Origin of the sequence: Streptomyces laculatispora, assembly GCF_017353455.1 — a bacterium.
GTDB classification, from domain to species: Bacteria; Actinomycetota; Actinomycetes; order Streptomycetales; family Streptomycetaceae; genus Streptomyces; species Streptomyces laculatispora.
On record NZ_JAFMPZ010000507.1, the window covers coordinates 1 to 43547 of the forward strand.

The 43547-nt window shown below is 71.2% G+C and carries 49 protein-coding genes and 2 pseudogenes; 18 read left to right on the plus strand and 33 right to left on the minus strand.

What is annotated here, in order from left to right:
* The 3 genes from J1C73_RS26305 to mshA form a co-directional block, all read right to left on the minus strand.
* Positions 1-956: glycosyl hydrolase family 28-related protein (locus tag J1C73_RS26305; RefSeq protein ID WP_242644728.1), on the minus strand; the 956-nt coding region annotated here is incomplete at its 3' end.
* 149 nt (positions 957-1105) lie between these two features.
* Positions 1106-1615, minus strand: coding sequence for a type III secretion system chaperone family protein (locus J1C73_RS26310; RefSeq protein ID WP_207318567.1), 510 nt, complete (start codon positions 1613-1615; stop codon positions 1106-1108).
* 56 nt (positions 1616-1671) lie between these two features.
* Positions 1672-3036, minus strand: a complete 1365-nt coding sequence (mshA, locus tag J1C73_RS26315; RefSeq protein ID WP_207318568.1) for a D-inositol-3-phosphate glycosyltransferase — start codon at positions 3034-3036, stop codon at positions 1672-1674.
* A 203-nt stretch (positions 3037-3239) separates the two neighbouring features.
* On the opposite strand from mshA, the gene J1C73_RS26320 reads away from it, so the two are divergent.
* The 3 genes from J1C73_RS26320 to J1C73_RS26330 all read left to right on the plus strand — a co-directional run bounded on the left by J1C73_RS26320 (position 3240) and on the right by J1C73_RS26330 (position 7195).
* Entirely contained in the window at positions 3240-4016 is a 777-nt protein-coding gene (locus tag J1C73_RS26320) for a class I SAM-dependent methyltransferase (protein WP_207318569.1), read from the plus strand.
* A 242-nt stretch (positions 4017-4258) separates the two neighbouring features.
* Positions 4259-5320, plus strand: a complete 1062-nt coding sequence (locus J1C73_RS26325) for a C40 family peptidase (protein ID WP_207318570.1) — start codon at positions 4259-4261, stop codon at positions 5318-5320.
* Positions 5321-5851: 531 nt separating this feature from the next.
* Positions 5852-7195, plus strand: coding sequence for a PP2C family protein-serine/threonine phosphatase (locus J1C73_RS26330; RefSeq protein WP_207318571.1), 1344 nt, complete (start codon positions 5852-5854; stop codon positions 7193-7195).
* Here J1C73_RS26330 and J1C73_RS26335 read toward each other — a convergent pair.
* The 4 genes from J1C73_RS26335 to J1C73_RS26350 form a co-directional block, all read right to left on the minus strand.
* Positions 7177-7512: a DUF2516 family protein gene (locus J1C73_RS26335; RefSeq protein WP_207318572.1), complete on the minus strand. Its 336-nt coding sequence runs from the start codon at positions 7510-7512 to the stop codon at positions 7177-7179. The two genes, J1C73_RS26330 and J1C73_RS26335, sit on opposite strands and share 19 nt — an antisense overlap.
* Positions 7513-7627: 115 nt before the next feature.
* Positions 7628-8269: a hypothetical protein gene (locus J1C73_RS26340; protein WP_207318573.1), complete on the minus strand. Its 642-nt coding sequence runs from the start codon at positions 8267-8269 to the stop codon at positions 7628-7630.
* A 27-nt stretch (positions 8270-8296) separates the two neighbouring features.
* Positions 8297-8752 (minus strand): helix-turn-helix domain-containing protein, encoded by a 456-nt coding sequence (locus J1C73_RS26345; protein WP_123460704.1) that lies wholly within the window; start codon positions 8750-8752, stop codon positions 8297-8299.
* A gap of 358 nt (positions 8753-9110) precedes the next feature.
* Positions 9111-9959 (minus strand): putative RNA methyltransferase, encoded by an 849-nt coding sequence (locus J1C73_RS26350; RefSeq protein WP_207318574.1) that lies wholly within the window; start codon positions 9957-9959, stop codon positions 9111-9113.
* 435 nt (positions 9960-10394) lie between these two features.
* Between J1C73_RS26350 and J1C73_RS26355 the strand changes: the two genes are divergently transcribed.
* The 3 genes from J1C73_RS26355 to J1C73_RS26365 all read left to right on the plus strand — a co-directional run bounded on the left by J1C73_RS26355 (position 10395) and on the right by J1C73_RS26365 (position 14266).
* Complete coding sequence (locus tag J1C73_RS26355; RefSeq protein ID WP_242644736.1) at positions 10395-11375, plus strand: TniQ family protein; 981 nt, start codon at positions 10395-10397, stop codon at positions 11373-11375.
* A 1106-nt stretch (positions 11376-12481) separates the two neighbouring features.
* The gene (locus tag J1C73_RS26360) at positions 12482-13279 is read left to right on the plus strand and encodes a hypothetical protein (RefSeq protein WP_207318576.1); all 798 of its coding nucleotides are present in this window, start codon (positions 12482-12484) and stop codon (positions 13277-13279) included.
* Between the two features lie 132 nt (positions 13280-13411).
* Positions 13412-14266 carry an alpha/beta fold hydrolase gene (locus tag J1C73_RS26365; protein ID WP_207318577.1) on the plus strand — a complete coding sequence of 285 codons (855 nt, stop codon included), beginning with the start codon at positions 13412-13414 and terminating at the stop codon, positions 14264-14266.
* 104 nt (positions 14267-14370) lie between these two features.
* On the opposite strand, the gene J1C73_RS26370 is transcribed toward J1C73_RS26365, so the two are convergent.
* The 3 genes from J1C73_RS26370 to J1C73_RS26380 form a co-directional block, all read right to left on the minus strand.
* Complete coding sequence (locus J1C73_RS26370; protein ID WP_207318578.1) at positions 14371-15288, minus strand: hypothetical protein; 918 nt, start codon at positions 15286-15288, stop codon at positions 14371-14373.
* Between the two features lie 251 nt (positions 15289-15539).
* On the minus strand, positions 15540-16031 hold the full coding sequence (locus tag J1C73_RS26375; RefSeq protein WP_207318600.1) for a nucleotidyltransferase domain-containing protein: 492 nt from the start codon (positions 16029-16031) through the stop codon (positions 15540-15542).
* Positions 16032-16239: 208 nt separating this feature from the next.
* Entirely contained in the window at positions 16240-17430 is a 1191-nt protein-coding gene (locus J1C73_RS26380; protein ID WP_242644729.1) for an MFS transporter, read from the minus strand.
* Positions 17431-17520: 90 nt separating this feature from the next.
* Between J1C73_RS26380 and J1C73_RS26385 the strand changes: the two genes are divergently transcribed.
* A complete protein-coding gene (locus J1C73_RS26385; protein WP_207318579.1) occupies positions 17521-17976 on the plus strand; it encodes a winged helix-turn-helix transcriptional regulator in 456 nt (151 codons plus the stop codon).
* A 368-nt stretch (positions 17977-18344) separates the two neighbouring features.
* Here J1C73_RS26385 and J1C73_RS26390 read toward each other — a convergent pair whose 3' ends face one another.
* The 3 genes and pseudogenes from J1C73_RS26390 to J1C73_RS26400 form a co-directional block, all read right to left on the minus strand.
* Positions 18345-19304, minus strand: a complete 960-nt coding sequence (locus J1C73_RS26390) for an NAD(P)H-dependent flavin oxidoreductase (protein WP_207318580.1) — start codon at positions 19302-19304, stop codon at positions 18345-18347.
* Positions 19305-19377: 73 nt separating this feature from the next.
* Positions 19378-19902 (minus strand): annotated as a pseudogene (locus tag J1C73_RS26395) (alpha/beta hydrolase); the annotation flags it as partial.
* A gap of 276 nt (positions 19903-20178) precedes the next feature.
* On the minus strand, positions 20179-20529 hold the full coding sequence (locus J1C73_RS26400; protein WP_123460698.1) for a winged helix-turn-helix transcriptional regulator: 351 nt from the start codon (positions 20527-20529) through the stop codon (positions 20179-20181).
* A 47-nt stretch (positions 20530-20576) separates the two neighbouring features.
* Between J1C73_RS26400 and J1C73_RS26405 the strand changes: the two genes are divergently transcribed.
* On the plus strand, positions 20577-21464 hold the full coding sequence (locus J1C73_RS26405) for an NAD(P)-dependent oxidoreductase (protein WP_123460697.1): 888 nt from the start codon (positions 20577-20579) through the stop codon (positions 21462-21464).
* A gap of 68 nt (positions 21465-21532) precedes the next feature.
* On the opposite strand, the gene J1C73_RS26410 is transcribed toward J1C73_RS26405, so the two are convergent.
* The gene (locus tag J1C73_RS26410; protein ID WP_207318602.1) at positions 21533-22360 is read right to left on the minus strand and encodes an alpha/beta fold hydrolase; all 828 of its coding nucleotides are present in this window, start codon (positions 22358-22360) and stop codon (positions 21533-21535) included.
* 74 nt (positions 22361-22434) lie between these two features.
* Between J1C73_RS26410 and J1C73_RS26415 the strand changes: the two genes are divergently transcribed.
* A complete protein-coding gene (locus J1C73_RS26415; protein ID WP_123460695.1) occupies positions 22435-23097 on the plus strand; it encodes a sigma-70 family RNA polymerase sigma factor in 663 nt (220 codons plus the stop codon).
* A gap of 15 nt (positions 23098-23112) precedes the next feature.
* Here the strand turns inward: J1C73_RS26415 and J1C73_RS26420 are convergent, their stop codons facing one another.
* A complete protein-coding gene (locus J1C73_RS26420) occupies positions 23113-24516 on the minus strand; it encodes an MFS transporter (protein WP_207318581.1) in 1404 nt (467 codons plus the stop codon).
* 174 nt (positions 24517-24690) lie between these two features.
* Positions 24691-25806, minus strand: a complete 1116-nt coding sequence (locus J1C73_RS26425; RefSeq protein ID WP_242644731.1) for a DUF4037 domain-containing protein — start codon at positions 25804-25806, stop codon at positions 24691-24693.
* A gap of 123 nt (positions 25807-25929) precedes the next feature.
* On the opposite strand from J1C73_RS26425, the gene J1C73_RS26430 reads away from it, so the two are divergent.
* Both J1C73_RS26430 and J1C73_RS26435 read left to right on the plus strand, forming a co-directional pair.
* Positions 25930-26418, plus strand: a complete 489-nt coding sequence (locus tag J1C73_RS26430; RefSeq protein ID WP_207318583.1) for a MarR family winged helix-turn-helix transcriptional regulator — start codon at positions 25930-25932, stop codon at positions 26416-26418.
* 185 nt (positions 26419-26603) lie between these two features.
* The gene (locus J1C73_RS26435; protein ID WP_207318584.1) at positions 26604-27095 is read left to right on the plus strand and encodes a pyridoxamine 5'-phosphate oxidase family protein; all 492 of its coding nucleotides are present in this window, start codon (positions 26604-26606) and stop codon (positions 27093-27095) included.
* Between the two features lie 48 nt (positions 27096-27143).
* Here the strand turns inward: J1C73_RS26435 and J1C73_RS26440 are convergent, their stop codons facing one another.
* Positions 27144-27758, minus strand: coding sequence for a winged helix-turn-helix domain-containing protein (locus J1C73_RS26440; RefSeq protein WP_207318585.1), 615 nt, complete (start codon positions 27756-27758; stop codon positions 27144-27146).
* 179 nt (positions 27759-27937) lie between these two features.
* On the opposite strand from J1C73_RS26440, the gene J1C73_RS26445 reads away from it, so the two are divergent.
* On the plus strand, positions 27938-28210 hold the full coding sequence (locus J1C73_RS26445) for a hypothetical protein (protein ID WP_207318586.1): 273 nt from the start codon (positions 27938-27940) through the stop codon (positions 28208-28210).
* Between the two features lie 113 nt (positions 28211-28323).
* Positions 28324-28842: a DUF2199 domain-containing protein gene (locus J1C73_RS26450; protein ID WP_207318587.1), complete on the plus strand. Its 519-nt coding sequence runs from the start codon at positions 28324-28326 to the stop codon at positions 28840-28842.
* Positions 28843-28906: 64 nt separating this feature from the next.
* Here the strand turns inward: J1C73_RS26450 and J1C73_RS26455 are convergent, their stop codons facing one another.
* Together J1C73_RS26455 and J1C73_RS26460 are read right to left on the minus strand one after the other, a co-directional pair.
* A complete protein-coding gene (locus J1C73_RS26455; RefSeq protein ID WP_207318588.1) occupies positions 28907-29578 on the minus strand; it encodes a TetR/AcrR family transcriptional regulator in 672 nt (223 codons plus the stop codon).
* A 25-nt stretch (positions 29579-29603) separates the two neighbouring features.
* Positions 29604-30422: a TetR/AcrR family transcriptional regulator gene (locus J1C73_RS26460; protein ID WP_207318589.1), complete on the minus strand. Its 819-nt coding sequence runs from the start codon at positions 30420-30422 to the stop codon at positions 29604-29606.
* Positions 30423-30510: 88 nt separating this feature from the next.
* Here J1C73_RS26460 and J1C73_RS26465 point away from each other — a divergent pair, with 88 nt between their 5' ends.
* The 4 genes and pseudogenes from J1C73_RS26465 to J1C73_RS26480 all read left to right on the plus strand — a co-directional run.
* Complete coding sequence (locus tag J1C73_RS26465) at positions 30511-31482, plus strand: ATP-binding cassette domain-containing protein (protein ID WP_207318590.1); 972 nt, start codon at positions 30511-30513, stop codon at positions 31480-31482.
* Positions 31475-31627, plus strand: coding sequence for a hypothetical protein (locus J1C73_RS26470; protein WP_242644732.1), 153 nt, complete (start codon positions 31475-31477; stop codon positions 31625-31627). The genes J1C73_RS26465 and J1C73_RS26470 overlap by 8 nt, the downstream gene beginning before the upstream one ends.
* A 181-nt stretch (positions 31628-31808) precedes the next feature.
* Positions 31809-32969, plus strand: a complete 1161-nt coding sequence (locus J1C73_RS26475; RefSeq protein WP_207318591.1) for a PP2C family protein-serine/threonine phosphatase — start codon at positions 31809-31811, stop codon at positions 32967-32969.
* Positions 32970-33063: 94 nt separating this feature from the next.
* A pseudogene (locus J1C73_RS26480) lies at positions 33064-33225 on the plus strand (ABC transporter permease); the annotation flags it as partial.
* A gap of 47 nt (positions 33226-33272) precedes the next feature.
* Here the strand turns inward: J1C73_RS26480 and J1C73_RS26485 are convergent.
* The 9 genes from J1C73_RS26485 to J1C73_RS26525 form a co-directional block, all read right to left on the minus strand.
* Positions 33273-33470, minus strand: coding sequence for a hypothetical protein (locus J1C73_RS26485; RefSeq protein WP_207318592.1), 198 nt, complete (start codon positions 33468-33470; stop codon positions 33273-33275).
* A 43-nt stretch (positions 33471-33513) separates the two neighbouring features.
* Complete coding sequence (locus J1C73_RS26490) at positions 33514-33777, minus strand: DUF7848 domain-containing protein (RefSeq protein WP_207318593.1); 264 nt, start codon at positions 33775-33777, stop codon at positions 33514-33516.
* Positions 33774-34163 (minus strand): hypothetical protein, encoded by a 390-nt coding sequence (locus tag J1C73_RS26495; RefSeq protein WP_207318604.1) that lies wholly within the window; start codon positions 34161-34163, stop codon positions 33774-33776. The genes J1C73_RS26490 and J1C73_RS26495 overlap by 4 nt, the downstream gene beginning before the upstream one ends.
* The gene (locus J1C73_RS35195; protein ID WP_242644733.1) at positions 34111-34455 is read right to left on the minus strand and encodes a helix-turn-helix domain-containing protein; all 345 of its coding nucleotides are present in this window, start codon (positions 34453-34455) and stop codon (positions 34111-34113) included. Before J1C73_RS35195 ends, J1C73_RS26495 begins: the two co-directional genes overlap by 53 nt.
* A 101-nt stretch (positions 34456-34556) precedes the next feature.
* On the minus strand, positions 34557-35198 hold the full coding sequence (locus J1C73_RS26505) for an HAD family hydrolase (protein WP_207318594.1): 642 nt from the start codon (positions 35196-35198) through the stop codon (positions 34557-34559).
* Complete coding sequence (locus J1C73_RS26510; protein WP_307797802.1) at positions 35195-35782, minus strand: GNAT family N-acetyltransferase; 588 nt, start codon at positions 35780-35782, stop codon at positions 35195-35197. The genes J1C73_RS26505 and J1C73_RS26510 overlap by 4 nt, the downstream gene beginning before the upstream one ends.
* 99 nt (positions 35783-35881) lie before the next feature.
* Entirely contained in the window at positions 35882-37135 is a 1254-nt protein-coding gene (locus tag J1C73_RS26515) for a GNAT family N-acetyltransferase (RefSeq protein WP_207318595.1), read from the minus strand.
* Between the two features lie 94 nt (positions 37136-37229).
* Complete coding sequence (locus J1C73_RS26520; RefSeq protein ID WP_207318596.1) at positions 37230-38216, minus strand: asparaginase; 987 nt, start codon at positions 38214-38216, stop codon at positions 37230-37232.
* Between the two features lie 46 nt (positions 38217-38262).
* Positions 38263-38886: an RsiG family protein gene (locus J1C73_RS26525; protein ID WP_207318597.1), complete on the minus strand. Its 624-nt coding sequence runs from the start codon at positions 38884-38886 to the stop codon at positions 38263-38265.
* A 116-nt stretch (positions 38887-39002) separates the two neighbouring features.
* Between J1C73_RS26525 and dtd the strand changes: the two genes are divergently transcribed.
* Positions 39003-39452 carry a D-aminoacyl-tRNA deacylase gene (gene dtd, locus J1C73_RS26530; RefSeq protein WP_123460680.1) on the plus strand — a complete coding sequence of 150 codons (450 nt, stop codon included), beginning with the start codon at positions 39003-39005 and terminating at the stop codon, positions 39450-39452.
* A gap of 34 nt (positions 39453-39486) precedes the next feature.
* On the opposite strand, the gene ygfZ is transcribed toward dtd, so the two are convergent.
* The 5 genes from ygfZ to J1C73_RS26555 all read right to left on the minus strand — a co-directional run bounded on the left by ygfZ (position 39487) and on the right by J1C73_RS26555 (position 43536).
* Positions 39487-40455, minus strand: coding sequence for a CAF17-like 4Fe-4S cluster assembly/insertion protein YgfZ (gene ygfZ / locus J1C73_RS26535; RefSeq protein WP_207318598.1), 969 nt, complete (start codon positions 40453-40455; stop codon positions 39487-39489).
* 24 nt (positions 40456-40479) lie between these two features.
* On the minus strand, positions 40480-40926 hold the full coding sequence (locus J1C73_RS26540) for a Fur family transcriptional regulator (RefSeq protein ID WP_123460678.1): 447 nt from the start codon (positions 40924-40926) through the stop codon (positions 40480-40482).
* Between the two features lie 74 nt (positions 40927-41000).
* Complete coding sequence (locus tag J1C73_RS26545; RefSeq protein ID WP_123460677.1) at positions 41001-41573, minus strand: heme-binding beta-barrel domain-containing protein; 573 nt, start codon at positions 41571-41573, stop codon at positions 41001-41003.
* Between the two features lie 263 nt (positions 41574-41836).
* On the minus strand, positions 41837-42730 hold the full coding sequence (locus J1C73_RS26550) for a hypothetical protein (RefSeq protein WP_207318599.1): 894 nt from the start codon (positions 42728-42730) through the stop codon (positions 41837-41839).
* Entirely contained in the window at positions 42727-43536 is an 810-nt protein-coding gene (locus tag J1C73_RS26555) for a hypothetical protein (protein ID WP_242644739.1), read from the minus strand. Before J1C73_RS26555 ends, J1C73_RS26550 begins: the two co-directional genes overlap by 4 nt.
* Between the last annotated feature and the right edge of the window lie 11 nt (positions 43537-43547).

A 43547-nucleotide genomic window follows, 5' to 3' on the forward strand; every position in this document is an offset into this window, starting at 1 on the left:
CACTCGGGGCGGATGTCGAGCGGGAGGGGGCGTTCCAGGGTGACCCTGCGGCCGTGCACGGCGGTGATGCGGACCGGCCATTCGTAGGGGACGTACGAGGTCAGCTTCGTCTTGTCGTCCCAGTAGTACGCCTCGGGGCCCGGACCGCCGCCCGCCATGTGCTCCAGGAGGGTGTGCGCGGAGTCGTCGGCGAGGCGGAGCAGGACGAGTGCGCCGCGCCTGATCCCGCGGGTGTCGTCGACGGTGATCGTACGGTCGCCGAGGCGGGCGGGGGCGACGGTGGTCAAGGTCCGCCACGCGTCGCGCTTGTTGCCGGTCCAGCCCTCGAAGGGCCAGTCCTTCGCCTTGATGGCGTCGGTGAGGGAGGTCCAGCGGTCCTCGGGGCAGAGCCAGATGAGGCCGCCGGCCCAGGACCAGCTGGACTTGTCGCCGCCGTACCGGCTGCCGTAGACGCCGATCAGTTCGGTGAGGTTCCGGGTCGCGTACAGCTTGGTGCGGCCGCTGCCCGCGCCGCGCACGACGACGTTGCTGTGTCCGATGCGGATGATGTCGTCGATGCGGTAGGTGCCCTCGGGGATGAGCACCGTGCCACCGCCTCGCTCTCCGGCGGCGGCGATGGCGCGGTTGATCGCGGGGGCGGCGTCGGCGGAGTTGTCCGGTTCGGCGCCGTAGTGCAGGACGTTGGCGGTGAAGCCGTGACCGGTACGGCGGGGCAGGTCCGCTCCGCCCCGGTAGCCGGCCAGGCCGATGAACGGGATCTGCGGGTGGGTGAGGGGGGCTGCGGCGAACTCCCGCCAGAGCAGGGTGACCTGCCCTCTGCCGTCCGCGCCGGCCGCGGTGTCGCCGCCCGCCGCGAACGCCGTTCCACCGCCGGCCCATCCGGTCGCCGCGGTTGCGGCGACGGCCACAGCGCTGCCGAGCAGTCCACGCCTGCTGAAGTTCTCGATGGTCGCCATGAGCCCGATCCGCCTTTCATGAATGTGAACGACGTTCATGTCTGCGTCGGCGGTGAGCATGCCACGGCACCCCAGCGCGGCGAAAGGGTCGTGCGCCGTGGAATCTCGGGGCCGGGAACCGCCAGGCGGCGTGGGTCAGTTGACCGGAATCAGCCGGAGGGGCACTGGGTCAGATGCGTGAACGCGTCCAGATTCCGCGTGGACTCGCCACGCGACACCCGCCACTCGTACTCCTTGCGGATCGCACTCGCGAAACCGAGTTCCAGGAGGGGGTTGAAGGCGCCGTCGGCGGCCTCCAGGACCGCGCCGAGCAGCCGGTCCAGCTCCTCGGGCGTGACGACGGAGAGCGGCAGCTTGCCGACGAGGTAGACGTCCCCGAGCGAGTCGATGGCGTAACTCACTCCGAAGAGGCGGAGGTTGCGCTCCAGCAGCCAGCGGTGCACCGCCGCGTCGTTCTCGTCGGGGTGCCGGATGACGAACGCGTTGACGGAGAGCGAGTGCTTGCCGACGAGCAGCGAGCAGGTGGTGGAGAGCTTGCGGGTGCCGGGCAGCTGGACGACGTAACTCCCGGGCTCGGGGCTCTCCCAGTCGAGCCCGGCGTCGCTGAGCGCCGCCTCGATGACCTGTGTCGTCGCCACTTCACTCGGTGCGTCAGCCATGGTTCGAGCGTACGTCGCCACAGGACTGACGCCACATCCGCCGCCCGGCCCGCGCCTCACACGTAGCGCGACCGCACCCGCCGCCGGTGTGCCTGCATCGCCTCCGTGTACACGTCAGCGGTCGCCGCGGCGGCCGTGTCCCAGCCGAACCGCTGGGCGTGCGCGGCGGCCGCGCCGCCCATCCGGGCGACCAGTTCCGGCGCCTGCGCGAAGCGCGCCAGCGCCTCCGCGTACGCCTCCGGGTCGTGGCCGGGGATCAGGAAGCCGCTGACCCCGTCCCGCACCGCCACCGGCAGCCCGCCCACGGCCGCCGCGACGACCGGGGTGCCGGCCGCCTGGGCCTCTATGGCGACCAGGCCGAAGGACTCGCTGTACGAGGGCATGACCAGCACGGACGCGGCCCGGAACCAGTCGGCGAGCTGGTCCTGCCCGACCGGCGGGTGGAACCGTACGACGTCCGCGATACCGAGCCGGGCGGCCAGCTTGTGCAGCCCCTCCGGCCTGGCGAGCCCGCTGCCGCTGGGGCCGCCGACGACCGGCACGACGATGCGCGACCGCAGCGAGGGATCGCGGTCCAGCAGGACGGCGACGGCGCGCAGCAGCACGTCCGGGGCCTTCAGCGGCTGGATGCGGCCCGCGAAGAGCGGGATCAGGGCGTCCTGCGGAAGCCCCAGCCGGTCCCGCGCCGCGGCCCGCCCGTCGGCCGGGCGGAAGCGGTCCAGGTTGACGCCGGGGTGGACGACGGCCACGGCCTGGGGATCGGCCTCGTAGAAACGGACGAGCTCGTCCGCCTCCTCCGCGGTGTTCGCGATCAGCCGGTCGGCCGCGCTGACGATCTGGGTCTCGCCGATCACCCGGGCGGCGGGTTCGGGGGTGTCGCCCTCGGCGAGCGACGCGTTCTTGACCTTCGCCATGGTGTGCATGGCGTGGACGAGCGGAACGCCCCAGCGCTGGGCGGCGAGCCAGCCGACATGGCCGGAGAGCCAGTAGTGGGAGTGCACCAGGTCGTAGTAGCCGGGGCGCTGGCCGGCCCACGCCTGCATCACGCCGTGCGTGAAGGCGCAGAGCTGGGCGGGCAGCTCCTCCTTGGCCAGACCCTCGTACGGCCCCGCGTCGACATGGCGGACCAGGACGCCGGGCGACAGCTCGACCGTCGGCGGCAGCGCGCCGGTGGTGGAGCGGGTGAAGATCTCGACCTCGATGTTGATCGCGGCGAGGCGTTTGGCCAGCTCCACGATGTAGACGTTCATGCCGCCCGCGTCGCCCGTACCCGGCTGGTGCAGCGGGGAGGTGTGCACGGAGAGCATCGCGATCCGGCGGGGCTTGCGGTGGCCGCCCGGGAAGGAGCCGGAGAAACCGGCGGGGAACCTGAGACGCGGTGCGACGCGGCTGCTGCCGAGCCGAGAGACGTACTGGCTCACGTCGTCCGGTCCTCCTCGTTCAGGCACTGGTACCGACTTCGTTCAGGCATGGCACCGAGGGGACACACGGTCCCTCCGAAGGGCTGGAACAGCGAAACCCCTCCTTTCATTTCCGCTTTGCCAAATCATTGCAGTGCGTCTCCGGCGCGTCGCGGCGACGCCTCCGCGGCGTCCGCTCCACGCCGCTCGTTACGCTCTGTGTCATGCGCCCCATCGGCACCGCGACCCGCGGGACCACCAACCCGAACCGGCTGCGCCGTATGGACCGCTGGATCGCCGCCACCCACGGCCCCGCCCTGCGCCGCGCCGACGCCCCCGTCGCGGTCGACCTCGGGTACGGCGCCGCGCCCTGGACCGCCGTCGAACTGCTGGAGCGGCTGCGCGGCGCCGAGCCGCGCACCGCGGTGGTCGGCATCGAGATCTCCCCGGAGCGGGTCGCCGCGGCGAAGCCGTACGAGCGCGAGGGCCTCACCTTCCGGCACGGCGGCTTCGAGATCCCGCTGCCCGAGCGGCCCGTACTGATCCGCGCGGCGAACGTGCTGCGCCAGTACGACGAGGGCGAGGTCACCGCGGTCTGGCAGCGGCTGTGCGAGCGGCTCGCGCCGGACGGGCTGCTGGTGGAGGGCACCTGCGACGAGGTCGGGCGCCGCCACGTCTGGGTGGCGCTGGGCCCGGAAGGGCCGCGCACGGTGACCTTCGCGACCCGGCTCGGCTCCCTCGACCGGCCCTCCGACCTCGCGGAGCGGCTGCCCAAGGCGCTCATCCACCGCAATGTGCCGGGTGAGCCCGTCCACGCGTTCCTGCGCGACTTCGACCGGGCGTGGGCCGCCGCGGCGCCGTACGCCTCGCTGGGCGCCCGGCAGCGCTGGATCACGGCGGTACGGGCGCTGTCCGGCGACTGGCCGCTGACGGACGGGGTACGGCGGTGGCGCCAGGGCGAAGTCACGGTGAACTGGGCGGCACTGAGACCCGGCCGTTAGCCCAACACGCCGGGAACGGGGAGGAACTCCCCCTCCACCGGGAACACCTGCCGGGCGCCGTTCGTCCCAGGGATGGGGAGCGGTACGGGGGGAGTACGTCTGCGGCACCGGCGACTGGCCGGAATGTGCCGGAGATGCATGAGCCTCTGTTGCTTTTCGGTACGGCATGGCACGATCTCGTCGGTGCCATAAGTTACTGACGGTAAATCAGATCCGTTCGGGTCTGTCCGGAGGGGGAGCTCGTGAACCGACGCAACAGTGCCGCCGCGGCGATCACGCTGGTCTGCGCGCTGGCTGTACTGGCCGCACCGGTCCAGGCTTTCGCCGCACCGGCACCTCCCGCGCCGGAGCAGCCGGCGAAGTCCGGGAAGAAGAGCCTCGAAGAGGTGCGCGAGGAGATCGACGCCCTCTACCGCAAGGCGGGGGCCGCGACGGACGCGTACAACCTCGCCGAGGAACGGTCCAAGAAGCAGTCGGGCGAGATCGTCAAGCTGGCACAGGCCATAGTCGAGGGCCAGGCGAAGATCGCCGACCTCAAGAGCAGAGCGGGCGCCCAGGCCCGCGAGCAGTACCGCAACGCCGGACTGCCGCCCGGCGCCCAGCTGATGCTCAGCGGCGACCCGCAGCTCTTCCTGGACGGAGTCAGCCGGGCCCACCAGGGCCAGCAGGCCGCCAAGGGGGTCCTGGGCGAGCTGAACAGGACCCAGGAGGACCTGGAGACGTACACGCAGGACGCGAGCACCAACTGGACCAAGCTCGAGGCCAGTCGCGTCAAGCAGGCCAAGGCCAAGAAGAAGATCAACGCACAGATCGCGGCGGCGAAGAAGCTGGAGTCCCGGCTCGAGAAGAAGGAGCGGGCCCGGCTCCTTGAGCTGGAACAGCAGGCGGAGTACAAGTCGCAGACGGCCTGGCTGAGTTCCGGCGCCCTGAAGGAGATCAACCGCGGGGCGAGCGCGAGCGGCAAGAAGGCGGTGGCCTTCGCGACCTCGCAGATCGGCAAGCCGTACAAATGGGGTGCCGTGGGCCCCTCGTCGTTCGACTGCTCGGGGCTGACGTCCAAGGCATGGGCGGCGGCCGGGCAGCCGATCCCGCGCACCTCGCAGGAGCAGTGGCGGCAGCTGCCGCACATCGCCGTCAAGGACATGCGCCCCGGCGACCTGATCATCTACTTCGGCGACGCCACGCACGTCGGGATGTACATCGGCGACGGCGCGATCGTGCACGCCCCGCGCCCCGGCCGCAACGTCACGCTCGCGGGGGCGGGATCGATGGAGATCCTCGGAGTCGTGCGCCCGGACAAGTGACGGTGCCGGTGACGGTGACGGTGTCAGTTCCGCTGCCGGTTCCGGAGGACAGCCCCGGGCCACCGGCACCCGTCGGCCCGGCCTGATCAAGCCACCCCATCCGGGCAGCCCGGCCTGATCAAGCCACCCCATCCCGGCAGCCCGGCCCGGACCGGCGCCGGCCAACCTTAAGAGAGCCTCAAGGGACCCTTAAGGCCGTCCGAGGGGCGGGCACAGAGCGGGCGGAGTCCCGAATCGGGCGGATTGTGCTGCCGCCGACGGGCGCGAATCCGCCCCCGCCCCGCAGCCGTGACCCGCGCCACCCGGCGCCCGCCGCAGCACGTGACCTTTGTCATGCGCCGGATAGGGCCACATCCCCCGCGCATCCCGCCGGATCTGCGTCCTTCCGCGGCTTAAGGCCCTCCCCGCAACGGCGGACACGCATCGAGCGCCATTCCGTTCCCGCATCCCGTACCGCTATCGTCCCCGTCTGGCGGGTCGTCGATCGTCGCTCCGCCGCGCCCTCGGGGGGAGGGAAGGAAACCCGATTCGATGCCCGTACCCGTACCGCAGCAGCGTTCCGTTCCCACTGCGGAGACCAGCTATGGCGCCGACCTCACCCTCCTGGTGATCGAGGACGACCCCGCGGGCACCTTCACCGTCCCGGAGCTCCCGGCCGCGGCCGGGGCCCGGGTCCGCATCCGTACCGCCCGCAATCTGACCGAGGCGGGCCGGCTCCTCACCGACGACGTGGACTGCATCCTGCTGGACCTGGCCCTGCCGTCCGGCGCCGAGGCACGCACCGCCCGGGGCGAGGACCCGGACGGGCTGGCCACCCTCAAGCACGTCCTGCGGATCGCGCCCGGGCACGCCGTGCTCGCCCTCACGGCTCAGGAGGACGCCGAGCTGGCCGCCGAAGCGGTACGGGTGGGGGCGCAGGACTACCTCTTCCGCGACGAGCTCGACGGCAGGCTGCTCAGCCGCGCCATCCGCTACGCCGTCGAACGCAAGCGCGCCGACGTCGCGCAGCACCAGCTCACCGAGTCCCGGCTGCGGGCCCAGGAGAACGCCCGCCTGGAACGCGGGCTGCTCCCCACCCCGCTGCTCGAGGGCTCCGATCTGCACTTCGCCGCCCGCTACCGCCCCGGCCGCAGCCGTGCGCTGCTCGGCGGGGACTTCTACGACACGGTCCGTACGCCCGACGGCACGGTCCACGTGATGATCGGCGACGTCTGCGGGCACGGCCCGGACGAGGCGGCGCTCGGCGTGGAGCTGCGCATAGCGTGGCGGGCGCTGACGCTGGCGGGGCTCTGCGGCGACGAGCTGCTCTCCACGCTCCAGCAGGTCCTGGAGCACGAAAGGGAGAGCGAGGAGATCTTCGCGACCCTCTGCACGGTCGACATCGCCCCCGACGGCCGCCGAGCGGGCCTCTGCCTGGCGGGCCACCCCGCACCGCTGATCGCCCGCCAGGGCCGGGCGGCGCATCTGCTCCCGTACCAGGACGGCGGCCCGGCACTCGGCCTGCTGCCGCGCGCCCGGTGGCCGCGCCGGCAGGTGGAACTGGGCGGTTCCTGGAGCCTGATGATGTACACGGACGGGCTGATCGAGGGCCGGATCGGAGACGGTACGCAGCGCCTCGGACAGGACGGAATGGTCGCGATGATCAACCGCCAGCTGGCCGAGGGGCTGACCGGCGAGGACCTGCTGGAGGCGGCGGTCACCCACGTCCGCGAGCTGAACGGCGGCGAACTGACCGACGATGTCGCGGTCCTGCTGCTCAACCGCGACCAGGACGTCGCGCGCCACCGGACGCACCACGGCGGCCGGGGCCGGAGCATTCCGCGCCCCCGCCCCGGACAGGTATCACCCGCAGGCGCTCAACGCCCGCCGTTGTAGGGCCCGTACGGCCCGTCGCTGCTCGATCCGCCGCGGCGGTTGCCGCCGCCCGTGACGGCCTTGAGCGCGGGCCGCACGTCCACGAAGAACACGATGGTCGCGACCAGCCCGGCGATCTGCACGAAGATGATGGGCACCCAGAGGTTCACCACCACCGTGATGCCGAGAATGATCAGCCAGAAGGGCTTGGTCTGCTTGTCGGCGGCCCGGTAGGCGTCCTCGCGGGCGACCGCGGCCATGATCAGGGCGATCACGGCGAGGACGAGCATTGCCGTGTAGATCAGCCCGAGGAATGAGTTGAAGCCTTCGAGCAACATGATGTGCACCGCCTAGTCCGTCGATGAGCGCCTCGCGGCCAAGGTACCGGGACAACGACCGGGGCACCCCGAAAGGTGCCCGTCCGTCCTCCCGGCACACCGGCCGGCCGTCGCGCTACTTGCCGGTGGGCGGCGTGGTCTTCTTGGCCGCGGGCTTGCGCGCGGGCGCCTTCCTGGCCGCCGCGGGCGACGGCTTGGCCTCCGCCTTGACGGTCCTGGCGGCGGGCGCGGGCTTGGCGACCGGCTTCGGCGCGGCCTTGGGCTCAGCCTTGGCCACCGGCTTGGAGTCCGGCTTGGACTCCTTGCGCGGCTCGACGACGACGGCGATCTCGACGATCTCCTCGGCGGTCTCGCCCCGCCACGTCCGCACGGTCTGCTCGCCGCGCTCGGCGACCTTCTCGTACGTCTCCCGGGCCCTGACCGCGTACTCGGCGGCCACACCCACACCGCGCAGCGCCAGGTCCTGGGCGCTCTCGCCCAGCTTCTTCAGATCGGTGTCGAACGCCCCGATCACCTCGGTGACCTTGGCCTGGAAGGTGGCCTGCGCCTCCTTGGCCTGCCCGGTCACCTTCTCCTGCACGACCTTGGGGTCGGTGTTGCGCACGGCCTCGATACGCTCCGGCGCCTCGGCCCGCAGCTGCTCGATCAGCGCCGGAACCTTGCGCGCCTGCTGCACGGCGAGATCGGCCGTACCCGCGGCGAAGTAGAGGGGGGTCGGGTCGGTGAGGGTCTTGCGCAGGTCATCGGTGATGGCCATGACTGTGGTCCTCCCGGATCATCAGACTCAGTGTGAGGGTTTTGAAGGCTTTGAAGCTGTATCGGCAGCACTGCCGTCGGCATTGAAGGGCGCGTCCGCACCGGACGCATCCCCCTCCTCACCCCCGGGCTCGTCCTCGAACCCGTTCTCCTTGCGGAAGGAGGCGTAGATCTGCAGCAGCACGCTCTTCTGCCGCTCGTTGATCGACGGATCGGCCAGAATCACCGCCCGCGTCTCCAGCTCGTCCCGCTCCCGCTCATCCAGGATCCCGGCCCGTACGTAAAGGGTCTCGGCGGAGATCCGCAGCGCCTTGGCGACCTGCTGCAGCACCTCGGCACTGGGCTTGCGCAGCCCGCGCTCGATCTGGCTGAGATAGGGATTGGATACCCCGGCGGCGTCGGCGAGCTGCCGCAGCGACAGCTGCGCGGTACGCCGCTGCTCGCGCAGGTACTCGCCGAGGTTGCCGACGTTGAGTGATGCCATGTCTCGATGGTGGACCCTCGGCGCTAACTTTTGCAAGCAGGCGCTTGCAAAAGTGTTCCGAACCACTCGTACGGGCCTGTGCGGCTTCCAGCGGCAGATGTCCGTTCCCGGTCTATCTGCGAATTCCCACCGGGTCTGCAATGTGAAGTGAACGGGTCCCGGACGACCTGCGCAGCGGCCAGCCCACCAGAGCCACCTGCCCGCGAGGGCAGTACCCACCGCTCCGGCTGTCGGATGGCCTGGGAGATCACGACGGCCAGCGGACGGACGCCCCACCTTGCCCGAATTGCCGGGAAGGTGGAGCGCCAGGTGCGCCCATTGGTTCGTCGGTTCAGCAGGCGTATCCGTCCGCCCGTAGTTACCGAGGCTGGTAGGAGGTGGCCAGCACGGAGACGGTCACCCGACTGGGCAGGGAGCCGTGGCCGCTCAGGTCCGCGGGGGTCAGGTGGCGTGCGCTCGGTGTCATTCCCACCAGGTCGATGGCTTCTTGCCTGGTCAGGGGCGTGGTGTATTCGACGTGCTGAGTACCGGCGGCCTGGAAGTAGGGGTCCAACGCCTGTTGCAGGCGCTGTTCCTTGTCCGGGTCGATCGTGACCATCGTGGGGATCTGGCCCCGTAGCTCGGCCAGGTGCCGCTCGATGGGCCGCACCACGATCAACCGGCCGGTCGGACGGAGCACTCGGTGGAACTCGGACGGGTTGCGCGGGGCGAACACGTCCAGCACGACGTCGACCCCCTGGTCAACCAAGGGGAAGGGGCGAAAGGCGTCCCAGCTCGCCGCAGCAGCTCGCGGATGGGCTCGGGCTGCTGAGCGCAGGGCGCGTGCTGACGTGTCCAGCCCCAGGCCGCGGGTGCCGGGCAGTTGATCGAGTACGCCGGCCAGGTAGTAGCCGGTGCCGCACCCGATGTCTACGACCGTGCCTTGACCAGGCAGGGCGTCGGCTGTCATACGAGTCAGAGTCTGGTGGACAGGGGCGTACCTGCCGGTGGACAGGAACCGGTTTCGGGCCTGAACCATGGCTGCGTCGTCACCGCTGGTGGCGCGGATGCCCGTCAGCAGGCTGACGTAGCCCTGACGGGCGATGTCGAAGGTGTGGCCCTCCGGGCAGCGCAGTGAGCCACGGTCGGGTCGGAGACAGGCGCGGCACACCGGGCAGCGCAGCAAGTCGAGAAATGGTTCGAGGGCAGGGGGAAGCAACGCAGGCACGAGGCACTCCAGGCGACGGTGAAGGGAAGGGACCGTGCCTGCACGCGCTCTCAAAAGCCGCCGTCTCAAGAAAGAGAGGCCCGGCATCTCGCCGCCTCGGTGTGGGCGGCACAAGGGAGATGGATCACGTAAACAGGCACGCCAAGGAGGGCGACGCCCTACGGCATCGCCCTCAACGCCTCGTGATTACAGAGCCTGGATGTGCTGGGTCCACATGCCTACACCTTACGAGCCTTACCAAAAGCCCGTCCCCTCGCCTCAGCAGTCAAGAGATGCGGCCCGGCGGTGGGGGATCGCGCCGGACTGCGTAATCACCCGGACGAGGGGTTTGGTCCCGTTTAAGCTGCACAGATCGAGTTCGACCACGCCGTCCAGAAGACCCGGCCCGAACGCCCCCGTGCCAAGTACGCCCGCAGGCCGAAGGCGGCCTGAGTGATGGAGCCCTGGAAAGCGCCGGTCCGGCTCCTGCCACTTCCTCTGCCGCCTGTCCACGGGGAGGTCTTCGGCTGGTATTTGCACCGCCTCGCCGCCGCCAACCACGTGACGTCGGGCCAACTGGCGAAGACCCTGACGCCGTTCAAGAACGCGCTGATCGGCAAGCGGACGGACACGTTATGGCGCTGGACTCCGATGGTTCTGCCGCGGCTGGCACTCCTGACGGGTCTCGCTCCTGAGACCCTTCGGATGCTGCTGCCAGCGATCTCCCGGATTGAGGCGCGTACCGGAGGCGAGGTGATCCGCTACCGGCGGCGTCTCTACGTCGCGTGCTCACACTGCATGCACCGCCGTGGAATCACCGGACCAGTCCTCGCGCATCGCCCCGCCGACCTCCAGCTCTGCCGTCGGCACGGCATCTGGCTCGACGGCAACCGCCAATACCGTGTCGGCCACCTGCCAGAACTTGTCACCGCTCAACACCGGCACCGGCGAATCGCCCGCCGCTTCCCCGACACCCTGGAAGCAGCCACAAAGGAAGCGCAGCACATGGTCCGGTCCTGGCTTCTGAACAAGAAGCAGCCCCATCTGCTCTCACGCTGGAACGACCGTCTCGCTCAGCTCCCTCCCAAGGAGGCCGCCTACGAGAACATCATCAGGCGACGCGTCGACGAGCGGGAGTACATCGCCACCTACCCGGAGTTCGTCACCATGCTCGGCATGGTGACCGACCCTGCTTGGCGAGCACGACGGGCGCCTCGCCCATGGGTGAACCTCAGCCAGCACCGGCGCACGATCGACGCTGTCTACGCAGAAGCCGAGCACCGGCTCAACGTCCCCTCTCTCCGCGAGAATCGCCACTCACGCACCTTCTTCAACGACGCCCTCTTCCGCTGGACCGACTCATTGGGAAGGTCGCTGATGCTGGTGATGTCCCCGGAGGACCACAGCGCCCTACGAGATGATTCCCAGTGGAACTGATAAGTCCCAGGCCAGGGCCTATCGACCGGACAGAGCTCCTGGGACGGACCCACCTCACGCCCGAACAGTTTCACCGCCGTTCAGATCCGCTGGGCCCTCCACGCTCCGAAGCGTCCCGACCATCATGAGAAGGCGCAGATCAGGGGCACCTCACCGACTCAGGTCTTCTGGGAACGGACAGCAGATGTCCGTTCCCGGTAGACATGGCGAGTCCCAGTGGTTCTGGCCAACGGCTTGGCGGAGTCCCGGCGAAGCCGGCCGGCCTGTGCGGTCCACGGCATGGTTGACGAGTTCGACGTGGCTCAAGCTCTGCGCGGCGGGACACCCGACAGGGCGCGGGCCTGGGGCTCCCGCTGCCGACCGCGTTGCGCGATGCCTACTCGCTTCTCGGCGCGCGTCACGACCTCACCGGCAACCAGGACCCGCTGCTCCAGCCTTCCGAATTGTTCGTGCACGACGAGTTCGGCGGCGTGCACGTTTTCCGCAGCGAGAACCAGGGGTGCGCCTTCTGGGGAGTGCGGCCGCGGGACCTCGACCGAGACGATCCGCCGGTGTTCGTCCAGTCGCGGGATGGCTGGGTTCCCTTCCTGGAGCGAGTCTCCCTGGCCTCTGCCCCCCTCCCCGGCCAGTGGGTACATGGATACTCGGAGCCGCTGGAAGCAGACGACCTGCCTTTCCAGGCACTCGGTGATCTGCTTGGACGGCCGGAAAGGCCTGTGCTCCGAGCGCAACAGGGGCGTGGGGATGGCTGATCCGTACGTCATTCTCGACGAGCTCGCTCAGGAGCTTCGGCCGATGCCACGGGGCATCGAACGCCGACGGGAGCGCTTCCGCTCCGACGGTTGCGGCCACGAATGGCATTGCCTGTCCATTGACACCCCCGTAGCCTCGGCCTGATCCCTCGCGCTTTCGCGCCTACCGGGCCAGTGGCCGGAGGGGAAACATCGCGCTCAGCTCGGCAGTGCGCGCATCGCCTCGACCAGCGGCCCAGCTCAGCACGGCGGTGTCATCCACCCCGAAGAGTCGCAGCACCGGCTGCGGCTGCCGTCGGCTTCGGGGTTCGTCGGCCGCGAGCCGTGTCAGACCTGAGTGCGACACTGCGCCCCATGTCTCTTGCTGATCTCGGTCTCGACCAGTGGCGGTCCTTCGAGCTGCCTACCGCACGTCGCGTCGCCCAAGAGGCGGCGCACCAGGTGGAGGGCCACGTGACCGTCGTGGAGACCATGGAGCATCTCGGTGCTCCGCTGCATCGGGTTCGGATCGAGCGGGACGGGCAGGAATTCGCCCTGATACCCGGCGGCGCGGTGACACTCGGATTCGATCTCGACGCCTGGCAGCCGACACCTGCGCAGGCCGCCGACTATGCAGAGAGCCTGGATCAGGGCTTTGGCTGTGGCTCCGACCTGCGGGCCCACCTCGCGCACGTGCTCAGCCCCCGCCGGAGCGTCACCCTAGCCACGGTGCTCATGGCTGTGGAGGACGAGGATCTGACCGAACCGCCTGCCGACATGCCGGCCGTCCTCGCGGCTCGCGGCCTGCGGATGCCGAGCTCCGACGAGTGGGAGCACGGCTGCGGAGCCGGCACGGACACCCTGTTCCGGTGGGGCAACGACTGCCCCCTGGACCGCATCCCCCACGGGGACCGCACCGGCCCGCATCAGCAGCTGAGCGGCTTCGGCCTGCGAATCGCCCATGACACCTACCGCACGGAACTGACGAGCGACGTCACCGCGGCCCACGGCGGTGACGGCGGCGAGTCGGTGTGCGGGGGGTACGGCTCCATGCTGGCGTGGCTGCCCCTGGCTACTGCCAACCGCAACCCCTCCATGGCTGAGTTCGCGTACGGGCCGGACGGTGAAGGCCTCTGCGAGGACTTCTCCACCCGTCCCGCGCTCACGCTCTGATCCTCTTGGGCTCGAACCGGTGCAGTAGGCCGGCGGTGCCGTGGGTGCGGCGGAAGAGATGCTCGGGCATCTCGCGAAGCCCTCTTGGATCCTTGATCTTTCTCCGAAGATCGTTCTGTTGGAGACTGAGGCATGCAGAAGCTGCCGACATTCGTCTTTGTTCATGGAGCCTTCGCGAATTCGTTCTCGTTCGGGCCGCTGCAGGCTGAGCTCGCCCTACTCGGGCACCGCTCGGTCGCGGTCGACCTCCCGGGGCACGGATTCGAGGCGACCTTCCCCGCGGCCTACCAGGCTCCCCAGATCCTCGACGCACTCGCCGAGGAACCGGGGAGCATCAAGGGAGTCACGCTCGCCCACAACGCCGCCCGCGTGATCGAAGTCCTCGAACGGGCCAGGCGGAACGGGCCCACCATCCTCGTCGCCCACAGCCGGGGTGGCATCACGACCACCGCCGTCGCCAACGCCCGGCCGGAGCTGATCGACCGGATCGTTTACGTCTCCGCCTGGTGCCCCGTCGATCTGGACGTGAGCGACTACTACACCCAGCCGGAGATGGCGGACCTCGACGCAGGAGCCCTCGCCGGCGCGCTCGTCGGAAACCCGGCCGAACTCGGTCTGCTCCGGACCAACTTCCGCACCGCCGATCCGACAGTGCTCGCCGCGTTCAAGCGAGCCCTCGCCGCCGACCTCACCGATGACGAGTTCCGAACCTTCCTGAACACCTTCCAGCCTGACGAGAACCTCGACGTCGGTACGTCCGCCGACCGGGCACAGGCCACGACCTGGGGCCGGATTCCCAAGACCTATGTGCGCCTGGCCGCCGATGCCAGCATTCCGCTCGCCGCGCAGGACCGCATGATTCGCGAGGCCAACGCGCTCACACCCGACAACCCCTTCGACGTCCGGACACTTGAGGGAAGTCACCTGCGCTGGCTCGCCCACCCGAAGCCCGCCGCCGAGTTGCTCGCAGACCTCGCAGCACGCTGACACTCCCCCATGCCCACCAGACGCCAGGGCGAGATCGGTGGACTCTCGCGAGGGCACACGCCCGGAGACGGCTGCCTACCTGACGGAGTCCACCGATGCGGCGTCTACGGCGCAACCGGCCAGTCGGCGCTGACTTGGTCGGCAACGGAGAAGTCGGTTTCGCAGTCCGGACACGTCGCGCGTCCGAATACATGGGTCAGCACGTGGGCGACCTCGTGTTGGCCGTCGGAGAGGGAGATGTCGTGGAGGCGTCGACCGATGCCGTCCAGGTTGGCCGGGTTCGCCGGCAGCAGGGGTCTCGTCTCGACATCGTGGTCCGAGAGCGCGTAGTCCTCGCTGGTGGAGAAGAATCCTCGCTCGCCGAGAACGATGAACAGACCGGTCCGGCAGCCGGGGCAGTCGACCTCGTACTCCTCGTTGACCAGCCCCCAGGCCAGATCTTCGCTCCAGCCCACGACGCCCTCGAAACCCAGCATGGCTTCCAGCAGGTGGATGTAGTCGGTGCGATCGGAGACCACCCGGAGCTGCCGGTTCACCGCCGTCAGGAGGCTCTCGACCTCCGCGGCGTGCCGCGCGCGGACGTCACCGGCCACGTGCGGCTGCTCGGCACCCGCCATGATCGCGCCTGCCAGAGCCAGGGCGTTCACCGCCTGCTCCCGGTCGTTACTGCCGGCCAGGTCGGCCAGCCAGGGCAGCGCCGCGAAGCTGGCCGAGTAGACGCTGCCCTGGTGGCACAGCGCTGACCACAGGTCGCTCCAGAGCTCGGGCTTCCGTTCCCATGCGATCCGGTCCAACAGGGTGGGTATGTCTTCCGCCGAGCCGTAGGCATGGCTGAGTTGCGACCAATCCGTCATGCAGGGATCCAAACAGGTTGATGGGCCGGTCCTGGTCTCGGCCTTGTCGTCATGAGGGATGTCGCCCCAGATGATCTGGCGGGTCCCCTGCGTTTCTGGGCAGTTCTGCTCATGGGGCCGCGGGCGGAGGAATTCGACGTCGGCCGACGTGATGCCGGAGGTGAGCACAGGCGGCTTCCGGCAGGGGCGGCGTCGGTGGAGCCGCTGTCGCAGCCACTATGGCTGCCGGCCCACATACTGGCTGCTGGAGACGCCGAGTTCGCTGGTCAGCGGGACGGGGCACCGGCGGTGGCGCCCTTCGCGCTGCTGGACGCCGTTCCGCCGCAGGCAAGGCCTTCCTGAACCCTCCAGGACACACAACTGTGCCTGCCGGGGCTGACCTTCCACTCCTGCGTTCATTCTCATCTGGGCGACGGGGATCAGAAGTACGTCGCGATCCCGAAGGCTCGACGGAGTTGAGCCATGTCGTGCCGATCGCGGTCCGTGGGCTCGTAGCCCTGGTGGAAGCAGACCTGCTGCTCGGCGGACAGACACGGGACGGGCGTTCCCTCGATAGCGCCGGTCACAAAACATCGTGGGGGATAGAGGAACGGACGTTCCGGTTCGGGTGACGCCTGCACCGCCGAGCCGTCGTCGGCGAAGACGAGGGGATGAAGATCGATTTCCCGGCCGTCCGGAGCCGTGACGACGAATCGGATGGGCCTCCAGCTCAGGCTCTCGACGAACCCCACCTCGGAGAGAGCTGCCATCACAGCGGCCTCCTGGTCCTTCCGATGCATCAGGTCCAAGTCGCGATGATCCCGGGTCCGTTCACCGATCAGAGCATCGATCCCCCATCCTCCGCCGATCCAGACATCCGCTTCAGCCCGTCGCAGCAGAGCCAGGACGGACAACACGGCTTCAGCTGTCATCACGCGACGCAGGCTAGAAGCGATCACCCCGGACAGCGAACGAATTCCTTCGGCCGGTCGCCGCAGGTCACAGGAGTGGGTCAGGGACTGATCGTTTGCGAGGAGACATCCCATGCGCCGAACTGCCCACACCTGCGCGGGACGGCCTCGGCCGGCACGTCCCGGACAGGACGAAGCACCGCGGGTCAGAGCCTCGCACGGCCCGCACTCAGCTGGGACAGGACACCGGCAGGGCACCTGTCGCCCGCCGCGAGAGCGCCCACACCGCCAGCGCGGCCACGGCATAGGCGGCGCCGAGCAGGCAGGACGCCCACCACCCCGAGGAGGCGTACGCCCACGCCGTGGTCACGGCACCGAGGGCGGAGCCGAGCGAGTAGAAGGCCATATAGGCGCCGATGACGCTGCTGGAACGTTCGGGGTGCGCGGCGGTGAGGAGGTGCTGACTGCTCACATGCACGGCCTGGACGGCGAAGTCGAGCAGCACGACGCCTGCGATGAGCGGCCACAGGGCCGGTGCCGTCTGCGCGGTGAGCGTCCAGGACGCGGCCAGTAGCGCCAGCGACCAGCCGGTGACGGCCTGGGCGCGCCCCGCGTCGGCCCAGACGCCCGCGCGCCCGGCCGCCACGGCACCGATGAGGCCGGCCAGACCGAACAGCCCGATGGTCGTCGTACCGAAGTGCCATGGCGCGGCGGCCAACGGCAGGGCCAGCCCGCTCCACAGGGTGCCGAAGGACGCGAACAGGAAGAACGCGATCAGCCCGCGGCCGAGGAAGAGCCGATCGGTGGCGACGAGACGTCCCGCGGTGGCGAGGACATCCCGGTAGCGGGCCCGCGCGGGCCGGGCGTCGGGGTCGAGGGTCCGGTGCGCGATCAGAGCGAGAGCGAGGCAGAGTGCGGCAAGAACGGCGTAGACGGCCCGCCACCCGACGTGGTCACCCAGCACACCCGCGAGCACGCGGACGCCGAGAATCCCGAGCACCACCCCGGAGGTGACCGTGCCGATGTTGCGGCCGCGCTCGCCGGGCGGCGAGGTGGCCGCGACATAGGCGACCGTGATCTGCACAACCACCGCGAACAGGCCCGCGACCGCCAGGCCGACCCCGGCGATCACGCCTCCGGGCGCGAGGGACGTGATCGTCGCACCCGCGCCGGTGAGGATCAGATGCCCGACGATCAGCGTGCGCCGGTCGAGGACGTCCCCGAGCGGCACCAGCAGGACGAGCCCGGCGAAGTACCCGAGCTGGCCGACCGCGACCAGCCACCCCAGCGCCGAACCGGCCAGCCCGAGGTCGCTGCCCGCGGCCTCCAGCACCGGCTGGATCGCGTAGATCGTGGACACCGCCACCGCGCACACCGACGCCAGGACGAAACGCTGCCCGCTCGTGATCGTCGACGACATCCCTGCCCACCTCTCGATTGGTTTCAATATGAAACCGTTTGAGATTAAGGCACAATGGTTTCGATCTGCAACTCATACGGGAGGAGTCCGATGACGGACGCGGTGCCGGCAGACCAGGAGTGGACCGATCCGACGTGCCCGGTTGCGCGCACGGTCGATCTCGTCGGCGACCGGTGGAGCCTGCTCATCGTCCGTGACGCAATGGACGGCGCGGCGTCGTTCACCGATTTCCGAAACCGTCTCGGCGTCGCCCGCAACGTCCTCAGCGACCGGCTCCGAAAGCTCACCGCGCACGGCATCCTGGCCACGAGCACTCCCCCCGGGGCCAAGCGCCACACCTACCGGCTCACCGATGCCGGCCAGGAGTTGTTCACCGCCGTCGTCGCGCTCAGGCAGTGGGGAGAACGCCATGCCTTCGCCCCCGGCGAGGACCGCTCCGTCCTGGTCGACCACGACGGACGGGACGTGCCCCGCCTCAGCGTTCTGGACCGGAGCGGCCGGCCCGTCACGGCATCGACCTCACACGTGCGCAAGGTCGGCCGGTAACGCGGCCAGGAGATCGCCCGGCCGACCACGACGTTTCCCGACGCGGCAGCCCGGTCGCTGAGTTCATGCTGCACATCCACGACGACGGCACCGCCGGCCGGGCGCCGGCACGACGAACCGTCCGACGCGGTGAACCGGCGACGCGCCGCCCTCGCGGACCCCGGCCGCGTGCTCAGCCGGCAGCGGCGCCGGACCACTTGGGCGGCACGCCGAGCAGCTCCCGCAGCGCGGTCGCACCCGGGCCGGTCCCCAGCAGGGTGATCTGGCACGGGTGCTGGCCGGCACGCGGGCGCCCACCGGGTGCCGTTCGGCGTGGCAGCTGTCCAGCAGCCGCCCGCCGGCGTGCCGAGGGCCGGCCTTCCCGGAGTTCAGCGCCTCCCCGCCCGCGCCAGGGCCTCGACGGCCTGAGTCGCCAGTGCGGCGACGAGATCGGCCGCGGGCGGCATGTCCGTGACGAGGTCGACGGCCTCGCCCGCCCATACCGGCAGAGGCGGCACAGCGCCTCTTGCCACATCGGCCCGATAGTCCTGCTGGGCCGCGGCGGACGCCGAGAGTTCCGTCTCCCGGCCCCGCCATCGGTCGAGGTAGGGGTGGCCGAGGGTGCGAGCCGTGTATTTCGCGGGCCACCGGGACCCTCGGGCGATGTCGAGAACGCTGTTGCGCTCCGTGTCCTGCCCGCGTCCCCGCACGATCGCCTCGGTGACCGAGGGGTCGGCGAGGGCCTCCGCCGTGGCCTGGAAACGGGTGCCGATGAGCGCCCCCGCAGCGCCCAGGGCCAGGGCGGCGGCCACGCCGCGGCCGTCGGCGATCCCGCCCGCCGCCAGCACCGGTACGGGCGCCGCCAGATCCACCACGACCGGCACGAACGGAAGCGTGGACCGCCCGCGCCGGGCGCCGTGCCCACCGCTCTCGGTGCCCTGCGCCACGATGATGTCGGCGCCCAGGTCCACGGCCTGCCGGGCCTCCTCCAGATCGGTGGCCTGAATGATCACCGCCGCGCCCGCCGCCCGGACGCGTTCGACGAACGGGCTCGGATCCCCGAAGGACAGCATCACCGCCCGGGGCCCGTACTCCAGCGCCTGCTCGACCGCACCGGCACCGGTCGCCCAGCTCAGGAAACCGACGCCCCACGGCTCCTCGACACCCGCCATGACCGGCAGTTCGCGGGCCAGCCAGTCCCGGTCCCCCATTCCGGCACCCAGCATCCCGAGTCCGCCGCCGCGGGAGACGGCCGACGCCAGCGCACCCCCGGCCGATCCGCCCATCGGCGCCAGCACGATCGGGTGCCGCACACCGAGCAATTCCGTGAACGCAGTGGACAGTTCCATGACCGTAAGCATCGCCCTCGCGGGCGTGCCACGTCATCCCGCGCGGCCGGACGGGAGCCGGCGCCTCGTCGGCCTACGTGGACTCGACCCGGCCGAACGGGCCGGAGCCGGACGCCAGTTCGTCCCGCGCCGCCTGCCAGGCGGAATCCCCGGGGTGGAGCTCCGTACGGAGGTAGGCCCAGGTGAGCCGCTGGACGACGGAGACCCGCGCGGGGTTCTCGTCCGTGGTCTCGGCGACGTCGTATCCGCAGACCCCGCCGAGTCCGTGCTCCGCGCCGAACAGGGTGAGCAGGGACTTGGGGCCCGGGGAGAGCAGGTACGGGTCGGCGTGCCAGTCGGGGCCCCGGACGGTCAGGTGGGCGGAGGCGTCCTTGTCGCCCGCGACCACGAGCACGGGCGTCCGCATCCCGGAGAAGTCCGTGGTCAGGAGAAAGGGGAAGTTCCTGGCCGCGGACTCGCCGAGGGCGTCGCCGCCCCGGCCGGGCGCGGCGAGCAGTACGCCCGCCCGGATCCGGGGGTCGGCCGGGTTCACCACCGTCCCGTCCTGCGGATCGGTGAGCCGGGCGCCCAGCAGCAGGCTCGCGGTGTGCCCGCCCATCTGTTCCGCTTTGTCAACGACCGCCGGACCGCCTCGGTACCCGCCCTCGCACGCACCTCGGCACCCACCCCGGTACCCACCTTTTTGTGGGTACTTGGCAGCCGGCGCCGCCCGGGCGAACCTGGTTACGGAAGACAGCGCGGCAACGCACCCGGCATCCGGCCGGACGCCGGAAGCCGGACGCCGGAGGGGAGGTCATGGCGTCTCGCGTCGCCCGTGCCAGGAGAGTGGGCCCATGCCAGGAACTGCGCCCGGGTCAGAAGGTACGCACCCGGGTCAGGATGCCGAAGGGGACCCGGTCAGCCGCTCCAGGCGGCGGTGTCCCCAGTCGGACAGCGGCGCCAGCGCCTCGGAGAGCTCCCGGCCGAACGGGGTCAGGGAGTACTCGGTCCTGAGCGGCAGTTCGTCGTACACCTCCCGGTGCACCAGTCCGTCGTCCTCCATCTCGCGCAACCCCTGGGTCAGCACCTTCTCGCTGAGCCCCGGCAGCTGACGCCGCAGCTCTCCGGGGCGGCACGGCCCGGACTCCAGCAGCCAGAGCAGGGCGGTCTTCCACTTGCCGTCGATCACCGCGATCGCGGCCGTCACTCCGCAGACATTCGGATCCTGTGCACGGCTGCGTGTCATCTCGGTCTGTCCACCGCTTTCGTCAACGTTTTCAATGGAGTTGAAGCATGTCCACACCCTCCGAACAGTCTGCCGTCACCGTGCTCGGTCTGGGACCGATGGGCCGTTGCCTGGCCCGGGCGTTCCTGGACGCGGGTCTGCGGACCACGGTCTGGAACCGGACCCCGGGACGGGACCGGGAGCTGGTCGAACGCGGCGCCACCGGCGCCCCGTCGGCCGGGGAGGCGGTCGCCGCGAGCCCGCTGACCGTGGTGTGCGTCGTGAACTACGACGCGGCCGACGCCGTCCTGCGGAGCGACGCGGTCACGGACGCGGCCAAGGGGCGCACGGTCGTGAACCTGAGCGCCGACACCCCGGACCGGGCCCGGTCCACCGCGGACTGGGCCGCCCGGCACGGCATCCGCTACCTGGACGGCGCGATCATGACGCCGACCACCACCATCGGGACACCGGCCGCCGTGTTCCTCCACAGCGGCCCGGCAGAGCTCTACCGGGAGCACCGGCCAGTCCTGCATGCGCTGGGCGGCACCCATACCCATCTGAGCGAGGAGATCGGCCGGGCGGCCGCGTACGACATCGCGCTGCTGGACATCTTCTGGACCGCGATGACCGGCTTCGCGCACGCCCTCGCGGTGGCGCGGGCGGAAGGGGTCACCGCGCGCGAACTGGCCCCGTTCGCCCAGGGAATCAGCGCGATCCTGCCACCGATCTTCGGGCAGTACGCACAGGCGCTGGACGACGGGGACTTCTCCGGCGAGGACAATCCGCTCACCTCGGCGGCATCCTCCATGGCCCATATCGTCCACACCTCCGAGGCCCACGGCATCGACGCGGGCGTGATGCGCGCGGCCGGGGAACTGGCGCGGCGGGCCGTCGCCGACGGGCATGGCACCGACGGCTTCGTCCGGGTCGCCGAACTGCTCGGCCGGGCCTGAGGGACCCGGCGAACCGGACCCGGCGAACCGGACTGGGCGGGGCCGGCCGACCGGCGCCCGCGCCCGGATCACCGCAGGAACGCCTCGACAGCCGCGGTGAACCGGCCGGCGTCGTCGAGCCACGGATAGTGCCCCGCCCCCGGCTGCACGACGAGCGCCGCTCCGGGGAACAGCGCGGCGAATCCGGCCGCCGCCCGAGGGGGGCTGTTCAGGTCGAACTCCCCGGCCAGCAGCAGGACCGGGGCCCCGAAGCCGGCGATCGCCGTGCGGGTGGCGGCCGGGCCGAAGGCGCCCTCCGCTCCGAAGCCGGCGACGGCCTCCGGGTTCTCCGGCCGGCTCGCCACGCAGTGCTCCCGTGCCGCGTCGTCCCACCGGCCGTAGAAGAACGGGGCCACGGCATCCCAGTCGCCGTCCGCCCCCCGGGTGATCGCCTCCAGCGCGGTGGACGCGGCCGGGTACCACGGCTCGTCCTTCCGGAGCGCCGCGAGCTCGCGGCGCTCCTCCCCGGTGATCTCGATACCGACGGCCCGGGTGCTGGGGGTGATCAGGGCGAGCCTGCCGACACGCTGCGGGAACCGGGCCGCGTACAGCGTCGCGATGTTCGTACCGGCCGAGTGGGCGAGCAGGTCCGTCCGGGGAAGGCCGAGGTGTTCGCGCAGGGCCTCGACGTCGTCGACGAGGCGGTCGCAGCGGTAGGACGAGACGTCCTCGGGGACCGCGGACCCTCCGGTGCCGCGCAGGTCCGGGACGATCAGGCGGCGGTGACCGGACAGGCCGCCGAGGTCGCCCAGGTAGCGGGAGTCCGCAGGGCCTCCCGGGACGCAGACGAGCGGGTCGCCGTCCCCGTACGCGCGGTAGGCGAGCCGGGTGCCGTCGGACGCGCAGAAGGTGGTCATACGAGCGATACTGCCAGCCATAACCAGGTTGTACAACGTGGTTATGGCGCGGTGGTCAGGTATATAACTTGGTTGTGGCAGGCGGAGAGAAGGACACGCGGCACAGCCCCGGGGCGCTGACCGAGGAACAGGCCGAGCGGATGCTCGCCGGGATGAACGACGTCATCCGCGCGGGCGAGGAGATGCGGAAGCTCCGCGCCGAGATGATCAGGCTGTTCATCGGCTTCGGCTGGACCCAGGACCGTATCGCGCGGCTCACCGACATGAGTCAGCCCGCCGTGTCCAAGCAGGTGACGAAGTACCGCTCCGCCGATCCGGCACCCTCGATGGACCTCTCCCTCGGCCAGCACGACGTTCCGTGGCTGGAGGGACGCCTGTGGGGGCTGGCCGAGGACATCTCCGAGACGTACGCGGACGCCGCCCGCTGCACGGGCTGCGTCAGCGCCCTCGCCCGGGGCAGGAAGCGCTTCACCCCGGAGAACGTCGACGAGCTGCGGCGGCTCGTCGAGGACGATCTGCGGCGGTACGGCGAGGGAGTGCCCGATGTCCACCGGGACGCGGACGCGCAGGCGTTGTCCCGTGCCCACCGGGACGCGTACGACGAGATCAGCCGCGGTCTCGACGTACCGTCCAGGCAGGCCACCGCCCCGGCCGGCGCCGCCCCGCTCGGCTCGGCCTCCGTACGCCGCACCCTCGCCCACCGGATTCAGCGCGACCGGCTCAGGGACGGCTCCTGAGCCCTCGGGCGGGTTTCAGCTGCTCCGGGCGCGGGCGGCGAGGGCGGCCGCCAGGACGCTCGGCACGAGCAGCAGGCCGAAGGCGGCGGCGTACCCGGCCAGCTCGGCGGAGCCGATGCCCAGGAAGAGGTTGAACACGGCCGAGGACACACCCATGACCGCCATCTGGCCCAGGTTCTGGCTGGTCTGCATCGCGCTGCTCGCATATCCCTGCCGGCCCGGCGGACTGTGCGTGAGCGAGAGCAGGGTGAGGGACGGGGCGACCATGCCCATGCCGATGGCCGCGAGCACCATGGCCCCGGCGGCGGTGAGCGCGGGTGTCCCGGGGAGCGTCCCGGCCGCGGCGATCACGACCGCCGCGCCCATCACCAGCGAACCGGCCGTGATCATCCGGTGGCGGGAGACGCGTCCCTGGAGGCGGCCCTGCAGCCAGGAGGCGCCCGCCCAGGCGATGGCGGCACCCGTGAAGGCCAGCCCCGTCTGCACGGGCGGCACCTGCCGGGCGGTGTCGAGCAGCAGGGGCACGAAGGCCTCCAGCGTGAAGTACGCCCCCGACGTCAGACCGCGCAGCAGCACGGCGGCGGGCAGCCCGCGCGCGGCACGCCAGGTGCCGGGAGGCAGCAGCCGGGGCGCGAACACCACCAGCAGCGCCACTCCCGCCACCCCGCACAGCAGGTGGCGCACGTCCCAGCCCGAGACGGCGTACTGCCCCAGCGCCGCGCCCACGCTCACCGCGGCCGCGACCAGCAGCGCGGGGCGCGGCACCCGGTCCGCCGACGCCTCGGAGGCCAGGTCCGCGGGCGCCGCCTGCCAGGAGCGGCTGCGGAGCAGGAACACCACGGCCAGCGAAGGAATCACGGTCAGGGCGGCCAGGCCGTAGAACACCACGCGCCAGGACCACCAGTCGGCCACCAGCCCCGCCAGCGGCGGGCCGGTCAGCGAGGGGATGATCCAGCAGGTACTCATCAACGCCAGTGCGCGCGCCCGCAGTCGGTCCGGGTAGGCATGGGCGATGGCGGTGTTGATGGCCACCGCGATCATCCCGGCCGCCACCCCGTCCAGGAAGCGCCCGACCGCCAGTTGCCAGATGGTGGTGCTGGTCGCCGAGACCACCAGGGTGACCACCGCCAGCACCACACCGGCCGCCAGCGGACGCCCCGCCCCGGCACGGTCCGCCCAGTCGCCGCCCAGCACCCCGCCGAGCAGGCTCGCGGCGACGAAACAGCCCGCCACCAGCGGGTAGAGGTGGACCCCGTCCAGCTCCCGGGCGGCCGCCGGGAGGGTGGGCACGACGGCGAGCGCGGCGAACCCGGTCAGGAACATCACCGCGGCGAAGCTGATGGTCGCGGCCGCGTACGTCCGGGAGAACAGACGCTCCTCGACGGCGGTCTCCGGCTTCGCCGGAGCACGCTCGGTCATCGCCGTCCGCCCGTCGCCAGAAGGCTGGTCGCCGTGGCGCGCAGGACATGTGCCAACCCGTCGGACAGCGCTTTCGGATCATGAGTCACGGGCGCCAAAGCTATGCGGGCGGCGCGACGGCCTGCCACTGGATTTCGGGCCGCCGCGGCTGAGCGGCGGACGTCCGGCGCCCCCTCACCGGCGGGCCATCGCCGCCCCCGCCGCCCGAAGCGCGTCCCCGTCCGCTCCCATCAACAGGTCCGTGCTGTCTGCCCATTGGTCCACGGCCCCGGTCAGCGGCCGGCCGCACAGCTCCGGGTCCGTGAGCGAGGCGGCCAGCGGGCGGGCGAAGCGCTCCGCGTGCAGGACCAGGAACGGCCTGCCGTGGTACGGGCGGGGGGACGGGTCCACCGGGTCGGTCAGGCCGCTCTCGTTCTGACGGATCGCCACCGCCTCGTACGCGGCGCAGAGGTGCCGTTCCCGTTCCGGTTGGTCCGTGGCCGCCAGCGCGCCGCGCAGGGAGGGCAACAGCCTTGCGGCCGCATCCAGTTGAGCGAACGCACTGCCCAGCCATTTGCTGTACGGCGCGTAACGCCGCTCCAGGAGCAGGCTCAGGCGCATGAGGTCGCGCACCAGCCGGGCCGTGACCACGGCCGAGCCGAGTTCGTCGCCGACCTCGGCGCAGCGCCCCACGAAGGCCTCCTCCTGGGAGATCCGCTGCCACTGGCAGGCCAGCAGGTACCGCCACACCTGTTCGGGATACCGGGCCAGCCGCCGCCGTGCGGCGGTGAGGAGGCCGGGGCCGTCGTGGAACACCGCACCGCCGGTGATCCCGGCGAGTCTCTGCTGCGGCATCGCGAGCCAGTCCCGGACGGCCGGTTCGGCGGTCGACGCGTCGAAGCCGGCCTCCCGGGTCAGCCAGTCGCCGATGCCGTACGCGAACACGCGGTGGCTGACCGGTCCGTCGGTCACCTCCAGGTGCCCGACCGGGTCGAGCGGATCACCGGCGGAGCGGAAGTGGGTGGACCAGCCGCGGATCTCCTTCGGCAGCCGGTCCGCCAGGAGCCGCCGGATCGCGTCGCCGTGTGCCGCCACGTCGTCCGCCGCGAGGAAGAGGTCCAGCCGCGGGCCCCAGTCGTGGTCGGCCGACCGGGCCGTGTCGAAGCCGAGCACCTCCGAGCCCGGCCCGATCCGCGCGGCGGCGTACGGCAGCCCGGGGAAGCCGGCCTCCAGGACCGGCCGCACGGCCTCCTCGTACAGGATGCGGGAGAGCTCCAGACCTGGCAGGAAGGCGGCTTCGGTGTGGGTCATACGGCCACTGTGCGGGGGCGGAAGCGGATCGGCCATCGATTAGTTCCGGGCCGGCAGGGCCACCTCCCAGGAAAGTCCGTTTGCGGACGATCCGCCACAGATCGAATGGCTACGCTGGCAGACATGACCGCCATGGCACCCACACGCACCGCGCCGGACCTCTCCTACCTCCTGGACCACACCAGCCACGTACTGCGGACCCAGATGTCGGCGGCGCTCGCCGAGATCGGGCTCACGGCGCGGATGCACTGCGTCCTGGTCCACGCCCTGGAGGAGGAGCGCACCCAGATCCAGCTCGCCGAGATCGGCGACATGGACAAGACCACGATGGTGGTGACGGTGGACGCACTGGAGAGCGCGGGCCTCGCCGAGCGCCGGCCCTCCGGCCGGGACCGGCGGGCGCGGATCATCGCCGTCACCGAGAAGGGCGCGGCGCTCGCCGGACGGAGCCAGGAGATCGTGGACCGGGTGCACCGGGACGCCCTGACCGGCCTGGACCGCGGCGACCGCGACACACTCCTGCGCACCCTGGGTCAACTGGCCGGCGGCCACCTGTCCACCCCGGCCGAGACCCCCGGGGCGACCCGCCGGGCCCGGCAGAGCCGGAAGTAGCCGGCCGGTCAGGCCCGAAGCGGCACATCCCGAAGCGGCACATCCCGAAGATGAGACCGAAAGAAATAGTCTTCAACGAAACCATCTGTTAGCGTCTCTCTTGTTGACCCGACCTGTACTCGTCAACCCGACCAGCACTTGCCGACCCGACCGACGCTTGTCCACCCGACCGACAGGAGAGTCCGATGTCCGCCTCCTCGCAGCCCTCCGGCCCCGGCACCGGCCCCGCCCCGCGCGTGCTCACCGACGCCGAACTGTCCCGGCTGCTCGGGGAGCGGCAGTTCGGAGTCCTGGCGAGCGTGCGGCGCACCGGGCACCCCCATCTGACGACCGTGCTCTACGCCTGGGACGCCGCGGAGCGCGTGGTGCGCGTCTCCAGCACCGCCGACCGCCTCAAGCCGGGCCAACTCCGCGCCGATCCGCACGCCGCGCTGCACGTCAGCGGTCCGGACGTGTTCTCCTTCGCGGTCGCCGAGGGCGAGGCCGAGGTGTCGGAACCGGCCACCGGACCCGGTGACGCGGTGAGCCGCGAACTGCTCTCCATGACCCCCGGCTTCGAGGACCCCGCCGAGGAGGCGGCCTTCCTGTCCCAGGTGGTCGCCGACCGGCGCGTGGTGATCCGGCTCCGCGTCTCCCGGCTCTACGGAACCGCGCTGGACGTGCCCGCGGCGCAGTGACCCGCGCGGTACGGGCGCCGTCACCGCAGGACGCGGTACGGCACAGCGCTAGCCCGCGTCCGGCTCCGGCTCCGGCTCCGGCGGCAGGCCGGGCCGGGGACCCTCGTCGGGGACCATCACCAGGCGTACGGCCATCTGGCGTGAGCCGGCCGGGTGTTCACCGGGGACGGTCAGGTACTTGCGCATCAGCGTCTCGTACTCCTCGGCGAACGAGGCGACCTGTTCCTTCGTCATCCGCAGGCCCATGCGGTAGATCTGGTTCCAGCCCCCGGAGGCGTCGTAGCCGGCGTACGCGCTCACGACCAGGCCGAGGTCGTGGGTCATCCTCAGCGCGCCGATCTTCACCGCGGCCTCGCGTTCGTCGGCCGTCATCTCCAGGCCGGGCGGGGTGAAGATGTCCGTCATGAGCGACCGCCACCAGCGCTCCCGGCCGGCGGACCGCTCCTCGATCTCGGCGATCAGCTTGAGATCGGCGAGTTTGCGCAGGTGGTAGCTGGTGGTGCCGGTGGACTCGCCGAGCGCCTTGGCGACGCCGGTGGAGTTCGCTTCGCCGTGCTCGCCGAGGTAGCTCAGGATGTCGCGGCGCACCGGGTTGGACAGCGCCTTGTCGAAGGCCTTGAGGTCCGGGCCGGTGAGCACTCTCTTCTCGGGGCGCTCGACCATGCCGCCAGCGTACTGCAAAGAATCTCTGCAACTATTGCAGAGATTGTTTGCAGAACTCCTCTGCAATCGCTACGTTGGTGAAGGAGGCGCCACCGGGCGTCTCCTGAACTCTCGGGGGGTCGAGATGCGGAAACACCTGGCCGACAGGGGACCGGCGGCGGGGCTTCGGGCGGTCTGTCATGGCTGAGCCGCTGGACGCCCGGACGCGGGACGAGATCGACGACCAGGTCGCGGAGGCGTTCGACGCCTACCTGGCCGACCGGCTCGCCGAACCGGGGCCGCTGCGCGCGTCCGCCGCCCGGGGGCGCGCCGCCCTGCTCGTACTGGGCACGGTCGCGCTCGGCGCCCTGGCCACGGCCGTCGCCCCGGCCACGGGCGCCACCGTCGGCTGTATCTGGGGGGCGATCGCGCTGATCGACCTCGCCTGGCTGCTGACCGCACGCCGCCACTGACGGCCCGTGGGGCACCCGTGACGGCCCGTGCAGGTCCGGGTGACGGGCCGTCGGGTACCGCCGGCGGCCCGTAGGGCACCGGCGCGCATCGGAGAGGCTCTAGGATCCCGCCCATGGCACCCGACCCCGGCTTCACCTGCTCCCGCTGCGGCGGACACCACACGGAACTCCCGATGGGGTACTCCACCATGGCACCCGACGTCTGGGACGCGAGCCTGGAGAGCGACCCCGACAGCATGCTCTCGACGGACCAGTGCATCGTCAGGCACGAGCACTACTTCATCAAGGGCCTGATCGAGATACCGGTGGCGGGCAGCCAGGAACCGTTCTCCTGGGGCGTCTGGGTGTCACTGAGCCGGGAGAACTTCGGCCGCGCCCTCGATGTGTGGGAGACCCCGGGCCGGGAGTCCGAGAAGCCGTACTTCGGCTGGCTGACCACCGAGTTGGGGCTCTACTCCCCTCGCACGACCAACCTCAGGACCAACGCGCACACCCGCCCGATCGGCCGCCGCCCGCTCATCGAGCTGGAGCCCACCGACCATCCGCTGGCCGTGGAGCAGCGGAACGGGATCACGTTCGGCCGGGTACAGGAGATAGCCGAAGCGGTGCAGCACGCCGAGGACAGCCCTTAGCCCACGCCCGCGGAGTCCCGCCGGGCCCCGATCCGCCGCGCGGGCCCTGGACCGCGGCCACCGCCTACCGCTCCCCCAGCCCCGACCGCAGCTGCGTGAACCCCAGCTCCGCCGCCTCGACCGCACCCCCGTACACCTGGTCCGCGCTCCGCCCCGCACTGATCCGCTGCCAGTTGTCCAGGGCCAGGATGCGCAGGACCGCGACGATCTGGCCCGCCGCCAGCCGGTCGGACACCCGGTCGCCCAGGGCGCGGGCGAGAGCGGCCTCGGAGCGGCCCTGGTACGCGTAGAGCCTGGCCACCAGGGACGGCGTCCCGTACAGCAGCCGGTGGAACGCCAGCACCTCGGGCACGTCGCAGAGGCCGGTGACCGGGTCGCGCCGCTCCAGGCCGTCCAGGAAGTGGCGCCGCAGCGCGTCGAGCGGGGATTCGCCGTCGGCGCGGGCGGTGACCACCCGGGCGGGCTCGTCCTCGTGATCGGCGAACCGGTGCAGGGCCAGGTCCTCCTTGGACGGGAAGTACCGGAACAGCGTCGGCTTGGAGATGTCCGCGGCGGCCGCGACCTCCGCCACCGAGACCTTGTCGAAGCCGCGCTCCAGGAACATCGCGATCGCGGCGTCGGAGACGGCCTGGTACGTCAGCTGCTTCTTCCGCTCGCGCAGACTCATCGGCGCGTTCGGCCCACGGGGCGCGTCCTCGTCCGCCGCCGCGCCGGACCTGGGCTTCTCTCCGCTCATGACCACGAAGCGTACGCCCTTGACCTCAACCGGACTTGACGTCCGCCGCCCGCGCCCTTCTCGGTGAGCCCTGATCCCGCCCGCGCTCCCGGACCAGCGCGTCGATCCCGTCCAGCACCCGTTCGAGGCCGAAGCGGAACTCGTGGTCGGGCTCCTCCGGGCCCCACATCACGCCGGACGCCATCAGCCGGGAGAGCGCGGGATGGCGCTCGGGGTCGACCAGCCGGTTCAGCGTGCGGGCATAGCTCTCCATCACCTCCTGCGCCGGTACGCCGCGCGCCTCGACAGCGGCGTCCAGATCACCCATCAGCAGCGCCTCGTTCCGCACGAAACCGCCGACCAGAAGGATGACGGAGACCGTGTCACCCGGCCCGAGACCGCTGCCTTCGAGAGCCTGGAGGCCCTGTTCCCACCAGGCGACGGAGTGCGGGCTGGCGGGCGGTCCCGAGATGGGGATGCGGAGCATCCACAGGTTGCGGTGGAAGACCCGGCGCTGCGCCCAGGCCCACTGCGAGAGCGCCTCCCGCCAGCCGGCCCCTTCCTCCAGGGCGGGCAGCGGGGGCGGCGGGCCCAGGGCCGCCTCCTGCATGAGCACGTAGAGCTCGTCCTTGGCGGCCACGTACCGGTAGAGCGACATCGTCGAGGCGCCGAGGTCCTTGGCGACCCGGCCCATGGAAACCCCGCCGAGCCCTTCGGACGCCGCCACCGCCACCGCGGCGTCCACGATGCGCTCCAGGCTGAGCCCCGGCTTGGGCCCCTTCACCGGGCGCGCCCGCAGCCCCCAGGCGGCCTCGATGCTGACCGGCAGGTCCGTGCCGCCCGGCGAACCGTTCTCTTCCGTCACCTGAACCCTCCTTCCCTTGACGGTCATCCTAGTTATGCGTAACCCTTACACAATAACGCGTACTCAATACGCAGAAAGGGGCGCACCCATGCCGCCAGGCACACCCATGCCCCCGGCCGCCATGATCGAGGCCCACGGACTGACCAAGTCGTACACAGGAGCCGCGCCGCCCGTGCTGGACGGCCTGGACCTGCGGGTCGGCCGCTCCACCGTCCTCGCGCTGCTCGGCCCCAACGGCGCGGGCAAGACCACCGCCGTACGCATCCTGGCCACGCTCACCACCGCCGACAGCGGCACGGCGCGCGTCGCCGGGCACGACGTCGTGGCCGACCGGAGCCGGGTGCGCCACGCGATCAGCCTCACCGGGCAGTACGCCGCCGTCGACGAGACGCAGACCGGCGAGGAGAACCTGCGCATGATGGGCCGGCTGACCGGCCGCTCCCGGGCGGACGCGCGCCTCCGGGCCGCCGAACTCCTCGAACGCTTCGGCCTCACCGAAGCGGCCCGCCGCACCGTCCGCACGTACTCCGGCGGGATGCGGCGCAGGCTCGACCTGGCGGCCAGTCTGGTCGGCAGCCCGCAGCCGGAGGTCTTCTTCCTCGACGAGCCGACGACCGGTCTCGACCCGCGCAGCCGGCAGGAACTCTGGCAGGTGGTCCGCGATCTCGCCACCGAGGGCGCCACGGTGCTGCTCACCACCCAGTACCTGGAGGAGGCCGACCGGCTGGCCGACCGCATCGCCGTCCTCGACCGGGGCCGCAAGGTCGCCGAGGGCACCGCGGACGCGCTGAAGTCACGCGTCCGTGGACACCGCCTGGACCTGGTCATGGCCGACCGCGCGAGCTACCTCCGGCTCACCCACCGCGCCGTGCACCACGCGCCCGCGACCCTCACCCTCGGACTGCCGACGGACGGCTCCGCGGCCCAGGTGCGGGCGCTGCTCGACGAGATCGACCCGGCCGGCACCGAGATCGAGCGGTTCACCCTGCACAGCACCACGCTCGACGACGTCTTCCTGGCCCTGACCGCGACGAAGGAGACACCGGCCGCCCATGTCTGAAGCCCTCGCCGCCGCCCCGGCCCGGCCCCCGTCCGCGGTCCGCGCCCCGCTCGTCCACGCCGGCACGATGACCGCCCGTTCGCTGCGCATCAGCAGGCGCAACACCGACGCCCTCGTCACCTCGCTGATGCTGCACTGCTGGTAGTCGGCCCAGATGCCGAACAGGCAAGTGAGGCACGTTCCGCACGCTGATGGGGGTCCTGTAGGCGAGGGACTGGGACTCGCGTGCTGCCGTGCAAGGGCGCAACCTGGAAGCAGTGTGATCGAGTGCGGACGGTGCCGGCGGCCCGCCGGGACTTGCGCACGAGGACGCTGGGGAGGCAACGATGCCGGGTGACCCCTTCGGACTGGACAAGGTGCTCGCCGCGGCGGAGGACGCGGCGCCCGGGGCGTCTCTCGGCGTGGTGGCGCGCAATCTGCGCGACCGGTTCGACGCGCGGGCGGTGTCGTTCCTGTTCGTCGACCTCGTCGGCCAGCAGATGGTGCGCATCGACGAGACGATCGCCTCGCAGGCCGCCCTCCAAGCCGGCCGGATCCGGCTGGCCGGCAGCGTCTACGACCGAGTGCTGCGCACCCAGGAACTGGTGCAGGCCCCCGACGCCGGGCACGGAAAACGGCTACTGGCCCCGGTGACCAACCGCGGCGACACCATCGGCGTCCTGGAGCTGTCCCTGCCGCACGTCAGCCAGGAAATCCTGGAAGAGGTCCGCGAGGCCGCGCACGCACTGGCATACATCATCGTCACCGACCGCCGCTTCACCGACCTCTACCGGTGGGGCCAGCGCGCCACCCCGCTCACCCTGGCCGCCGAGATCCAGCGCCAGCTCCTGCCCAGCGCACCTTCCTGCGAAGCCGCGCAGTTCGTGCTCGCCGCGACCCTGGTACCCGCCGACGACGCCGCCGGGGACACTTACGACTACACCCTCGACAACGACACCCTGCACCTGTCCATCACCGACGCCATGGGCCACGACGTCAACGCCGCCCTCATGGCCACCCTCCTGGTCAACGCCTCGCGCGGCGCCCGCCGCGACGGCGCCGACCTCGCCGGCCAGGCCCACAAGATCCACCAGGCCCTCCTCGACCACGGCCACCACACCCTCGCCACCGGTCAGCTCCTGCGCATCGCCCTCGACGGAACCGGCGCACAGCTCGTCAACGCCGGACACCCCTGGCCACTGCTCCTGCGCGACGGCACGGTGGACGAGGTACGCCTGGACATCGACCTGCTCTTCGGCGCCCCCGGAGGCACCGCTTACCACGTACAGGACCTCGACCTGCGCCCCGGCGACCGGCTCCTGTTCTACACCGACGGCATGCAGGAACAACATGCCGAGTCCGTCGACCTGCCCGGCCTCATACGCGACACCGCCTCCGAACATCCCCGAGAGGTCGTGCGTGTCCTGACAGCAGCGGTCACCGACGCCGGCAACGGCCACCTGGCCGACGACGCCACCGTGCTGTGCCTCGACTGGGGGTGCCGTTAACGAACAGCGAACCAAGTGCCAACTAGCGCAAAGCTCCAGGTCAGAAGCTCGTGATCTTGATCCGATGAGAGGTCTGGTCCGAGCTGCCGAAACCGCCGACCACCAGCCGGTCACCCCGGCCATCGAGTCCCTGCGCGGCCTCCTGCTGGACCAGCCGGTGGGCAACTCCCCCTGGATCGCGCTGACCTGGGCCGCCGGGATACTGCTGGCGGCGATGGCACTGCCGGACGTGCTGTTCAGCGTGCGGACACGGTGACCACGGGGCCGTCCGTAGATGCTCGTCGAGCGCCTACGAGCGGGAGTTCAGCGCTGACGTCGGCCGAGGTCGTGGCTGTCGTCGAGCTTCCGCCGGAACGCCAGCCGCTTCCGGGTGCGGGGCAGACACTCCGGGGTTCGCGGCGGATGGGCGTACGAGTCCTGTCGGGCCGCTGACATCGAGTCGCCGTACGCGACCACCACGTACGTGCCGGTGATCACCTGGTCGCAGTCAACGCATCTCATGACCGCACGCGCTTCTCAGCGATGGTGGTCGTGGGCACATCTGTCATGGTGCCTCCTGGTGCAACGGGTTGCCCGGGGCAGGGGTGACACGGAGGAACGACGTGATGATCGCGCGGTATCCGCGATGGCCAGGGTTGTGGCCGGTATGACGCAGCGCCCAGTCCTCGGGCGGCCTCGGTCGCTCGTCGGCGTCGGACGCCTCCAGGCAGGTGGTGCACTCCACCTCGTACACAGGGCCCGAGGCGCCAGGGGTACGGTCCACCTTGATCGTCCAGTCCGCCATACGGATCACTGATCGGATCGTCACGCGAGTCGCCCCGCCCTCGGGCCGAGCATGAGCGCCGTCGACGCGGCCAGGGCTGCGCGCAGCGTTACGGGCTCGGTGCCGACGCGGCCGGATGTCGGCGGCCGGAGCCAGTGCAGACGGGTGTCCGTGGCGCTCAGCGGCGGCACCGTGACGTAGGTAGTGACCCCGCAGGGGACGGTGCCCTGCACCTCCCAGCCCGCGGTCGCACCTGCCGTGGTCAGGAAGTGCAGGATGCGGGACCACGAGTCGCTGATCACCGCACCGCAGTCGCCGCCCAGCGCCTCGGCTGCCGGACGGCCGAGGCTGAACGGCACACGTACCGCGTCCCAGTGCTCACCGGCCCCGACCGTCCGCGCCATGCCGTCCGGCGGGAGCCACGGCAGCACGGGCCCCGGCGTGGCACCGGCGCGGCAGCCGCAGGTGACGATCGGCCTCTCGGATGCGGGTGGAAACGTGCTCCCGGTCGGCAACGAGACGGGACGGGTCCACGCCAAGCGCTCCGGCGATGGCATCGAGGGTGCCGTCAGTGACGCCGCGCTCTCCACGCTCGATCTTGCGGATGGTGCCGAGTGCGACGCTCGCGCGGTCGGCGAGCTGCTGCTGGGTCAACTTCGGTCGGGCGACACTGCGGTAGTACGCAATGCGGCGGCCTACCGGACCGGGCTGGGGCGGCGGCATAGTGCTCCGTTCGAGGCGTCCGCTCGCACCGTACCGGGCAACCACCACCTGGGTACGCGAACGGCGCGACCTGAACTCCCGGTGAGACCGTCACTTTGCCGTCACGGTTCGATGATCCCGACCAAATCCATGAGGGAGTTGATCGACCAGTCCGCCTCGGCGCGCACCGCCGGGTCGTCTGCCCACCAGTGCCCCCACGGGCCGCGCCGAATGTGGGCCGTCAGCAGCCCCGCCATCTTGGCCGGGAAGACATCGTTGGCGGGATGGTCGCCCACGTACAGCGTCGTCTGCGGGCTCGCCCCGGACACTTCCAGGACGCGGCTGAAGAATGCCGGGGCCGGCTTGGCGACGCCCCACTCGCCGGACATGACCACGAGGTCCGCGGGGAGATCGAGCGCGCGCAGCAGGGCGGCTGCCTTCTGCGTCTGATTTCCGGCCACGACCACGCGGACGCCGAGTTCGCGCAGCGCCGCGAGGGCCGGGCGGACATCGTCGTAGAGGTCGCGTTCGTCGAGCGTTTCACCCCGCCCTGCGGCTTCGCGGACTTCGTACTCGGCGGCGATGTCGATGCCCGGTCGCAGCAGCCGCACAGCTTCCGCGTTGTCCCGCCCCTGGATCACCATGGCCCCGACAAGCGCGCTGAGTGTGTGGGGCTGCACGTTGAGCCAGTCCGCCCAGGCCGCCCAGTAACGGTCGTCGCGGGTTAGCGTCTCGCCGACATCGAAGACGATGGTCTCAATCACTGTTCCGACCCTACGCGGAGGCACGGACCAGATCCGGCCTCACCACGGAATCGGCCCCCGGTCCGTTGCCAGGCGGGCATGGAGTTCCACGTCGTAACGGACACCGTCGTATTCGAGCTTCTTCGTTGCTGTCCTTCCACCGCGAAGCCGGCAGCGCGAGCCACTCCGCAGGAGGCTGGATTGTTCACCCGGTGTCCAAGCTCCAACCGGAAGAGTTCAGCATCGTCGAAAGCCCACTGGGCCACAGCACAGCAGGCACGGGAGGCCACACCTCGGCCACGAGCCGTTGACGCAGTCCAGTAGGACACCCATCCCGTGCCATGACGCCGGTCCACCGGGCCGACGCACATCTGGCCGAGAACGAGGCCACCGCCATCGACGACGGCGAAGGAGTGGGAAGAGCCCGCAGCCCACTGATCACCACGAGCGGCTATCCACCGCTCGGCAGACCGGACAGAATCAACCGGCTCGACGGACTGGCTCCGCATGAGCGGATCCGCGAACGCGGCCATCACCGCCGGGGCGTCCTCGGCCCTCCATGTCCGCAGCACCAGGCCCGAGGAGGCATCTACACGATCGCGCATGCCGCGAGTCTCCCCCGGCGGGCGTGGCCAGTCACCTCGGTTTCCCGGCAGCCGCCGCGCCACACGCGGTCGCGGATATCAGAGCCGGCGGGGCACTAGCTAGAACACATCCGGGCACCAGGCCCGCCGCCCCGCCCGGAACAGCACGTCCGCCAGCGCCGCCGCGCCCGGGGTCAGCTCCTCGATGCGGTCCAGGGCCGTCAGCCGCAGGGCCGACTCGTCGCCCAGGTAGAGCGCCCCCAACTCCCGTACGTCCAGCGCGAGATCCGCGCTGCGCGTCGTCGGGGTGCAGGTGGCGCCGGCCGGGGAGGCGTCCAGGTGGAAGCGGCCCGCGGTGAGGCCGGTGGCGTCGTGGATGTCCAGGACCAGGGAGCCGGGGACGGCGTAGGTGCGGGCCTCCAGTGCGCGTACGACGTCCAGGAGGCGCACCCACAGGAAGTCCGCCTGCGTCACCACGCGGGCCGCGCGCGGGTCCGGGAGGAGCAGCGGGAGCAGGTCGTCGGGGGCGCGGTTGCCGGTGCGGATCGTGGTGACCCAGTCGACCGAGCAGAGGAAGTGCCACAGCGCCCGCTCCGCCGCCGGGGTCGTCGCGATCATGCTGCGCACCGTCGCCCGGTTCAGCGGCTGCTTGGCATCGCCCCAGTGGTCGTCGGCGCGGTAGACGAGGAGGCCGTCCACGGTGCCTTCGGCGTCACGGTGGACGGCGTGGAACGGCTCGGTCCAGCGGTCGTTCGGGAAGAGCGCGTTGCCGGTCGTCAGGTCCCACCAGCGGTCGCCGCGGCTCACCACCCCGTGCTGCCGGGCCCGCAGCCGGTCGTGGAGGGCCGGCCCCAGCTTGCGCACCTCCGCGCCGTCCACCAGGTCGATCCGGCCGCCGTCGCGCTCGGACGTACCGGACAGCCGGGGGTCGAGACCCGCCCGCGGTATGTCGATCTCCCACTCGGTGGTCCAGGCCGCGGGGCCGAACCCGTACCGCCCGTAGATCGGGTACTCGGCGGCGATCAGGGTGGCGGCCACGTCGCCGCGCTCCTTGGCCGCCGCCAGGTCCGCAGCCATCAGCCGGGTGAGCAGTCCGCGGCGGCGGTGGGTGGGCGTCACGGTGACGTTGGTGACCGCGTCGGTCGGCACCGTCGCCCCGCCGACGACCGTCAGCTCCTGCGCGAACGAACGGAACGTCGCCACGCACCGCCCGGCGTCGAACACCCCCTGGACGCGGGCCAGATCCATATGGGGCAGCCGTCCGGCCACCTCCTCGTCCGAGGGGGTCGGCGGGCGCAGGAATCCGGTGTTCAGGGCGCGCAGCCAATCGGCGAACTCGGACTCGGTGACGGTACGGGCCTCAAGGCTGTTCATGCGCTCCACGCTAGACACCGCTGTTCGGGTTGTCGCCCGCTTTTCCCGCCGTACGGGACCGGCACCGGCGCCCGGAACCGGGAGGTGCGCCGGGTCAGAACGCCGCCCGGATCTCCCCCACCTCCGCGGCGCCGCCCAGCAGCGGCGCCCGGCCGATCCGCGACACCACCGGGGCGTCCACCCCGAGCAGTCCCAGCGCACGGGCCAGGACCGGGCCGAGCGCCCGGGCCGAGCCGTCGTCGATCTTGAAGGCCAGCGCCCTGCCGTCCGCGAGCGCCACCGCCTGGACCGCCTCCGCACCCATCTTGGACAGCGTGCCGGGCAGCCCGCGCATCAGCCAGGTGTCCGGGCGACGGGTGCCCGCCACGTACTCGGGGTGGGCGCGCATCGCGTCCGCCACCCGGCGCTCCGCCGTGCCCGGTGCCGCCGTGACGAACGCACGGAACGCCCGCGCGAGACCCACCAGGGAGATCGCCATCAGCGGCGCCCCGCAGCCGTCCGTGCCGACCGCGGCGACCGGTTCGCCCGCCGCCTCCTCGATCACCTGGTGGACCAGCCGCTGGAGCGGATGCGCCGGGTCGAGATAGGTGGCCGGGTCCCAGCCGTTGTGCAAGCACACCGCGAGCATCGCCGCGTGCTTGCCCGAGCAGTTCATGGTGATCCGCTCCCGGACGTGGCCCGCGGCGAGATACGTCTCCGCCTCGGCCGGGTCCAGCGGAAGGTCGGGCGGGGTCTGCAGATCGTCGGGCGACAGTCCGTGCTCGGTGAGCATCTTGCGTACGAGATCGAGGTGGAAGCCCTCGCCCGCATGGCTCGCGGCGGCCAGCGCCAGCCGCTCCCCCGACAGGTCGAGCCCGGCGCGCAGCACGGCCGCGGCCTGCATCGGCTTGTTGGACGACCGGGGGAAGACCGGCGCCGACGGATCGCCCAGGGCCATCTCGACGCTGCCGTCGGCGGCCAGGACGACCAGTGATCCGCGATGGTGGCCCTCGACGAAACCGGACCGTACGACCTCGGCCAGCACCGGCGGGGCGGCTGTCGGGCCGGATATGGCGGACGGAGTTGTGGTGCTGGAGGTCATGGTGGCCTTCCGGGGACGGGCGGGACCCGCCCCCGGAGGGGTTGCCTCAGGCGAGCAGGTCGTCTACTTGTGCTTCCCCGTCACGGTACCTGCGGGCGATCTCCGCACTGCAGTCGTCCGCGGTGCGCTGAAGCCGGTGACGGCGCCGGGAGACCTGCTGCTCGTAGCGGACCAGGCGTCCCATCGCGGTGTGCAGCTCCTCGTCCGTCCGGGCGTCGAGGTCGGAGAGTTCGACCTCGGCGAGCGTCTCGGCGGCCAGCTGCCGGTACTCGTCGCTGCGCGGGGTGCTCAGCGTGACGTGCCGGGCGGAGGAGCGGTGCAGCGACGGGGCGTCGGCGAGGATCTCCGAGAGCCGGTCCACCACCGGCGACTCGGGGTCCCGCCGCCGGGCCAGCTCGGCCCGCAGGATGTCGATGCGCCCCTGGACCAGCCGCCGCACGTAGCTGAGGTCGGCCTCGTCGCGCTGCGAGTCGCGGCGCAGTGTACGCAGCTCCGGCAGCCGCAGCGCGCCCAGTTCGGACGGGAGCGCGGCCGGACCGTCGTCGGAGCCCTGTCCGGTCCGCTGCACGGGTGGGCGCATGGTGCTCGTACTCGTACCTGCACTGCTGTTGACGCCGGCACGCGTGACCGGCACGGTGCCCGGGGACTGCCCGGTTCCATGGGTGCTCATGCTTGTGTCCATCCCCTCGACCGGTGCGTCGGCGCACCGCCTCCGTGCATCGTGCCACTCCGAGGGTGCCGGTGGAGATGCTCTGTACCCGTTCAGCCCAAGATAGGTTGGTCTGTATGCGTGCAGTGGTACAGAGGGTGGACGGTGCGAGCGTCACGGTGGCCGACGCCGACGGCGAGGGCAGCGGCCCCGCGGTGGTCGGCGAAATCGTCGGCGAGGGCCTGTGTGTGCTGGTGGGAGTCACCCACGGGGACACCCCGGAAAAGGCGGCGCAGCTCGCCCGCAAGCTCTGGTCGGTCCGCATCCTGGAGGGCGAGAAGTCCTGCTCCGATGTGAATGCGCCGCTTCTGGTGATTTCGCAGTTCACTCTCTACGGGGACGCCCGGAAGGGCCGCCGGCCCACCTGGAACTCCGCCGCGCCCGGCGAGATCGCCGAGCCGCTGGTCGACGAGGTGATCGCGCGGTTGCGGGCGCTGGGGGCGCAGGTGGAGACGGGCCGGTTCGGGGCGGACATGCGGGTCTCGCTCACGAACCACGGCCCGTTCACCGTCATCGTCGAGGTCTGATCCGGCGGCGGCAGGCGGGGACGCGGCCGGAGGGCTACGGCTCGACGACCGTCTCCTGGGCCGCCGCCGTGTTCTCCCCCGCCAGCAGCTCCGCGTCCACCGCCACGTTCCGCTTCACCAGGGCCAGGGCGATCGGCCCCAGCTCGTGGTGGCGGGCGGAGCTGGTGATGAAGCCGAGCTGACGGCCCTCGGCCCCGTCTGCGGCGAGCCGGATCGGGGTGCCGTGCCCGGGGAGCATGACCTCGCTGCCGTCCAGGTGCAGGAAGACCAGGCGCCGGGGCGGCTTGCCCAGGTTCTGCACCCGGGCCACGGTCTCCTGGCCCCGGTAGCAGCCCTTCTGGAGATGGACGGCGGTGCCGATCCAGCCCAGCTCGTGCGGGATGGTGCGGTGGTCGGTCTCGAAACCGAGGCGCGGGCGGTGGCCCTCGATGCGCAGCGCCTCGTAGGCCAGGACCCCGGCGACCGGGCCGTGCTCCGCCGCGTACGCCTCCAGGCCGGCCCGCGGCAGGAACAGGTCACGGCCGTACGGCGTCTCCCGTACGGTGACTCCGTCCGGCACCGCGGCGATGGAACCGGCCGGCAGATACACGACCGCGAAATCCTCGGTGCGGTCGGCGACCTCGACCCGGTAGAAGAACTTCATCGACTCCAGATACGCGATCAGCTCGCCCTGCGTGTCCGGCTCGACGTGCATCCACACGGTCTCGCCGTCGTCGACGAGGTACATGGCGTGCTCGATGTGCCCGTTCGCCGTGAGGATCAGGGACTCGGTGGCCTGTCCCGGTGCGAGGTCGGTGACGTGCTGGGTGATCAGGAGGTGCAGCCACGCCAGCCGGTCGCTCCCGGTGACGGTGACGACGCCGCGGTGCGAGAGGTCGACGAGGCCGGAGCCGTCGGCGAGGGCACGCTGCTCGCGGAACAGGTCGCCGTAGTGCGCGGCGACGCCTTCGTCGCAGCCCTCGGCGGGGACGGCGCCGGGCAGGGACAGCAGGGGGCTCTTCATGCGACCAGCGTACGACTCGGCCCCTCAGGCCGGGTTCGCGGACTGCTCGGCCGCCTTCGCCGCGCAGTCCGCGCAGCGGCCGAAGATCGCGAAGTGCTTCATGTCCGTCTCGAACCCGAACGTGCCGCGCAGCTTCTCGGTGAACTCGGCGACGACGCCGACATCGGCCTCGATGACGTCTCCGCAGTCCCGGCAGACCAGATGGATGTGGTGATGGCGGTCGGCCAGGTGGTACGTCGGGGCTCCGTGGCCCAGATGGGCGTGGCTCACCAGACCGAGCTCCTCCAGGAGCTCCAGGGTCCGGTAGACGGTCGAGATGTTCACGCCGGACGCGGTCCGGCGCACCTCGGAGAGGATGTCGTCGGGCGTCGCGTGTTCCAGCGTGTCGACGGCTTCCAGGACAAGCTGCCGCTGCGGCGTCAGCCGGTAGCCGCGCTGCCGAAGATCGGTCTTCCAGTCGGTGCTCACCACAGGCCCCAGTGTAGGTCCGGGCGGCCGCCGCCCCCAGCGAAATGCCGGGACAGCCCTCAGGCACCGCGCACCGGCTACTTGAAGAACGCGATCCCGTCGTCCGGCAGGTCACCGAGGCTCTTCGCCATCGCGGCGACCTCTTCGGGGGTGACGACCTTCTTCAGGTGCGCCGACATGTACGGCCGCAGCTCCACCTCGGGCGTGGACTTCTCGCCGACCCACATCAGGTCGCTCTTCACGTAGCCGTAGAGCCGCTTGCCACCGTTGTACGGGCCGGAGGCCGCGGTCCGGGCCACCGCGTCGGTGACCAGGTCGATCTGCGGCTTCTGGTGGCCCAGCTCGCCGTACCAGATCTCGATGACGCCCTGGTCGCGGACCATCACGACCTCGACCTTGCGGTCCTTGTCGATCCGCCAGTACCCGGACTCGGACTCCAGCGGCCGGACCTTCTCGCCCTCGGCGTCGAGCACCCAGGAGTGCGAGACGTACTCCAGGAAGTCCCGGCCGTCGTGGCTGAAGGAGACCTCCTGGCCGAAGTTGCACTTCTCGGCGCCGGGGAAGTCGGACACGCCCGCGCCCGCCCAGTTGCCCAGGAGGAAGGCCAGCGGGACGAGGTCCGGGTGGAGGTCGGACGGAATCTCGATCATGAGCGGCTCAGACGATCTGTGAGGCGGGGGGGACAGGGAGGGGCGCGCGTGGAGCTGAGGGGTCAGCGCTGACCCTGGTACAGCTTCTTCACGGTCAGGCCGGCGAAGGCGAGGGTGCCGACACAGACCAGGACCAGCAGGGTGGTGAAGAATGCCTCAAGCACGGGAGCTCCTTGAACGAGCGGTATGGCAGCAGTACGGGCCGGGTCCCAGCCTAATGGGTGGGGGCCCGGCCCGTCGGTTCGGGGTTTGCCGCGGGGCGGTCAGCCCAGCAGCTGATTCTGCAGGATCACCGTCTGATGGAAGGGGATGCGCTCCGTCCCCCCGGCTCCCGGGCGGGACTGGAGGATCAGGGCGACGGTGTCACCGGCGACCAGGTACGCCTGCCGGACCTGAGTGGCTCCGAAGGGCTTCGGCTCACGGGCCACGTGGGACGAGGTGCTTTCCACCTTCCCGCCGCCCGACCAGGTCTCGTCCAGGTCCATCTGAGCCGCGCCGATCAGCGGATCCCCCACCGTGGCGCCGATGTAGCGGTCGTCGTGGAACGCCTCGGCATAGCCCGCCGAGTTGAACTGGAGCAGGTAGATCCGGCTCGACGTGCCGTCCGGCATGGTCCAGCCGCGCGCGGCGATGTGCCGGAGGGCGGACTCCTTCAGCTGGTCGCCGATACCGGCACGCGAGTCCTTCTCGTACTCGGAGACGAACTGTCGCGTGCTGACCCAGCCGCCGGTCAGTTTCTCGTCGGCCGTTGCTCCGGCCGGGGCCGGGAGCAGCAGGCGGCGCAGGTCGGCGTGGTGGATCTCGGCGGTGTTGCCGTCGCTGAACGGGCGCGGCGCGCCGGCCGGGAGCGCGGGCAGGCTCAGCCGGGGGAAGTCCCAGCGCCCGTCGCCCTTCGTGGCCAGCCCCGGCACGTCGGTGCGCTCGGCCGAGGTGATGGCGTACGCCGTACCCGCACCGAGCCCGCCGAGCACCAGCACCGCGACGGTCCACCGGGCCACGGCCCGCAGCACCCGGCGCGGGGGCCGGGGCGCCGGGTGCTGCGGCGACGGGGGCCGCGGCGGCATGGGCGGGATCGGCACGGGCGGAGGCGTTACGGGGGTGGCGCCGGCCGGCTCGGGCGCGGATTCGGCGGCGGGCGCGGCCGTCTGCTCGGTCATACGTACTCCCCCGGGGACGTGATGTGGTCCAGCTGGTCCTTCACCAGTCCGGCGACGGACGACGTGTCGACAGGTGTGGGACCCGAAGCCGAGAAGGTGAGGACCGTCTCGCCGTCGTACGCCATGCAGAACATGCTCTCGATCCTGAGCTCGCTGTCCTCGGGCTGCAGGAAGCACTTGGCGTTCTTCTTGTGGCCGCCGACCGCCGGCCCGTCCCGGAGGAGGCCGGCGGCGTCGAAGAGTCCCGTCCGGAAGACGTAGAGGTCCCGGACGGCCTTTTCGTCCTTCATCCGCACCAGTTCGGTCCTGACGATCAGGTCGTTCCCGTCCGATGCGTAGGTGCGGATGGCCAGGCCCTGGACGTGGAGCTTGTCGATCCGCTTCTCCAGCTCCCGCCGCTGCTTGCCGGCGAGCCCGCGGCTGCCGGCCTTCATCTCGGCGGTGGCCTCGCGGCCGCTGAGCTCGCTGTCGTTGCCGTGCGCCCCGTGGTCCGGGCCGAGCCGGTATCCGTCGGGGACCGGCAGCAGCAGCTTGCTGAGTTCCGTGGACGCCCGGCCCCGGGAGACGTCGCCGGCCGGGTCCTTGCCGGGGCCGTGCGCGGACCGCGCCCAGAGGCGGGTCGTGACCGTACGGTCGGCGCCGTCGACGGTGGCCTTCGTGTACGCGGCTGCGCCGGCGACAGCGGCGAGCACCAGCACGACGGGGGCCGTCGCGAGGATCACCCGGCGCACCCTGCCCCTCCGGGCCGGGGCGGAATCGGGAACGGGGACGGAATCGGGAACGGGCCCGGGAGGGGGCTCGGGCAGCGGAGCGGGGG

What these genes read in the sequence shown, in the direction of transcription:
- J1C73_RS26310 (WP_207318567.1), bottom strand. Translation starts at nt 1,615, where the DNA reads ATGGCTGACGCACCGAGTGAAGTGGCGACGACACAGGTCATCGAGGCG.
- J1C73_RS26320 (WP_207318569.1), top strand. Translation starts at nt 3,240, where the DNA reads ATGCGCCCCATCGGCACCGCGACCCGCGGGACCACCAACCCGAACCGG.
- J1C73_RS26330 (WP_207318571.1), top strand. Translation starts at nt 5,852, where the DNA reads ATGCCCGTACCCGTACCGCAGCAGCGTTCCGTTCCCACTGCGGAGACC.
- J1C73_RS26335 (WP_207318572.1), bottom strand. Translation starts at nt 7,512, where the DNA reads ATGTTGCTCGAAGGCTTCAACTCATTCCTCGGGCTGATCTACACGGCA.
- J1C73_RS26340 (WP_207318573.1), bottom strand. Translation starts at nt 8,269, where the DNA reads ATGGCCATCACCGATGACCTGCGCAAGACCCTCACCGACCCGACCCCC.
- J1C73_RS26345 (WP_123460704.1), bottom strand. Translation starts at nt 8,752, where the DNA reads ATGGCATCACTCAACGTCGGCAACCTCGGCGAGTACCTGCGCGAGCAG.
- J1C73_RS26355 (WP_242644736.1), top strand. Translation starts at nt 10,395, where the DNA reads ATGGAGCCCTGGAAAGCGCCGGTCCGGCTCCTGCCACTTCCTCTGCCG.
- J1C73_RS26360 (WP_207318576.1), top strand. Translation starts at nt 12,482, where the DNA reads ATGTCTCTTGCTGATCTCGGTCTCGACCAGTGGCGGTCCTTCGAGCTG.
- J1C73_RS26365 (WP_207318577.1), top strand. Translation starts at nt 13,412, where the DNA reads ATGCAGAAGCTGCCGACATTCGTCTTTGTTCATGGAGCCTTCGCGAAT.
- J1C73_RS26375 (WP_207318600.1), bottom strand. Translation starts at nt 16,031, where the DNA reads ATGACAGCTGAAGCCGTGTTGTCCGTCCTGGCTCTGCTGCGACGGGCT.
- J1C73_RS26380 (WP_242644729.1), bottom strand. Translation starts at nt 17,430, where the DNA reads ATGTCGTCGACGATCACGAGCGGGCAGCGTTTCGTCCTGGCGTCGGTG.
- J1C73_RS26385 (WP_207318579.1), top strand. Translation starts at nt 17,521, where the DNA reads ATGACGGACGCGGTGCCGGCAGACCAGGAGTGGACCGATCCGACGTGC.
- J1C73_RS26390 (WP_207318580.1), bottom strand. Translation starts at nt 19,304, where the DNA reads ATGGAACTGTCCACTGCGTTCACGGAATTGCTCGGTGTGCGGCACCCG.
- J1C73_RS26400 (WP_123460698.1), bottom strand. Translation starts at nt 20,529, where the DNA reads ATGACACGCAGCCGTGCACAGGATCCGAATGTCTGCGGAGTGACGGCC.
- J1C73_RS26405 (WP_123460697.1), top strand. Translation starts at nt 20,577, where the DNA reads ATGTCCACACCCTCCGAACAGTCTGCCGTCACCGTGCTCGGTCTGGGA.
- J1C73_RS26410 (WP_207318602.1), bottom strand. Translation starts at nt 22,360, where the DNA reads ATGACCACCTTCTGCGCGTCCGACGGCACCCGGCTCGCCTACCGCGCG.
- J1C73_RS26420 (WP_207318581.1), bottom strand. Translation starts at nt 24,516, where the DNA reads ATGACCGAGCGTGCTCCGGCGAAGCCGGAGACCGCCGTCGAGGAGCGT.
- J1C73_RS26425 (WP_242644731.1), bottom strand. Translation starts at nt 25,806, where the DNA reads ATGACCCACACCGAAGCCGCCTTCCTGCCAGGTCTGGAGCTCTCCCGC.
- J1C73_RS26430 (WP_207318583.1), top strand. Translation starts at nt 25,930, where the DNA reads ATGACCGCCATGGCACCCACACGCACCGCGCCGGACCTCTCCTACCTC.
- J1C73_RS26435 (WP_207318584.1), top strand. Translation starts at nt 26,604, where the DNA reads ATGTCCGCCTCCTCGCAGCCCTCCGGCCCCGGCACCGGCCCCGCCCCG.
- J1C73_RS26440 (WP_207318585.1), bottom strand. Translation starts at nt 27,758, where the DNA reads ATGGTCGAGCGCCCCGAGAAGAGAGTGCTCACCGGCCCGGACCTCAAG.
- J1C73_RS26445 (WP_207318586.1), top strand. Translation starts at nt 27,938, where the DNA reads ATGGCTGAGCCGCTGGACGCCCGGACGCGGGACGAGATCGACGACCAG.
- J1C73_RS26450 (WP_207318587.1), top strand. Translation starts at nt 28,324, where the DNA reads ATGGCACCCGACCCCGGCTTCACCTGCTCCCGCTGCGGCGGACACCAC.
- J1C73_RS26455 (WP_207318588.1), bottom strand. Translation starts at nt 29,578, where the DNA reads ATGAGCGGAGAGAAGCCCAGGTCCGGCGCGGCGGCGGACGAGGACGCG.
- J1C73_RS26465 (WP_207318590.1), top strand. Translation starts at nt 30,511, where the DNA reads ATGCCGCCAGGCACACCCATGCCCCCGGCCGCCATGATCGAGGCCCAC.
- J1C73_RS26470 (WP_242644732.1), top strand. Translation starts at nt 31,475, where the DNA reads ATGTCTGAAGCCCTCGCCGCCGCCCCGGCCCGGCCCCCGTCCGCGGTC.
- J1C73_RS26475 (WP_207318591.1), top strand. Translation starts at nt 31,809, where the DNA reads ATGCCGGGTGACCCCTTCGGACTGGACAAGGTGCTCGCCGCGGCGGAG.
- J1C73_RS26485 (WP_207318592.1), bottom strand. Translation starts at nt 33,470, where the DNA reads ATGAGATGCGTTGACTGCGACCAGGTGATCACCGGCACGTACGTGGTG.
- J1C73_RS35195 (WP_242644733.1), bottom strand. Translation starts at nt 34,455, where the DNA reads ATGCCGCCGCCCCAGCCCGGTCCGGTAGGCCGCCGCATTGCGTACTAC.
- J1C73_RS26510 (WP_307797802.1), bottom strand. Translation starts at nt 35,782, where the DNA reads ATGCGCGATCGTGTAGATGCCTCCTCGGGCCTGGTGCTGCGGACATGG.
- J1C73_RS26515 (WP_207318595.1), bottom strand. Translation starts at nt 37,135, where the DNA reads ATGAACAGCCTTGAGGCCCGTACCGTCACCGAGTCCGAGTTCGCCGAT.
- J1C73_RS26520 (WP_207318596.1), bottom strand. Translation starts at nt 38,216, where the DNA reads ATGACCTCCAGCACCACAACTCCGTCCGCCATATCCGGCCCGACAGCC.
- J1C73_RS26525 (WP_207318597.1), bottom strand. Translation starts at nt 38,886, where the DNA reads ATGAGCACCCATGGAACCGGGCAGTCCCCGGGCACCGTGCCGGTCACG.
- dtd (WP_123460680.1), top strand. Translation starts at nt 39,003, where the DNA reads ATGCGTGCAGTGGTACAGAGGGTGGACGGTGCGAGCGTCACGGTGGCC.
- ygfZ (WP_207318598.1), bottom strand. Translation starts at nt 40,455, where the DNA reads ATGAAGAGCCCCCTGCTGTCCCTGCCCGGCGCCGTCCCCGCCGAGGGC.
- J1C73_RS26545 (WP_123460677.1), bottom strand. Translation starts at nt 41,573, where the DNA reads ATGATCGAGATTCCGTCCGACCTCCACCCGGACCTCGTCCCGCTGGCC.
- J1C73_RS26550 (WP_207318599.1), bottom strand. Translation starts at nt 42,730, where the DNA reads ATGACCGAGCAGACGGCCGCGCCCGCCGCCGAATCCGCGCCCGAGCCG.